Below are 55,551 nucleotides of genomic sequence, written 5' to 3' on the forward strand. Positions count from 1 at the left end.
GCCTTCATCCATCGCGATCGGCGCGATCAGCGTCACCTTCATCGAGATGTTGTCGCCCGGCATCACCATCTCGGTGCCTTCCGGCAGCTCCACCACACCGGTCACATCCGTCGTCCGGAAGTAGAACTGCGGACGGTAGTTGGTGAAGAACGGCGTGTGACGGCCGCCCTCTTCCTTCGTCAGGATGTACGCCTCGGCCTTGAACTCGGTGTGCGGCGTRATCGAGCCCGGCTTGGCCAGAACCTGGCCSCGCTCGACCTCCTCRCGCTTGGTGCCGCGCAGCAGYGCGCCGACATTGTCGCCCGCCTCGCCCTGGTCCAAGAGCTTGCGGAACATCTCGACGCCSGTGCAGRTCGTCTTCWSCGTSKSCTTCAGACCGACGATCTCSAYYTCCTCRCCSACCTTCACGATMCCGCGCTCGATCCGGCCCGTCACCACCGTGCCGCGGCCCGAGATCGAGAACACGTCCTCGATCGGCATCAGGAACGGACGGTCCTTCGGACGCTCCGGCTGCGGGATGTACGCGTCCACCTTCGCCATCAGCTCCAGGATCGCGTCATGGCCCAGCTTCTTGTCGCCATCCTCCAGCGCCACCAGCGCCGAGCCCGGAATGATCGGAATGTCGTCCCCGGGGAAGTCGTAGCTCGACAGCAGCTCGCGGACCTCGAGCTCCACCAGCTCCAGCAGTTCCGGATCGTCGACCATGTCGACCTTGTTCAGGAACACCACCAGCGCCGGCACACCGACCTGGCGCGCCAAGAGGATGTGCTCGCGGGTCTGCGGCATCGGGCCGTCGGCCGCCGACACCACCAGGATCGCGCCGTCCATCTGCGCAGCACCCGTGATCATGTTCTTCACGTAGTCGGCGTGGCCCGGGCAATCCACATGCGCGTAGTGACGGTTCGCCGTCTCGTACTCCACATGCGCCGTCGAGATCGTGATCCCGCGCGCCTTCTCTTCCGGCGCCTTGTCGATCTGGTCGTACGCCGTGAACGTCGCCCCGCCCGTCTCCGCAAGCACCTTCGTGATCGCCGCCGTCAGCGATGTCTTGCCATGGTCCACGTGACCAATCGTGCCGATGTTGCAGTGCGGCTTCGTCCGCTGAAACTTCGCCTTCGCCATTCTCTCTCTCCGTTCTTCTTAAGCGCGCATCAAGCAAGCTTGGCGCGGACTTCGTCGGCGATCGCCTGGGGCACTTGCTCGTAATGATCGAAGTGCATCGAATACTGGGCGCGGCCCTGGGACATCGACCGCAGGGTGTTGACGTAGCCGAACATGTTGGCCAGCGGCACCATCGCGGCGATGACCTGGGCGTTGCCGCGGCTGTCCATGCCCTGGATCTGGCCACGGCGGCTGTTCAGGTCGCCGATGACGTCGCCCATGTAGTCCTCGGGCGTCACCACCTCGACCTTCATGATCGGCTCGAGCAGCGCCGGCCGGGCCTTCGGAATGCCCTCGCGGAACGCGGCGCGGGAGGCGATTTCGAACGCCAGCACCGAGGAGTCGACGTCGTGGTAGGCGCCGTCGATCAGGCTTGCCTTGAAGTCGATGACCGGGAAGCCGGCGATCACGCCGGTGTCCTTGGCCGAGTTCAGGCCCTTTTCCACGCCCGGGATGTATTCCCGCGGCACGGTGCCGCCGATGACCGAGCTTTCGAACTGATAGCCCGACCCCGCCGGCAGCGGCTCGAACACCAGCTTGATGCGGGCGTACTGGCCCGAACCGCCGGTCTGCTTCTTGTGGGTGTAGTCGATCTCGGCCCGCTGGGTGATGGTCTCGCGATAGGCCACCTGCGGCGCGCCGACATTGGCGTCCACCTTGAACTCGCGCTTCATGCGGTCGACCAGGATCTCGAGATGGAGCTCGCCCATCCCCTTGATCACGGTCTGGCCGCTCTCAGGATCCACGGCGACGCGGAAGGACGGATCCTCCTGCGCCAGGCGCTGCAGCGCGGTCGACATCTTCTCCTGGTCGGCCTTCGACTTCGGCTCGACCGCGACCTCGATGACCGGCTCCGGGAACTCCATGCGCTCGAGCACGATCGGCTTGGCCGGATCGCACAGGGTGTCGCCCGTCGTGGTGTTCTTCAGGCCGACCAGGGCGACGATGTCACCGGCGCTGGCCTCCTTGATCTCCTCGCGGTTGTTCGCATGCATCAGCAGCATGCGGCCCACCCGCTCCTTCTGGCTCTTGACCGAGTTCTGGACGTAGGACCCGGCCAGCAGCGTGCCCGAATAGATGCGGGCGAAGGTCAGCGAACCGACGAACGGGTCGGTCATGATCTTGAAGGCGAGAGCCGAGAACGGCGCCTCGTCATTGGTCGGCCGGGTGTCCGGCTCGTCCGAATCGACCTTGTGGCCCTCGACCTGGGCGACGTCGAGCGGCGACGGCAGGAAGTCGACCACGGCGTCGAGCAGGGTCTGCACGCCCTTGTTCTTGAAGGCCGAGCCGCAGAGCACCGGCACGAACTTGAACGCCAGCGTGCCCTTGCGGATGCAGGCGCGCAGCTGGTCCGGCGTCGGCTCGGTGCCCTCGAGATAGGCCTCCATCACCGTGTCGTCCATCTCGACCGCGGTGTCGAGCAGGGCATGGCGGTATTCGGCCGCCTTCTCCTTCAGGTCATCCGGGATCTCGGCGACGCGGAAGTTGGCGCCGAGGCTGTCGTCCTCCCAGATCACCGCCCGGTTTTCGACCAGGTCGACGATGCCGGCATACTCGCTCTCAACGCCGATCGGCAGGTTCAGCACCAGCGGCACCGCGCCCAGCCGGTCCTTGATCATGTCGACGCAGCGATAGAAGTTGGCGCCGATCCGATCCATCTTGTTGACGAAGCAGATCCGCGGAACCTTGTACTTATCGGCCTGGCGCCAGACGGTCTCGGACTGCGGCTCGACGCCCGCCACCGAATCGAACACCGTCACCGCACCATCGAGCACGCGCAGAGACCGCTCGACCTCGATGGTGAAGTCGACGTGGCCCGGCGTGTCGATGATGTTGACGCGGTGGTCGCGCCAGAAGGCGGTGGTCGCAGCCGAGGTGATGGTGATGCCGCGCTCCTGCTCCTGCTCCATCCAGTCCATCGTCGCCGTGCCTTCATGCACTTCGCCGATCTTGTACGACTTTCCGGTGTAGTAGAGGATTCGCTCGGTCGTGGTCGTCTTACCGGCATCGATGTGCGCCATGATGCCGATGTTGCGGTATTTCTCGATCGCGTGGCTACGCGGCATGATCAGTCTCTCGGGCCGGAGGCTGGGTTACCAGCGGTAGTGCGAGAACGCCTTGTTGGCGTCCGCCATCTTGTGAGTGTCTTCGCGCTTCTTCACCGCGGCGCCCCGCTGGTTGGAGGCGTCCATCAGCTCGTTCGAGAGGCGGTCGACCATGGTGGTCTCGGAGCGCTTGCGCGCCGCCGCGATCAGCCAGCGGATGGCCAGGGCCTGGCCACGCTCGGCACGGACTTCGACCGGCACCTGGTAGGTGGCGCCGCCGACCCGGCGCGAGCGGACCTCGACATGCGGGCGGACATTCGCCAGCGCCTCATGGAAGGCCACGATCGGATCGGCCTTGGTGCGGCTCTGCAGCTTGTCGAGAGCGTCGTAGACGATCGTCTCGGTGGTGGATTTCTTGCCGTCGTACATGAGGTTGTTCATGAACTTCGACAGGATGACATCGCCGAATTTCGGGTCCGGCAGGATTTCACGCTTCTCGGCGCGATGGCGACGGGACATCTGTGACCTCCTTACTTCGGACGCTTCGCGCCGTACTTCGACCGGCGCTGGCGACGATCCTTGACACCCTGCGTATCGAGCGTGCCGCGAATGATGTGGTAGCGCACGCCCGGCAAGTCCTTCACACGACCGCCGCGGATCATGACGACCGAGTGCTCCTGCAGGTTGTGGCCCTCACCCGGGATGTAGCTGGTGACCTCGAACCCGTTGGTGAGGCGCACGCGCGCCACCTTACGAAGCGCCGAGTTCGGCTTCTTCGGGGTCGTGGTGTAGACACGGGTGCAAACGCCACGCTTCTGCGGGCAGGCCTGGAGAGCCGGCACCTTGTTGCGCGCCCGCTGCGGCTGGCGCGGCTTACGGATCAACTGATTGATCGTCGGCATATCTGCCCTTCTTGGTTCTTCGACAAAAACGGCCCGGCAAAGCGGCCCACCCCTCCGGTCGCCACTGGCTCGACATCACAATCCGAGAGAAGGATGACGCAAACGATACAGGACCCCGAGGCGCCCACGCCTGCGGGGCCAACCGGAGTCCTTCGCTTGTCGCGGCTGCATCCCAGATGCATCCGCGGTCGTCTGTCTCTGCGGAAAGCGCGTCTAACCCGTCGCAAAACGGGTTACAGCCGGCTCCCGGAAAAGCGCGCGGACTATACGGATGCACCCCTGCCCCGTCAAGCCGCATCGATCGCCTGCGAAACGATCAGGCGCCGCCCTGCCCCGGCAGCGAGACCGAGCCCAGCTTGTCGGGGTTGCGGGTCCAGAACACGCCGGTGATTCCCTCGGCTCCGACGGCGATGCCGATGGTGCCCATCAGCTGGTCGCCGTCCATCACCACATAGCCCTGCTGGCCGTTGATCCAGCGCGGCAGATAGGTGAATTCGCGGCCGAACTTGCGCCAGATGCCGTGCAGGAACTGGGCCACCCGCTCGCTGCCCTCGATCACGTTCATCGCCGCCCGCGCCTTGCCGCCGCCGTCGCTGTAGAGCTGGGCGTCGCGGGCCAGCAGCGCGGTCAGCTGTGCCAGATCGCCGGAGCGCAGCGCGTCATGGAAGGCGGTCAGCATCGCCTGGTGCCGCGGCTGCGGCACCGGCTCGGCGGCAAGGCCGCTGCCCTCCAGCTTGCGCCGGGCGCGGCTGACCAGCTGGCGGGTGGCGGCGTCGCTGCGGTCGAGCGCGGTCGCCACGGCGGCATGCTCCAGGCCGAAGACATGCTGCAGCAGATAGGCCGCGCGCTCGACCGGCGTCAGCTTCTCCAGCAGCAGCAGGAAGGCGGTGGTCAGCGTCTCGCTGCGCTCCAGCTCCTCGGCGGCGGAGGGGGCGGTGTCGGTCACCAGCGGCTCCGGCAGCCAGGGACCGACATAGGTCTCGCGCCGGTGCCGGGCCGAGCGGAGCTGGTCGATGCACAGCCGGGTGCAGGCGGTGACCAGCCAGGCCCGGGCGCTGTCGACGGCGCCGCGGTCGGCCGCCTGCCAGCGCAGCCAGGTCTCCTGCACCGCGTCCTCGGCATCGGCGCGCGAGCCGAGCATGCGGTAGGCCAGGCCCCACAGGACCCTGCGGCTGGCTTCGAAGTCCGCGGCGTCGGAACGGGCATGGGCGTGGTCCATCTGCGTCTCGGGGGCGAAGGGCGACACGGACAAGACGGGACAGCCTCTGCAGATGTGACGTGGCAGCCTACACCCGCTCGGCCAGATGCCGCGCGCGGACCTCGTCGAGCCCTGCGACGATGCTGCGGGCGTCGAAATGCGCCCTCGCCCGGGCCGGCCCAGCGAGCTGCAGCCGGCGGCGCAGCGCCGGGTCGCCGATCAGGGTCTCGGCCGCCGCCTGGATGGCCTCCGCCGTCACCTTCGGCAGGGTGACCGCCGTGTCGCCGGTGATCTCGCGCAGGCCGCCGGTGCCGGAGCAGATCAGCGCGGCGCCCCAGGTCAGCGCCTCCAGCGCGGTGCGGCCGAACGGCTCCTCATAGACCGAGGGCACCGAGGCGATGGCGGCGCGGCGGACCCAGCCCATGACCTCGTCATGCGGCATGAAGGGCAGGAACTGCGCCCGGTCGCCGGCCTCGGCCAGGGTCGCCTTGACTCGGCTGACGAAGGCCGGGTCGCGGCCGCGGCCGATCATCACCGCCCGCCAGTCCGGATGCGCCGCCAGCACCGGCTTCATCGCCCGGGCGAATTCCAGCGGCCCCTTGTCCGGGATCACCCGCCCGACCTGGATGATGATGTTCTCCTTGGCCTCGGGCGGCGGCGCCGGCGCGTCCATGTCGAGGCCGTTATAGACGACGTCGAGCGTGCCCTTGAACCAGGGCGCGTGCGCCTGGAAGTGCCGGCGCAGCGCCTCGGACACGAAGACGAAACCGGCGAAGCGGGAGACGGCGGCCCGATAGTGCAGCCGCCACAGCAGGCCCTTGTGGAAGCGGATGAAGTTGTGCCGGAAGTACAGGAGCGGCACCCGCGGCAGGGCCCGGGCGAGGGCCGAGGCGGTCACCCGGTGGGCGTGGACCTCGATCAGCGACGGGTTCAGCGCCTTGATCTGCGGCAGTGCCCGCTTCATCCAGCGGCGATGCGGCTCCCCCTCCTGCAGCGGGATCGGATGGAAGCGGATGCCCGGGAAGGGCTCGCCCGCATCCTGCCCGACCACGACGATGTCCTGCGCGTAGCGGCTGAAGGTGACGGTATCGCGCGCATAGAGATCGACCGGGCTGGCGCCGACGGCGCCGAACTTCATCTTGCGCGGCAGGACGATGACGATGGGACCCATGGCTACCTCCGGGCGCCTTTATGGCGACCCGCGGCGGCCGATGCCAGGGTTCTCCTGGCCTGCGACCGCGCTGCGAGTTGATCGCAGCCGGCCCCGGGCCTATTCTCCGCCGCGAGATCGCGTGGCCGGCCGAGGGTCGGGCCGCGCTGCAGGAGAACGGTGTGATGCTTCGTTACGATGTGCTCGAACAGGCGGCGGTGGACCGGACGCCGTTCCCGCATGTGATTTCCGGGGATGTGCTGCCCGAGGCGCGCCGCGCCGAGCTGGAGAAGGATTTCCCCGACATCCCGATCACCGGCTTCGTGCCGCCGGACGAGTACCCGGCCGGCGCCGCGTTCAAGGAGCTGGTGTCGGACGTCACCAGCCGGGAATTCGCCACCATGCTCGGCACCAAGTTCGGCCTCGACCTGGCGTCGAAGCCGACCCTGGTCACGGTGCGGAAATGGTCCGAGGCGGCGGCCGGGCGGCCGCACACCGACGGGGCGGACAAGATCGTCACCGCGCTGGTCTATCTGAACCAGGAATGGGCCTCGAACGAGGGCTGCCTGCGCATCCTGACCAGCCAGGACATCAACAGCCCGGATGCCCGGGAAGTGGCGCCGACCTTCGGCAACTTCCTGGCCTTCCAGCGCTCCGACCATTCCTGGCACGGCCACCTGCCGTTCAAGGGCGAGCGCCGGGTGCTCCAGATCGCCTGGTGCGTGAACGAGGAGGCGATCGCCCGCAAGCGCAAGCGCCACGGCCAGTCCAGCTTCCTGAAGAAGCTGTTCTCCTTCGGCAAGAAGCATTGAGCGGAGCGGCCTGAACCCCATATCGCATCAGGGGCGCCGGCCGGCGGCCGGCCCCTCCGACCGACGGGAGACGGCAATGCATCCGATCCGAACCCTTGTCGTCGCCGGCTTCGTCCTGACCGGCTGCATCGCCGCGGCGCCGCCGGAAGCCGCGCCCGACCCGGCCGTGGCGGCGAAGCTGCGGCAGCTGTCCGGCGGCAACGCCTGCAGCGACCGGATCGCCGGGGCGCTGACGGCGGCCGGGATCGCCGCCGACCGGATCACCGATTACGACCTGGCGCCGGCGGCGACGAGCGGCCGGCGCAGTGGAGGGACGCGGCGCAACCTGCAGCGCCAGGCCTGGCTCAAGATGGCCGGCGGCGGCAGCGTCGTGGTGCAGTTCGAGCCGACATCGTGCCGCATCGCCCTCGTCTACGCCCGCGACGGCGCGGTGCTGCCGAGGGCCGGCTGAGGCCCGCGGCCCTCAATCCGCTTTGTCGCTGCTGCCGATGATGCGCCCGGTCGAATCGTAGTGGATCGTCCGGTTGCCCTGTTGGCGGTCATAGCCGAGCGTGCGGCCGACGAAATCGTGGCGGACGACGCGGGAGCCGTCCTGCCGGTCATATCCCGTCATCCGACCTGCGGAGTCGTAGTGGACGGTCCGCTTGCCGTCCTGGCGCCCGTATCCGATCAGGCGCCCCGTCGAATCATACTCGACCTGCCGCTGCGCCGACGCGGTCCCGGCCGTGAGAGGCCCCGAGAGCGCCACAAGCACGCCGAGACCCAGGATCCGCCGCGTCCGCATTCGCTCCTCCCGCACCGCCCGAGCCGAGCCCGGCAGCTTCAACGGCTATCGCCGATTTGCGGCAATTCCGTGGTCCCGGCGGCAAGGCGCTCCAGCAGCGGCACTGCCTCCGCCGGGTCCGGCATGGCGGCGATCTCCCGCGCCATCCGTGCCGCCGCCGACCGACAGCCCGGATCGGCCAGCACTGGCCGCGCGGCCTCGCGCACCGTCTCCGGCGAGCAGCCGACCGGGTCGAGCACCCGGGCGACGCCGAGCGCGGCGCAGCGCTCCGCATTGGCCGGCTGGTCCGCCCCGATCGGCAGCAGGACCATCGGCACGCCATGCGCCAGCGCCCCGATCACGCCGCCCGACCCGGCCTGCGAGACCATCAGGCTGCAACGGGGCAGCAGCAGTGATTGCGGCACGTAGCGCTCGATCCGGACATGCGCCGGCTGCAGGCCGAAGGCGGCCGGGTCGATCTCGCGTCCGGTGGTGACCACCAGGCTGACCGGCAGGTCGCGCAGCCCGGCGACCATCCGCTCGAGCAGGTCCCCGGCTTCGAGATGGAACACGGTGCCGAGCGTGGCGTAGACGACCGGCCGATCGGTCGGCAGGGCCGCGAGCCAGGCCGGCACCTCCGCCGCGGCCTCGCCGACCGACGGGCGGATCAGCCGCGCCGTCGCCGGCAGCGGGTGGGCCGGGTCGCGGAAGGAGGGCGGCACCGGCGACAGCACCAGGTGCCGGCGCAGCATCGCCAGATTCGGATCGGGGCCGAGGCCGTGCTCCGCCCGCAGCGCGGCGAGCGGCGCCGCCACCAGATCGGGCCGGACCAGGGCGCCGGCCGCGATCACCAGCACCGAGGCATGGGGCAGGCCGAGGCGCTCGGCCACGACCATGGCGCCGAAATCCATCTCGTCGCAGACCAGCAGGTCCGGCCGCCAGCGGCCGCACAGATCGAGCAGCGCCGCCGCCCGGTCGCGCGCCACCCGCCCGGCGAAGCCGTCGCGCACCGCCCGGTCCTCTCGCGCCGCGTCAAAGGCGAGCAGCGGCGTGCGGACCGGGGCCGAGCGCAGCGTCTCCCCGCCGGTAGCGAAGGCGGCAAAGCCGGCCGCCTCGACCGTTTCGGTCATCGCCGGCTGCCCGGCGAAGGCGACGTCGTGCCCGACCGCCCGCACCGCCACGGCGAGCGGCACCAGCGGCTGGAAGTGCCCGCTCCCGCCGGCAAAGCTGAACAGGACCCGCATGGCAGTCTCCGGGGGCTGAATGGAGGCGCCCCCGTAGGTTGGGTTCGCGGACGCGAACCCAACATCGCGCAGCCCGGACCGGTGTTGGGTTCGCGATGCGAACCCAACCTACGCGAGCGGCTCAGGCTCCAGACAAAGAAAAACCCCCGCCGGCGGACCGGAGGGGGTTTTCCCTTTGGAGCTAGCCCGGATCAGGCGGCGGCCTCGCCCGAGGGCAGGGCCGGCTCGCCGTCCTGCTCCTCGTGCTGCAGCCGGGCGACCCGGTCGCGCTCGCCGGCGATCGCTCGCAGGCGGTTGACCACCGAGCCGGTGCCCGCCGGGATCAGGCGGCCGACAATGACGTTCTCCTTGAGGCCGGCCAGGTCGTCGACCTTGCCGGAGACCGCCGCCTCGGTGAGGACGCGGGTGGTCTCCTGGAACGAGGCCGCCGAGATGAACGACTTGGTCTGCAGCGAGGCCTTGGTGATGCCCTGGAGCACCGAGACGCCCTTGGCCGGCCGCAGGTTCTCGCGGATCGTCTTCTCGTTCTCTTCCTCGAAGTCCTCGCGGTCGACCTGATCGCCGATCAGGAGGGTGGTGTCGCCCACCTCCGTCACCTCGATCTTCTGCAGCATCTGGCGGACGATCACTTCGATGTGCTTGTCGTTGATCTTCACGCCCTGGAGCCGGTAGACGTCCTGGATCTCATTGACCAGGTAGTCCGCCAGCGCCTCGACGCCGAGGACCGACAGGATGTCGTGCGGCACCGGGTTGCCGTCCAGCAGCTGGTCGCCCTTGAGGACGTAGTCGCCTTCCTGCACCGAGATGTGCTTGCCCTTCGGAATGAGGTACTCGCGCTCCTCGCCCGACTCCTCATGGCGCACGACGATGCGCCGCTTGGTCTTGTAGTCCTTGCCGAACTCGACCCGGCCATCGAGGTCCGAGATGATGGCGTAGTCCTTCGGCTTGCGGGCCTCGAACAGCTCGGCGACGCGCGGCAGACCACCGGTGATGTCACGCGTCTTCGAGCCTTCGCGCGGGATACGGGCCATGACGTCGCCGGCCTGCACCTGCGCGCCGTTCTCGACCTGCAGGATGGCGTCGACCGAGAGGAAGTAGCGCGCCTCCAGGCCGTTCGGCAGGCGGATCACCTCGCCCTTCTCGTCGCGCAGGACGATGCGGGGCTTCAGCTGGTCGCCGCGCGGCTGCTGCCGCCAGTCGACCACCACCTTGGCCGAGATGCCGGTCTGCTCGTCGACGACCTCGCGGATCGAGACGCCTTCGACCAGGTCCATATAGGTCGCCGTGCCCGCCTTCTCGGTGATGATCGGCATGGTGTACGGATCCCACTCGGCCATCTTGCGGCCGCGCTCGATCTTCTCGCCGTCATCGACCAGCAGCTTGGCGCCGTAGGGCAGACGGTGGCGCGCCTTTTCGCGGCCCTGCCCGTCGACGAGCTGCAGCTCGCAATTCCGGCTCATCACCACCAGGACGCCCTGGCCGTTCTTCACCACGTTGCGGTTCTTGATCTGGACCTTGGCGTCGAACGCCGCCTCGATCGCAGATGCCTCCGCACCACGCTGGGCCGCGCCGCCGATGTGGAACGTCCGCATCGTCAGCTGGGTGCCCGGCTCGCCGATCGACTGCGCSGCGATGACGCCGACGGCCTCGCCGATGTTCACCGTGGTGCCGCGGGCCAGGTCGCGGCCATAGCACTTGCCGCAGATGCCGCCCTTGGTCTCGCAGGTCAGCGCCGACCGGATCAGCACCCGGTCGATGCCGGCGATCTCGACCGCCTCGACCAGCGCCTCGTCGATCAGCTCGCCCTGCTGGACCACGACCTCACCGGTCAGCGGATGCAGCACCGCTTCGCCGGCGCAGCGGCCCAGGAGACGCTCGCCCAGCGGCACGATCACCTCGCCGCCATCGATCACGGCGCCGGTGGTGATGCCGTTCTTGGTGCCGCAATCCTCCTCGACCACCACGCAATCCTGGGCGACGTCGACCAGGCGGCGGGTGAGGTAGCCGGAGTTCGCGGTCTTCAAGGCGGTGTCGGCCAGGCCCTTGCGGGCGCCGTGCGTCGAGTTGAAGTACTCGAGAACGGTCAGGCCTTCCTTGAAGTTCGAGATGATCGGCGTCTCGATGATCGACCCGTCCGGCTTCGCCATCAGGCCGCGCATACCGGCGAGCTGCCGGATCTGCGCCGCCGAACCGCGGGCGCCGGAATGGGCCATCATGTAGACCGAGTTCACCTGCCGGGTCGGGTCGGTGAGCGTGGCCTGGATCTCGGCCATCATCTCACGCGCCACCTCGTCGGTGGTGTTCGACCACACGTCGACCACCTTGTTGTACTTCTCGCCGCGGGTGATCAGGCCGTCGAGATACTGATTCTCGTACTCCTTCACCAGCTGCGTCGCCTTGGCGATCAGCTCTTCCTTCGCCTTCGGGATGACCATGTCATCCTTGCCGAAGGAGATGCCGGCGCGGCAGGCATGGGCGAAGCCCAGGCCCATCAGCCGGTCGCAGAAGATCACCGTCTCCTTCTGGCCGCAGTGGCGGTAGACGATGTCGATGACGTTGGTGACGTCCTTCTTCGTCAACAGCCGGTTGACCTGGCTGAACGGCACCGCCGGGTGCCGCGGCAGGATCTCGGACAGCAGCATCCGGCCCGGCGTGGTGGTGACGCGCTGGATGATCTCCTGGTGGTTTTCGTCGACCGTCTTGAACCGGGTCTTGATCCGGCTGTGCATGCCGATCACGCCGGCCGCCATCGCCTGCTCCATCTCGCCGATCGAGGCGAAACGGGGGATCTGGTGGGCGGTCAGCTTGCCCGACTTCAGCTTCTCGAACACCGCCTTGATGTCGGTGGCGTCGACCACATCCGCCGGCTTGGCCGGGTTCTGCAGGATGATGTCGTCATTGGTGATCGCCGACGTCAGCGCCTCGATCCCGTCGATCGACAGCGCGGGCCCGAGCTTGTCGTTGCGCTCCATCGACAGGTAGTAGATGCCGAGGACGATGTCCTGCGACGGCACGATGATCGGCTTGCCGTTGGCCGGGCTGAGGATGTTGTTGGTCGACATCATCAGCACGCGGGCCTCGAGCTGGGCCTCGAGCGCGAGCGGCACGTGCACGGCCATCTGATCGCCGTCGAAATCGGCGTTGAAGGCGGTGCAGACCAGCGGGTGCAGCTGGATCGCCTTGCCCTCGATCAGGGTCGGCTCGAACGCCTGGATGCCCAGGCGGTGCAGCGTCGGGGCGCGGTTCAGCAGGACCGGGTGCTCGCGGATGACCTCCTCGAGGATGTCCCAGACCTCCGGCCGCTCCTTCTCCACCATCCGCTTCGCGGCCTTGATGGTGGACGCCATGCCGTACAGTTCAAGCTTGTGGTAGATGAACGGCTTGAACAGCTCGAGCGCCATCTTCTTCGGCAGGCCGCACTGGTGGAGCTTCAGCTCCGGCCCGACGACGATGACCGAACGGCCCGAATAGTCGACGCGCTTGCCGAGCAGGTTCTGGCGGAACCGGCCCTGCTTGCCCTTCAGCATGTCGCTGATCGACTTCAGCGGGCGCTTGTTGGCGCCGGTGATGACGCGGCCGCGGCGGCCGTTGTCGAACAGCGCGTCGACCGCCTCCTGCAGCATGCGCTTCTCRTTGCGCACGATGATGTCGGGCGCGCGCAGCTCGATCAGCCGCTTCAGGCGGTTGTTGCGGTTGATGACGCGGCGATAGAGGTCGTTCAGGTCGGACGTGGCGAAGCGGCCGCCGTCCAGGGGGACGAGCGGGCGCAGCTCCGGCGGGATCACCGGAACGACGTCGAGCACCATCCAYTCCGGATGCGAGCCGGATTCCAGGAAGGCGTCGATCAGCTTCAGCCGCTTGACCAGCTTCTTGCGCTTGGCCTCGGAACCGGTCTCGCGCAGCTCCTCACGGACCTGCACCCGCTGCTCCTCGAGGTCCATGCCCGAAAGCATGCCCTTGAGGGCCTCGGCGCCGATCTTGGCGGTGAAGGAATCCTCGCCGTACTCGTCCTGGGCGCGAAGATACTCGTCCTCGGTGAGGAGCTGGTTCTTCTTCAGCGCGGTCAGGCCGGGCTCGACCACCACGAAGCTCTCAAAATACAGGACCTTCTCGAGATCCTTGAGCGTCATGTCGACCATCAGGCCGATGCGCGACGGCAGCGACTTCAGGAACCAGATATGCGCCACCGGCGAGGCCAGCTCGATATGGCCCATGCGCTCGCGCCGGACCTTCGACAGCGTGACCTCGACGCCGCACTTCTCGCAGATGATGCCGCGATACTTCATGCGCTTGTACTTGCCGCACAAGCACTCGTAATCCTTGATCGGACCGAAGATCCGGGCGCAGAACAGGCCGTCCCGCTCCGGCTTGAAGGTCCGGTAGTTGATCGTCTCGGGCTTCTTGATCTCGCCATAGGACCAGGAGCGGATGCGCTCCGGGCTGGCGATCTGGATCTTGATCTGGTCGAAGCTCTGCGGCGTCGAGACCTGGCCGACGAGATTCATCAACTCGTTCATGTACCTGCTCCCCCGGGGGTAGGGACGGACGTATAGGGTTCAACGATGGCCGGCCCTGTCGGACCGGCCACCGGAAACGGATCAGAAGCTGCGCTGCTCGAGCTCGACATTGAGGCCCAGCGACCGCAGTTCCTTCATCAGCACGTTGAAGGATTCGGGGATGCCGGCCTCGAAGTTGTCGTCGCCGCGGACGATCGCCTCGTAGACCTTGGTGCGGCCGGACACGTCGTCCGACTTCACCGTCAGCATCTCCTGCAGCGTGTACGCCGCGCCGTAGGCTTCGAGCGCCCACACCTCCATTTCGCCGAAGCGCTGGCCGCCGAACTGGGCCTTGCCGCCCAGCGGCTGCTGGGTGACCAGGCTGTACGGGCCGATCGACCGGGCGTGGATCTTGTCGTCCACCAGGTGATGCAGCTTCAGCATGTAGATGTAGCCGACGGTCACCTTGCGGGCGAACTGCTCGCCGGTCCGGCCGTCCTGCAGCGTCACCTGGCCCGAGGAGGCCAGGCCGGCCTTCTCCAGCATGTGGACGATGTCGTCCTCGCGGGCGCCGTCGAACACCGGCGTCGCCATCGGCACGCCCTTGCGCAGGTTGCCGGCCATCTCGACCATCTCGTCCGTGGACATGTCCTTGATGTCCTCGTCGTACTGGCCGCTGCCGTAGACGTCCTGCAGCTTGTCCTGCAGCACCTTCACCGTCTTGCCGGTGTCCTCGCCGCGCCGGGCCTGGGCCTGGTACTGGTCGACGACCTCGCCGATCTGGCGGCCGATACCGGCCGCAGCCCAGCCGAGATGGGTCTCCAGAATCTGGCCGACATTCATGCGGCTGGGCACGCCGAGCGGATTGAGCACCAGGTCGACATGGGTGCCGTCCTCAAGATACGGCATGTCCTCGATCGGCATGATCTTGGACACGACGCCCTTGTTGCCGTGGCGGCCGGCCATCTTGTCGCCGGGCTGCAGCTTGCGCTTCACCGCGACGAAGATCTTGACCATCTTCATCACGCCGGGCGGCAGCTCGTCGCCGCGCTGGAGCTTCTCGACCTTGTTGTCGAACCGGGCCTCCAGCGCCTTCACCTGGTCGTCGAAGTGACGGCCCATGGCCTCGATATCGGCCATGCGCGCCTCGTCGGCGATGGTGATCTGGCGCCACTGGCCGCGGCTGAAGTCCTTCAGCTGCGCCTCGCCGATCTCGCCGCCGGTGGCGAAGCCCTTCGGACCGGAAACCGAGGTCTGCCCCACCAGCAGCTCCCTCAACCGGGCGAAGAAGCTGCGCTCCAGGATCGCGCGCTCGCTGTCGCGGTCCTTGGCCAGCCGCTCGATCTCGGCCCGCTCGATCGCCAACGCGCGCTCATCCTTGTCGACGCCGCGGCGCGAGAACACCCGCACCTCGACGATCGTGCCGGTGACACCCGGCGGCAGGCGCAGCGAAGTGTCGCGGACGTCGGACGCCTTCTCGCCGAAGATGGCGCGGAGCAGCTTCTCCTCCGGCGTCATCGGGCTCTCGCCCTTCGGCGTGACCTTGCCGACCAGGATGTCGCCCGGCTTCACCTCGGCGCCGATGTAGACGATGCCCGCCTCGTCGAGATGGCGCAGCGCCTCTTCACCAACATTCGGGATGTCGCGGGTGATTTCTTCCTGACCGAGCTTGGTGTCGCGCGCCATCACCTCGAATTCCTCGATGTGGATCGAGGTGAAGACGTCGTCCTTGACGATGCGCTCGGAAATGAGGATCGAGTCCTCGAAGTTGTAGCCGTTCCAGGGCATGAAGGCGACGAGCACGTTGCGGCCGAGCGCGAGCTCGCCGAGTTCGGTCGACGGGCCGTCGGCGATGATGTCGCCCTTGGCCACGCGGTCGCCGACCTTCACCAGCGGCCGCTGGGTGATGCAGGTGCTCTGGTTCGAGCGCTGGAACTTCAGCAGGTTGTAGATGTCGACGGTCGAGACCGCGCCCTCGGTGTCGGTCACCCGCACCACGACGCGGGTGGCGTCGACCGTGTCGATCACGCCAGCGCGGCGGGCGACGATGGTGACGCCCGAGTCACGGGCGACCGTGCCCTCCATGCCGGTGCCGACCAGGGGCGCGTCGGCACGAACCAGCGGCACCGCCTGGCGCTGCATGTTCGAGCCCATCAGCGCGCGGTTGGCGTCGTCGTTCTCGAGGAACGGGATCAGCGCCGCGGCCACCGAGACGATCTGCTTCGGCGAGACGTCCACCAGATCGATCGATTCCGGCTTCGACATGATGTAGTCGCCGCCCTGCCGGCACGACACGAGGTCGCCGACGAAGCGGCCTTCCGCGTCCAGCTCGGCATTCGCCTGGGCGATGGTGTAGCGGCTCTCCTCCATCGCCGAGAGGTAGATGACCTCGTTGGTGACGCGGCCGTCCGCCATCTTACGATAGGGGCTCTCGATGAAGCCGTACTTGTTCACCCGGGCATAGGTCGCGAGCGAGTTGATCAGGCCGATGTTCGGGCCTTCCGGCGTCTCGATCGGGCAGATCCGGCCGTAATGGGTCGGGTGCACGTCGCGCACCTCGAAGCCCGCGCGCTCACGGGTCAGACCGCCCGGCCCGAGGGCCGAGAGGCGCCGCTTGTGCGTGATCTCGGACAGCGGGTTGGTCTGGTCCATGAACTGGCTGAGCTGCGAGGAGCCGAAGAACTCCCGCACCGCCGCCGCCGCCGGCTTCGCGTTGATCAGGTCGTGCGGCATGATCGTGTCAATGTCGACCGACGACATGCGCTCGCGGATCGCGCGCTCCATGCGCAGCAGGCCGACGCGGTACTGGTTCTCCATCAGCTCGCCGACCGAACGGACGCGGCGGTTGCCGAGGTTGTCGATGTCGTCGATCTCGCCGCGGCCGTCCTTCAGCCCGACCAGGATCTTGAGGATCTCGAGGATGTCGGTCTTGCGCAGGACGCGGAGCTGGTCGTCGGTCTCGAAGCCCAGGCGCGCGTTCATCTTCACCCGGCCGACGGCCGAGAGGTCGTAGCGCTCCTGGTCGAAGAACAGGCCATTGAACAGCGCCTCGGCGCTCTCCAGCGTCGGCGGCTCGCCCGGGCGCATGACCCGGTAGATGTCGATCAGCGCATCCTCGCGGGAGGCGTTGCGGTCGATCGCCAGGGTGCTGCGGACATACGGGCCGACATTGACGTGGTCGATGGCGAGCACGGTCAGGGTGTCGAAGCCCTTCTCCTCGAACAGGTCGAGGACGGCCTGGGTGACCTCGTCGCCGGCCTCGAAGAAGACCTCGCCGGTCTTCTCGTCGATCACGTCGCCGGCCAGGTAGCGGCCGGCCAGGTCCTCGGCCGGGACCAGGATCTCGGTGACGCCCTGCTCGACCAGCTTCTTGATGGCGCGCGGCGTCATCTTGGTGTCTACCGGGGCCACCACCTCGCCCGAGGCGGCGTCGACCAGATCGGCCGTCAGCTTGACGCCCTTCAGGCGCTCGCCGTCGAAGGCGGTCTTCCAGCCGTCCTTGACGCGCGTGTAGGCGACGCCGTCGTAGAAGAAGCTGAGGATCTCCTCCCGGCTCATGCCCTGCGCCTCATAGGGCTGCAGGCCGCGGCCATCCTTCGCCCGTGCCTGGCGCAGCGCGGCGGTCTCGGCCGAATCCAACGCCATCAGCAGGGTCGTGGTCGGCAGCTTGCGGCGGCGGTCGATGCGGACATACATGTGGTCCTTGGCATCGAACTCGAAGTCGAGCCAGGAGCCGCGATAGGGGATGACGCGGGCGGCGAACAGGTACTTGCCCGAGGAATGGGTCTTGCCGCGGTCATGGTCGAAGAACACACCGGGGCTGCGGTGCATCTGCGAGACGATGACGCGCTCGGTGCCGTTGATGATGAAGGTGCCGTTCGCCGTCATGAGCGGCATGTCGCCCATGTAGACGTCCTGCTCCTTGATGTCGCGGATCGAGCGCAGGCCCGTATCCTCCTCGACATCGAACACGGTCAGGCGCAGCGTCACCTTGAGCGGCGCAGCGAAGGTCATGCCCCGCTGCYGGCACTCSTCGACGTCGTATTTCGGCTCTTCCAGCTCATACGAAACAAAATCGAGCTCGGCGCGTTCAGAGAAGTCCTTGATCGGGAACACCGACCGGAACACCTCCTGCAGGCCGACCACGGCCCGGGCCGCCGGCTTGATGTTCATCTGCAGGAACTGATCGTAGGAGCTGCGCTGCACCTCGATCAGGTTTGGCATTTGGGCGACCTCGGGAATCCGCCCGAAACTCTTGCGGACGCGCTTACGGCCGGTGAAGGTCTGAGCCATGTGAGCCCCTCGTTTCCAACAAATGCCGAACAGGTACGGAACACAAACGCCCGTTCGCGGCCGACCCCGAGGGATCGGCCGCGCCCGGACTACAACGACAAAACAGCCTGAAGTGCCACGCGGGTCTTACTTGACGTCGACCTTGGCGCCGGCTTCTTCCAGCTGCTTCTTGATCTTGGCGGCCTCGTCCTTCGACACGCCTTCCTTGACGGGCTTGGGCGCGCCTTCGACGAGGTCCTTGGCCTCCTTGAGGCCGAGGCCGGTGATCGCACGGACCTCCTTGATCACGTTGATCTTCTTGTCGCCGGTCTCCGTCAGGATGACGTTGAACTCGGTCTGCTCTTCCGCCGGAGCGGCAGCAGCGGCGACCGGAGCAGCCGCAGCCGCGGCGGGAGCAGCGGCGGACACGCCCCACTTCTCCTCGAGCAGCTTCGACAGCTCGGCGGCCTCAAGGACCGTCAGGCTCGACAGATCGTCGACCAGCTTTGCAAGATCAGCCATTTCGTTCTCCTAAAACTTGGGTCTTCTGGGTACGGATTCAACAGGTGCGGCTCTATGCCGCCTCGTCCTTCTTGGCATAGGCCCCGAAGACGCGGGCAAGCTGCCCGGCCGGAGCCTGCAGAACACCAGCGATACGCGTCGCCGGAGTCTGGATCATGCCCACCAGCCTCGCGCGCAGCTCGTCCAGCGACGGCAGCGCAGCGAGAGCCTCGACACCCTTCTGATCGAGCAGCTGAGGACCGAGACCGCCGCCGATGATCTGCAGCTTCTCGTTCTTCTTGGCGTATTCGACCGCCACCTTCGCCGCCGCGACCGCGTCCTGAGAGAACGCGATAGCGGTCGGGCCGGTGAACAGGTCGGCCAGATGCTCGAACTGGGTGCCCTGAAGGGCGATGCGGGCGAGCCGGTTCTTAGTCACGCGGAACGAGGCCCCCGCCGCGAGCATTTGCCGCCGGAGATCGGTCGACTCGGCCACCGTCATCCCGCCTTGGCGGGTGACGACGACCGTGTACGCCGTCCGGAACGACTCCTGCAGCGCGGCGATCTTCTCGGTCTTTTGTGTTCGGTTCACGGATCGCCTCCGTTGTCGGGATCCCGCCCCGGCTGCTGCCGGAAGGGGACCCCAGTCCACACTGGACCGGTCCTTGGGCCCGCCCTCGAGATGAGGTTGGGTCCGGTGCCGATCCGCTCTCCTGTCCCAGAAGTCCAAGCCCCGCGCGGCGCCCGGGCCGAAGCCCGGCCGCCGCCGTTGATTGGGTTCGACTCCCGTCTATGCAGGTGGGTTTTAAGCGCCTTGCGACGCCCCTGCAGTCTCGGACAGGTTCGGGCAGGGCCGAAGCCCCCACCCTGTCCGCCACCCGTTGCCGGGCAGCGTATTCCTCAGGCGCCGGCGCCTTCGTGCAGCTTCGGCAGATCCAGCTTGTAGCCCGGGCCCATGGTCGAGGTGACGGTCACCTTCTTGAGATAGGTGCCCTTCGCCCCGCTGGGCTTGGCGCGCTGGATCGCCTCGACGAAGGCGCGGATGTTGCCGACCAGCGCCTCTTCCGTGAAGCTGGCCTTGCCGACGCCGGCATGGATGATGCCCGCCTTCTCGGCCCGGAACTCCACGGCGCCGCCCTTGGCGGCCTTGACCGCGCCGGCGACGTCCGGGGTGACGGTGCCGAGCTTCGGGTTCGGCATCAGGCCGCGCGGGCCCAGCACCTTACCGAGGCGACCGACCACACCCATCATGTCCGGGGTGGCGATGCAGCGGTCGAAATCCATCCGGCCTTCGAGGATCTCCTTGGCGAGATCATCGGCGCCGACGATATCGGCCCCGGCGGCCGTGGCCTGCTCGGCCTTGTCGCCGCGGGCGAACACCAGGACGCGGACGGTCTTGCCGGTGCCGTTCGGCAGCTGGACGACGCCGCGGACCATCTGGTCGGCGTGGCGCGGATCGACGCCGAGATTCATCGCGATCTCGACGGTCTCGTCGAACTTCGCCGTGGCCGACGCCTTCAGCATCTTGACGGCCTGGGCCAGCTCGTAGGTCGCCTCGGGGTTCAGGCCCTTGGTGACGGCGCGCATGCGCTTGGAAATCTTGGCCATGCCGATTACTCCACCACCTCGATGCCCATCGATCGGGCGGAGCCCTTGATCATCTGGGCAGCCGCGTCGACGTCGTTGGCGTTGAGATCCTTCATCTTGATCTCGGCGATGTCGCGGATCTGCTTCATCGTGATCTTGCCGACCGTGGCGCCCTTGCCGGGCGTCTGGCTGCCCTTGTCGAGCCCCGCGGCCTTCTTGATGAAGTAGGTGTTCGGCGGCGTCTTGGTGACGAAGGTGAACGTCCGATCGCCATAGGCCGTGATCACGACCGGGATCGGCATCCCCTTCTCGAGATTCTGGGTCAGCGCGTTGAACGCCTTGCAGAACTCCATGATGTTCAGACCGCGCTGGCCCAGCGCCGGACCGATCGGCGGCGACGGGTTGGCGGCGCCCGCGGGCACCTGCAGCTTGATCTGTCCTACGACCTTCTTTGCCATCTCATATCCCTCAACAACTGATCCCTCCGGCGGAACCGGAGGGATTGGGAAGCGCGGTCACGACCCCCGGAGGACTTCCCGGGAGGATCTCCCGCACCGTTTCCCCGCGCCTTGCAGTGCGGGGTATCCGACGACGATCAGCGGACCGTCACGAAACTTTCTCGACCTGCGTGTACTCTAGCTCCACCGGAGTCGCACGGCCGAAGATCGAGACCGCGACCTTGAGCCGCGACCGCTCCTCGTCCACCTCCTCCACCACGCCGTTGAAGCTGGTGAAGGGACCGTCGGCCACGCGCACCGTCTCGCCGATCTCGAAGGTGATGGACGGCTTCGGCCGCTCCACGCCCTCCTGGACCTGCTGCATGATCCGCATCGCCTCGGTCTCGCTGATCGGGATCGGCTTGTTGCCGGACCCGAGGAAGCCGGTGACCTTCGGCGTGTTCTTGACCAGATGCCAGGCCCGGTCGGACAGCTCCATCTTGAGCAGCACGTAGCCCGGGAAGAACTTGCGCTCGGTGTTGACCTTCTGGCCGCGGCGGATCTCGACGACCTCCTCGGTCGGCACCACGATCTGCTCGAAATGATCGGACAGGCCCTTCTGGTCGGCCTGCTCGCGGATCGACTCCGCGACTTTCTTCTCGAAATTCGAATAGACGTGCAGCACGTACCAACGCGTCGCCATGGGTCAGCTCCCCATGCCGATAACGGAGGTCACCGCCCAGCCGGCGACCCAGTCGACCAGCAGGAAGAAGATCGACATGAGAGTGACGAACACGAACACCATGCCGGTGGTGATCGCGGTCTCCTTCCGTGTCGGCCAGGTGACCTTCGCGGTCTCCTGCCGGACCTGCCTGAAGAACTGGACGGGGCTGGTCTTGGCCATGTCTACCAATCAAATCGCCGGTGAGGCGGGCGTGGCAGGAGTGGAGGGTCTCGAACCCCCAGCCTTCGGTTTTGGAGACCGACGCTCTACCAATTGAGCTACACTCCTCCGGGGATCGCCCTACCTTCAGGAAACACGGCGAGGCACGCTCGCCGCCCTGACCGCGGAGCGAACGGTCTTCTAGCGGAAGCGCCGGACAGAATCAACACCCTGTTCGGGAACCCTGTCGGATTTCTCTCAGGCCGCCCGCTCCGCCCCGCTCGCCGGGGCCGTGGCGATGTCCAGGAACAGCCGGTGCACCCGCCGGTCGGCGGACAGCTCGGGATGGAAGGTTGCGGCCAGCAGCCTGCCCTGGCGCACCAGCACCGGGTCGCCGTCCCGCTCCGCCAGCACCTCGACGTCCGGACCGATTGCGGCGATGCGCGGCGCCCGGATATAGACCGACTCCAGCGGCCCACCGGGCAGCGTGGTCGGCGTCTCCAGGATCGCCGAGTCGATCTGCCTTCCATAGGCGTTGCGCTCGACCGTGGCGTCGAGCACGCCGAGGCTCGCCTGCTCCGGCCGCAGCACCCGGCGGGCCAGCAGGATGCAGCCGGCGCAGGTGCCGAACACCGGCATCGCCCGGGCGAAGCGGCCGAGCGCCTCGAACATCCCATCGCGCGCCGCCAGCTTGAGCAGCGTGCTCGACTCGCCGCCCGGGATCACCAGACCGGCCAGGCCGGCGAGATGGGCCGGCAGCCGCACCGGGACGGCCTCCGCGCCGGCCTCGCGCACGGCCCGGGCATGGGCCTCGAAGTCGCCCTGCAGCGCCAGCACGCCGATGCGCGGCGCGCCGGCACCCATGCCCTGCCCGCTCACCATCCGCGGGTCTGCAGCATCTGGGCGGGGTCGAGCGCCGCCACCGCCAAGCCCTTCATGGCGCCCTGGCACTCAGCGCTGGCCTCGGCCAGGATCGCCGCGTCCTCGTAATGGGTGGTGGCACGGACGATGGCGCGGGCGCGGCGCTCGGCCTCCTCCGGCTCCGCGAAGGTCTGCGAATCCTGCATGAAGATGCCGGAGCCGACGAACACCGCCTCGGCCCCCAGCTGCCGCACCAGCGCGGCATCCGCCGGGGTGGCGATGCCGCCGGCGGAAAAATTCGGCACCGGCAGCCGGCCGGTCTCGGCCACCAGCCGCACCAGCTCATACGGCGCGCCCAGTTCCTTGGCCGTGGCGTACAGCTCCTCCGGGCGCAGCACGGTCAGGCCGCGGATGTCCCGGCTGATCTGGCGCAGATGCTGTACCGCATGGACCACGTCGCCGGTGCCGGCCTCGCCCTTCGTGCGGATCATGGCCGCGCCCTCGGCGATCCGGCGCAGCGCCTCGCCCAGGTTGCGGGCGCCGCAGACGAAGGGGGTGGCGAAGGCCTGCTTGTCGACGTGATGCGCCTCGTCGGCCGGGGTCAGCACCTCGGATTCATCGATGAAGTCGACGCCGAGCGACTGCAGCACCTGGGCCTCGGCGAAATGGCCGATGCGGCACTTGGCCATCACCGGGATCGACACCGTGCCCATGATCTCGCGGATCTTGACCGGCGAGGCCATGCGGGCGACACCGCCTTCGGCCCGGATCTGCGCCGGCACCCGCTCCAGCGCCATCACCGCGACGGCGCCGGCACGCTCGGCGATCTCGGCCTGGCGCGCATCGGTGACGTCCATGATGACGCCGCCCTTGAGCATCTCGGCCAAGCCGGTCTTCAGGCGCAGGGCCTGCGGGGAATGGGTTCCGTTGCTGCCGTTGGCGGTCATGGGCTGTCTCCGAAGGAAGTCGCCCGAACGCTAGGCCGCCGGCACTGGTCGGAGAAGATCCACCGAACCGGCAATTTCACGGAGCCAATTCGTACCCAGCCGCACCGACTCCCCGATTGGTGGGTTCGGATTTCTTCCGAAACAATGGGTCCAGTCAGACTGCGCCGCCGCGGCGGAAGGACTGCACCACTTCGCGCAGCAGGGCGACGCCCTGGCGGATGTCCGACTCGTCCAGCGCGGCGTAGCCCATCAGGAAGCCGGCGCCACTGTCCGCCCCTGCCGCACCGGTCTCGGCCGGAACGATGCCGACCGAGCGCAGCGCCGCGGCTTCGGCGACGCTGCCGGCCAGGGCGACCGGGATGTCGCGGAAGCGGACCACCAGATGCAGCCCGACCCTCGCCCCCTCGATCGCCACCGCCGGGCCGAAGGCCAAGGTCAACGCCGCCACCAGCGCGTCGCGGCGGCGCTGGTTGCGGCGGCGGGTGCGGCGGATGTGGCGCTCGAAATGGCCGTCGCGGATGAGATGGGCGAACACCGCCTGGTCGAGCGAGGCGGTGTGCCGGTCGGTCAGCTGCTTGGCCCGCAGGAACGGCTCCACCAGCTCGGGCGGCAGCACCATGTAGCCGAGCCGCAGCCCGGGCGAGAGCACCTTGGAGACGGTGCCGGAGTAGATCACCAGCCCGGCGCGGTCGAGCGCCTGCAGCGATTCGACCGGCCGGCCCTCGTAGCGGTATTCGCTGTCGTAATCGTCCTCGAACACATAGGTGCCGCCGCGTTCGGCCCAGTCCAGGAGGGCCAGGCGGCGCGCTGCCGGCATCACCCCGCCGGTCGGGAACTGGTGGCCGGGGGTGACATGGGCCAGCCGGGCGCCCACTTCGGGCGGCGGCAGTTGGGTGGTGTCCAGCCCATCGGCATCGACCGGCACCGGCAGCAGCCGGGCGCCGATCGCCTCCACCGCCAGCCGGGCGCCGCTGTAGCCCGGATCCTCGACCACCACGGTGTCGCCGGGGTCGACCAGCACGCGCAGGGCCAGGTCGACCGCCTGCTGCGAGCCGTTGACGATCAGGATCTGCTCCGGCCGCGCCCGCACCGCCCGGGCCCGGCCGAGATAGTCGGACAGTGCGGCCCGCAGCTCCGGCAGGCCTTGCGGGTTCTCGTAGAGGTAGGGCTTGCCGGCGCGGCGGCGGATCTCGCGCAGCAGCAGCCGGCGCCAGATGTCGGCCGGGAAGTCGGCGGCGCTGACGGTGCCGTAGTGGAAGCTGTAGCGCAGGCCGCCGCGGCGGGTCAGGCTGTCGATGTCGAGGCCGCGCAGCCGCTCGCTGTAGCGCGACAGCCGGGGTGCGCGATGCGCCTCGGCCGGGATCGCGGCGGCCGCGGGGCGTGGCGCGGGCTCGGCCGGCAGCGCCGCGCCGACGAAGGTGCCGGCGCCCGGCCGGCTTTCGAGATAGCCCTCGGCCAGCAGCTGCTCATAGGCCTGCAGCACGGTGTTGCGCGCGATCGCGAACTGGTCGGCGAGAGCGCGAGAGGACGGCAGCCGGGTGCCCGGCGCCGTGGCGCCGCTCAGGATCGACGCCTTGAGCTGATCGTAGAGCTGGGTCTGCAGCGGCGCGTCGCGGTCGAGACGGATCACCATGGGCCCATCCTAAACGACGAAAGGGCGGGGAGATCCCCGCCCTTCCGCTTGTCGCGATCGGATGCCGCAGGCGCGGCAGCCGGATTACTTGATGATGGAGGCGACGACGCCGGCGCCGACGGTGCGGCCGCCTTCGCGGATGGCGAAGCGCAGGCCTTCATCCATCGCGATCGGCGCGATCAGCGTCACCTTCATCGAGATGTTGTCGCCCGGCATCACCATCTCGGTGCCTTCCGGCAGCTCCACCACACCGGTCACATCCGTCGTCCGGAAGTAGAACTGCGGACGGTAGTTGGTGAAGAACGGCGTGTGACGGCCGCCCTCTTCCTTCGTCAGCCCTGGTCCAAGAGCTTGCGGAACATCTCGACGCCGGTGCAGGTCGTCTTCACCGTCGGCTTCAGACCGACGATCTCGATTTCCTCACCCACCTTCACGATCCCGCGCTCGATCCGGCCCGTCACCACCGTGCCGCGGCCCGAGATCGAGAACACGTCCTCGATCGGCATCAGGAACGGCTTGTCCTTCGGACGCTCCGGCTGCGGGATGTACGCGTCCACCCGAGCCATCAGCTCCAGGATCGCGTCGTGGCCCAGCTTCTTGTCGCCATCCTCCAGCGCCACCAGCGCCGAGCCCGGCACGATCGGAATGTCGTCGCCAGGGAAGTCGTACGAGCTCAGCAGCTCGCGCACCTCGAGCTCGACCAGCTCCAGCAGCTCCGGATCGTCGACCATGTCGACCTTGTTCAGGAACACCACCAGCGCCGGAACGCCGACCTGGCGGGCCAGCAGGATGTGCTCGCGGGTCTGCGGCATCGGGCCGTCGGCCGCCGACACCACCAGGATCGCCCCGTCCATCTGCGCCGCGCCCGTGATCATGTTCTTCACGTAGTCGGCGTGGCCCGGGCAGTCCACATGCGCGTAGTGGCGGTTCGCCGTCTCGTACTCCACATGCGCCGTCGAGATCGTGATCCCGCGCGCCTTCTCTTCCGGCGCCTTGTCGATCTGGTCGTACGCCGTGAACGTCGCCCCGCCCGTCTCCGCCAACACCTTCGTGATCGCCGCCGTCAGCGACGTCTTGCCATGGTCCACGTGACCGATCGTGCCGATGTTGCAGTGCGGCTTCGTCCGCTCAAACTTCGCCTTCGCCATTCTCTGGAACCCTAATTCGTTCGCGGTTGGGACCTGTGGATCCTCGGACTGGAGCGGGTGAAGGGAATCGAACCCTCGTATTCAGCTTGGAAGGCTGCTGCTCTACCATTGAGCTACACCCGCCCGGTGGTCCGGGACGCGCCATGTCCTCGACCGTGACATCGAAGCCAAGCGGGCTTTGGTGGAGGGGGCTGGATTCGAACCAGCGTACGCTATGCGGGCAGATTTACAGTCTGCTGCCTTTAACCACTCGGCCACCCCTCCAAAGGGCTTCGCCGCACGGCTCGGCGAATGGCGGGGCGGAATATCGACATCCCTGCGCGGAAGTCAAGCATGCGTGATGCGAAAATCGTAAACTTGACCCCGCCCGCCTCACAGCGCACAGGACGGCGATGACCCGCACACCCCAGAACCGCCCGCCCCACGCCGCGCCGCCTCACGCCTCGCGGTCCGGTCCACACCAGGGCCAGCGCCCGGATCAGCGCGGCCCGGGCGGCCGCGCCCCCGACGGACGGCCGCCGGCGCGCGAGCCCGACCGCTACCTCTACGGCGTCCACGCCGCCGTCGCCGCGATCCTGAATCCGGAGCGGGAGATCACCCGGGTGCAATGCACCGAGGCCGGGTTGGCGAATCTCTCCGACGCGCTGGCACAGGCGGCCGAGGCCGGCATCGACCGCCCGGCGCCGGAGATCGTCGACCGCGCCCTGATGGACCGCTTCCTCAAAGGCGCCGTGCACCAGGGCATCGCGATCGAGGTCAAGCCGCTGGACGCGCCGGACATCGACGATCTCGGCCGCGAGGCGGAGCTGCGCGACGCGACGCAGGGGCGCAGCGTGGTGGTGGTGCTGGACCAGGTGACCGACCCGCACAACATCGGCGCCATCCTGCGCTCCGCCGCCGCCTTCGGGGCGTTGGCCGTCATCGTCACCGACCGCAACACGCCGGAGGTCACCGGGGTGATGGCCAAGGCGGCGTCGGGCGCGGTCGAGCACGTGGCCCTGACCCGGGTGAAGAACCTGGCCCGGGCCCTCGAATCCCTCGGCGAACTGGGCTTCCACCGGATCGGCCTGGCCGAGGAGGGCGAGACGTCGCTGGCCGAGGCGATGCAGGGCGACCGGGTGGCGCTGGTGCTGGGCGCCGAGGGCGAGGGTTTGCGCCACCTGACGCGCGAGACCTGCGACGTGCTGGCCAAGCTGTCGACCCAGGGCCCGATCGGCAGCCTGAACGTCTCCAACGCCGCCGCGATCGCACTGTATGAGGCGGCACGTGGGAGCTGAGCCTTCTTGTCGGCCGCACCTATATGACCACATAATGTGTCCATATGGTAGCTTGAGATGGACACCATGGATGCCAAGACGATGGGGGCCGCCGAGTTCAAGGCCTCTTGCCTGCGCGTCATCGAACAGGTCGCGACGGACCATCGGCCGGTGACGATCACCAAGCGTGGCCGACCGGTGGCCGTGCTGTCGCCGGCACCCACAGAGACGGATCATCCCGGCATCGTCGGTGCGTTGCGTGGAACTGTGCTGCGCTACGACGATCCCTTCGGCCCGGCGGCGGATCCGTCGGACTGGAGCGCCGGCGCGTGATCGTTGCCGACACCCATGTGCTGATCTGGGCCGTGCAGGATGACGAGCGGCTCGGTCCCGCAGCCCGCAACACGGTGGAGTCGGCGGCTCGGGCGAATGGGCTGACCTTAGCCGCCATCACGCCCTGGGAGATCGCCATGCTGGCACAGAAGGGTCGTTTGGCGCTGGGACGCGAGGTCGGCGCCTGGATCGATGCCGCCCTGGCGCTGCCGGGTGTCCGGTTGGCCCCGCTGCTGCCGGCCATCGCCGTCGACAGTGTCCGGCTGCCAGGCGACATGCACGCCGATCCGGCCGATCGCATGATCGTCGCCACGGCGCGGCATCTGGGCTTGCCGCTGCTGACCGCCGACGGCGCTCTGCTCGCCTATGGCGCGGCCGGGCACGTGGCTGTCATCGATGCGGGACGATAGGAAAGATGCCCATGGCTGCGCCACGCGAAGCCCGTAAGGGCGAAAAACGAGAGCCGGACATGACACGCCCCAGTCCGTCTTCGCTTTCGCTTCGCTCCAGCTACGCCGGACACTGCTTCGCCCTAAACGGCCTCCGCGTGGCTGCGCCACGCGTAGCCCGAAGGGCGAAGCGTGGTGGGCCCGGCAGGATTCGAACCTGCGACAACACCGTTATGAGCGGCGGGTTCTAACCGCTGAACTACAGGCCCGTCCGGCGCCCTTCTAGCAAGCGGCGCCGGCGCGGGGAAGCCGATTGCGGCGCCCGGCCGGGTGGGGATGGGCCGGGCGCCGCAGACCGGGCTACTGTGCCTTCTGCCCGCCGGCCATCATCTGCTTGATGATGCCGACGATGACCATCAGCACGCCGCCGCCGACGCCGCCGCCGACGATCTGGCCGATGATCGCGCCGATATCGAGGCTGCCGCCTGCCGCCGCCGCGCCTAGGGCCGGGATGATCGCCGTCAGGATCTGGCCGCCGATGCCGCCGCCGACGATGCCGGCGATGGAGTTGCCGACCGTGCCGAGGCTGTACTGCTTGACCGCGGCGCCGGCCACATTGCCGCCGACCGCACCTGCCACGAGCTGGATGATCAACGTCACGATGTCCATCGGATCTCCTTCCGATCGATGGAGCGCCGTCGGGCGGTGCGGCGCAGAGGCAACCGACTGCCGAATCATCGGCACCGCACAAATAACGATGCGCCTCGGCCCGTCTCGTCTCAAGATATATTTGGGAACGGGCCGAGACCTCTTCCTTTCACCCGAAGAACACGCCGCGTCGTCGGCGCGCGATTTCGGCGACTCTATTGTCGGATTTAATCTTCGTTACGGATCCGAACGGGATCGGTTCAGGATCGAGACGGAAGTCCGTAGCCGGGCCGGTCGACATAAAATCACAAATCCATCTAGCTATATAACATATAACACAAACTAAATGGATTGATATTTTCTGCTTTCACCCAAATCTTCGTCCTATTGCCGCCCAGCCAGAGACCGCCGCCATGCGCCCCAGCCTTTCCTTCCTCGTCGCCGCCGCGACGCTGCTCGCTCTGGCCGCCCCGGCAGCGCAGGCCGAGACCGACACGCTGCGGATCGCGCAACAGTTCGGCATCTCCTACCTGCCGATGATCGTGGCCAAGCAGCAGAAGCTGATCGAGGCGGCGGTCACCGAGGCCGGGCTGCCGGCGCCGGAGATCGAGTGGATCCAGGTCAGCGGTGGTGCGGCGATGAACGAGGCCCTGCTGTCCGRCAGCCTGGACGTCGCCGCGGCCGGGGCCCCGCCGGCGATCACGCTGTGGGCCAAGACCCGCGGGTCGATCGACGTCAAGGGCATCGCCTCGCTGGGCTCGATGCCGATCTACCTGACCACCAGCAACCCGCAGGTGAAGTCGCTGGCCGACTTCACCGACAAGGACCGGATCGCCCTGCCGGCGGTGAAGGTCGGGTTCCAGGCGGTGGTGCTGCAGATGGCGGCGGCCCAGGCCTTCGGCGAGGACCAGGCGACGAAGCTGGACGACCTGACCGTGAGCATGGCGCATCCGGACGCGACCGCGGCCCTGCTGTCCGGCAGCGCCGAGGTCACCGCCAATTTCGGCGCCCCGCCGTTCCAGAACCAGCAGCTGCAGGATTCGAAGATCCATCGGGTGCTGAGCAGCTTCGACGTGCTGGGCGGGCCGCACACCTTCAACGTGATCTACGCCACCGGCGCCTTCTACGACGAGAACCCGAAGACGGTGGCGGCGATCGTCACCGCGCTAGACCGCGCCGACCAGTTCATCCAGGCCCATCCGGCCGAGGCGGCGAAGCTGTACATCGCGGCCGAATCCTCGAAGCTGCCGGAGGCCTTCGTCGAAGCGCTGATCACCGCCCCGGACACGCGCTACACCGTGGCGCCCGAGAACATCCTGAAATTCGTCGAGTTCCAGCACCGCATCGGCCAAATCAAGACCACCACGACCGATTGGCGCGACCTGTTCTTCCCGCCGCTGCATGACCGCCAGGGCAGCTGAGATGGTGGCCCCTGCCCTCGCCCGGGTCCCTGATGCCGCGACCGAGGCCCTTGCCCTGCAGGTGGAGGGCGTCACCCTGTCTTACGTCGTCGACGGCCGGACGGTGACGGCGGTCGAGGATGTCAGCCTGGAGATCCGCCGCGGCGAGCGGCTGGTGCTGCTCGGCCCGTCCGGCTGCGGCAAGTCGAGCCTGCTGAAGAGCATCGGCGGCTTCCTGCCGCCCGCCGCCGGCCGGGTGCTGCTGGACGGCCGGCCGGTGTCGCGCCCCGGGCCCGACCGGATGATGGTGCTGCAGGATTTCGAACAGCTGCTGCCCTGGCTGACGGTGCGGCGCAACCTGATCGCGGCCCTGTCCTGGGCCAGGCGCACCCGCCGGGCCGAGGCCGAGGCGATCGCCGACGACATGCTGCAACGCGTCGGCCTGGCCCGCGTCGCCGACCAGTATCCGAGCACCCTGTCGGGCGGCATGAAGCAGCGCGTCGCCATCGCCCGCGCCCTGGTATTGCGGCCCGAAGTGCTGCTGATGGACGAGCCCTTCGCCGCGCTGGACGCCATGACCCGGCGCCGGATGCAGGAGGAGTTGCTGGCGCTGTGCGAGGACACCGGCGTCACCACCATCTTCGTCACCCATGCGATCGACGAGGCGATCGTGGTCGGCAGCCGGATCGTGGTGATGACCGCGCATCCCGGCCGGATCCGCGCCGTGATCGACCTGCCGGGCGGCCGCGGCCCGGACCGGGGCGACCCGGCCTTCGCGGCGCTGGAGGCCCGGATCGGCGGGCTGATCGCCGACCAGATCGGCCATTCGGAGACGGCCGATGGTTGACTATCAGGGCCTGCTGCAGGCCGGGTCGCCGCTGCGCCCGGCCAAGGCCGAGGCGGCGCCCGTGCGGCGCTGGATCGGCACCGGTGCCTGGCGCCGCGTCCTGATCCTGGCGGCGCTGGCTGCCGTGTGGGAGATCACAGCCCGCCTCGTCGGCAGCCCGCTGCTGCTGCCCGGCTTCCTGACCACCCTCACCGCCTTCGGCGAGGGCGTGGCCAGCGGCGAGCTGCCGCTGCGCACCCTGGCCTCGCTGCAGGTGCTGGTGGCGGGCTACGCCATCGGCGTGGTCGCGGCGGCGGTCCTGGCCGGGCTGGCCACCGCCAGCCGCCTGGGCGCCGAGCTGCTGTCGACCCTGACCGCGATGTTCAACCCGCTGCCGGCCATCGCCCTGCTGCCGATCGCCCTGCTGTGGTTCGGCCTGGGCACGCCCAGCCTGCTGTTCGTGATCGTTCATTCGGTGCTGTGGCCGCTGGCGCTGGCCGCGCATTCCGGCTTCCGCGCCGTGCCGCGGCCGCTGGCCATGGTCGGGCAGAATCTCGGCCTCGGCGGCGCCGCCTATGTCACCCGGATCCTGGTGCCGGCCGCCTTCCCGGCGATCCTGGCCGGGCTGAAGATCGGCTGGGCCTTCGCCTGGCGCACCCTGATTGCCGCCGAGCTGGTGTTCGGCGTCTCATCCCGCTCCGGCGGGCTGGGCTGGTTCATCTACGTCAACCGCAACCAGTTGGAGACGGCCAATGTCTTCGCCGGCCTCCTGGCCATCATCCTGATCGGCCTGCTGGTCGAAAGCCTCTTGTTCCGCACCCTGTCCCGGCTCACCGTCGAGCGCTGGGGCACGCAGAACCCCTGAGTTCGACGGAAACGGAAACGCCGCCATGTCCTTCACCACCCGTCCTTTGTCCGGGCTGCTGGGCCTCGAGATCTCCGGGCTCGACCTCGCCACCCCGCCGGACGACACCACCTTCGCCCGGGTTAAGTCGCTGTTCGAGGCGAACTCGGTCGTGGTGTTCCGCGACCAGCGGATCACGCCTGAGCAGCACATCGATTTCAGCCGCCGCTTCGGCGAGCTGGAGATCCATGTGCAGCACCATTTCCACCTGGCCGGGCACCCGGAGATCCTGATCGTCTCGAACGAGACGCGGGAGGACGGCAAGCCGTTGGGCCTGGCCGATGCCGGCCGCTACTGGCATTCTGACCTGTCCTACAAGGCCGAGCCGAGCCTGGGGTCGCTGCTGCACGCCCAGACGCTGCCGCCGGTCGAGGGCGACACGCTGTTCGTCAGCATGGCCGCGGCCTATGACGCGCTGGACGACGCCACAAAGGCGCAGATCGAAGGCCTGACGGCCGTGCACGACTACAGCGCCCGCAACGTGGCGCAGCAGGCCAAGAGCTCGCTGCGGCCCGGCCTGACCGCGGACCAGGCCAAGACCGTGCCGCCGGTGACCCACCCGGTGGTGCGGATCCATCCCGCCACCRGCCGCAAGGCGCTGTTCGTCAATGAGGGCTTCACCACCCATATCACCGAGCTGGAGCGGCCGCAGAGCGACGCGCTGCTGCGCCGGCTGTTCGCACACATGATCCAGCCGCAGTTCCAGTACCGGCACCGCTGGCAAGCGCATGACCTGGTGTTCTGGGACAACCGCGCCACCATCCACCTGGCCACCGGCTGCCCGCCGCACCTGGCCCGCACCCTGTACCGGACCACGGTGAAGGGCGACCGCCCGATCGGCCCGCGCGACCGGGCGGCAGCCTGAAGACGGCTGCGCCGTCCCCATCGCAGGACGGGGACGGCGCGCCGGACGCTCACGCCGGCTGAAGCTGCGGGCTTCGCCGCGATGGCAGGGGCGGGAAGACCAGCGCGATGGCGACGGCGCCGAGCCCGACCGCGAACGACCCGATATAGAGCCAGTGATAAGCGGCGAAGGTGTCGAACACCCAGCCGCCGGCCAGGGGGCCGAGCGCCATGCCGATGCTGGAGGCCATGGTCACCGCGCCGAACACGGTGCCCATCGCGGCTTGGCCGAAATACTCGCGCGCCAGCACGGCGTAGAGCGGCATCACGCCGCCATAGGCGGTGCCGAAGATCGCGGCCAGCAGATAGAACTCGCCGAGATTGCCGACGAACAGATAGGCGACGATGACGACCGCCTGCAGCAGCAGCCCGGCCACCAGCACACGCTTGACGCCGAGGCGGTCGGCCAGGACGCCGAGCAGCAGCCGCCCGCCGAGTCCGGCCAGCCCCTCGACGCTGTAGATGGTGACGGCGGCCAGCGGTGCGATGCCGCAGGTGATGGCGTAGCTGACCATGTGGAAGATCGGCCCGGAATGGGCGGCGCAGCACAGGAAGAAGGTTGCCGCGAGGACCGCGAATTGCGGCGTGCGGAAGGCGCTTCCCGCCGACATGTCGCCGATCTTGCCGGACGGCGCCGGGGCCGCGGCATCGCCGATTGCGGCAGGCGGGCGGCGCACCAGCAGCCCGGCCGGCAGCAGCAGGACCCAGGCGGCGATGCCGATCACCATCATCGCCGTCCGCCAGTCATAGGCCGCCACCAGCCAGGCGGCGAAGGGCGAGACCGTCATCGGCGCCACGCCGATACCCGCCGATACCAGCGACACGGCCAAAGCGCGATGGCTGCTGAACCAGCCGGTGGCGGCGGCCACCATCGGGGCGAAGAAGGCGCCGGCCGCCAATCCCACGAGCGTGCCGTAGGTCAGCTGGAACGCGGCCAGCGTGGTGGCATGGCTGGCCAGGACCAGGGCCAGGCCCAGCAGCGCCGCGCCGCTGAGCACGACGATCCGGGGGCCGAGCCGGTCGCTGAGCGTGCCCCAGGCGAAGCCGGCCACGCCCATGACCAGGAAGTTCAGGGTCATGGCGCTGGAGATGCCGGCGCGGCTCCAGCCGGTGTCGGCCGCCATCGGCTGCAGGAAGATCGCCAGCGAGAACATCGCGCCGATGCCGACGCAGGTCATGAGCGCGCCGACACCGATGATGACCCAGCGATAGGGATTGTCCGTCCGCGGTTGCGACATAGGGGCCTCTTCCGCATGGCGCCGGATCGCTTCCGGAGGGGCCCATCCCGCTCCGGAACGCCGGCTCTCATGCTGAAGACGAACGGGCCGGCCGGGAATCGACATCCCGGCCGAAAATATTTTACCTCCTGGTAAGGTATTCGGCGAGAGAGACCGCCCCGGGCCGGTCGTCAGCCCTCCAGCCGAGCATAGGAAGCGGCCGTCGCCTTGGCGCCCTGGCGATACAGAGCGTCGAGGGCGCGGGTCACCGCGGCGCGGAGCTTTGGCTCGCCCGGCAGGTCGTCGCCGAACACGGCGCGGACGCCGAGCAGCGCCGGCGCCAGCCGCTCCGCCACCGGCCCGGCCTCACGCGCGATCGCGGCGAGGTCGGCTGCCAGCGGGTCGCGGACGTCGATCGGCTTGCCGGCCTCGTCGGTGCCGGCGACATAGCGCATCCAGGCAGCGACGCCGAGGGCGTGGCGGTCGACCGGCAGGCCGCGGGCCAGCCGGTCGCGGACGGTGCCGAGCAGCCGCTGCGGCAGCTTCTGCGTCCCGTCCATGGCGATCTGCCAGGTGCGGTGCTTCAAAGCCCTGTTGCGGAAGCGGTCGATCAGCGAGCGCTTGTAGCCCGCGACATCGGCGCCGGGCGGCAGGGTCAGGGTCGGGGTGGAGTCCTCCATCAGCGCTTCGACGAAGGCGGCGATGCCCGGCTCCGCCATCGCCGCCGCCACCGTCTCGCAGCCGGAAAGATAACCGAGATAGGCCAGCGAGGAGTGGCTGCCGTTGAGCAGCCGCAGCTTCATCGTCTCATAGGGCGCGACCTCGGACACCAGCGTCGCCCCCGCTGCTTCCCAGGCCGGGCGGCCGGACAGGAAACGGTCCTCGATCACCCATTGCAGGAAGGGCTCGGTGACGACCGGCCAAGCATCCTCGACCCCGAGCGCGGCGGCCATCCGCGCGCGATCCTCGTTCGTGGTGGCCGGCACGATGCGGTCGACCATGGTCTCCGGGCAGGCGATCTCACCCTCGACATAGGCACCGAGATCGGGCGAGACCAGCGCGGCGAAGCGCGACAGGATGCGGTGCAGGGTGCGGCCATTGGCCGGCAGGTTGTCGCAGCACAGCGGGGTGAAGGGCGCCAGCCCCTCCGCCCGGCGGCGGGCGATCGCCCGGGCCAGGATGCCGACGGCGGAGCGCGGCGCCTCGGGATGGGCCAGGTCGTGGACGATGTCGGGATGGCTCTCGTCCAGCCGGCCGGTGGCCGGGTCGTGGCAATAGCCCTTCTCGGTCACGGTCAGGCTGGCGATGGCAACCGAGGGCCGGCACAGCGCGTCCAGCAGCGCCGCCGGGTTCTCCGGCGCCACCAGCACGTCGCGGACGGCGCCGATGACGCGCAGCGCCTCGCCGTCGCTGTCGCGGACCGACAGGGTATAGAGCCCGTCCTGCGGCACCAGCGCGTCGCGCGTGTCCGGGCTGCGCAGGCTGGCGCCGAGGATGCCCCAGCGCCGGTCGCCCGCCGCCAGCACGTCGTCGGTGCAGACCGCCTGATGGGCGCGATGGAAAGCGCCGATGCCGAGATGGACGATGCCGGTGGCGACCGCATCGCGGTCATAGCCCGGCCGCGCCACCGATGCCGGCAGCCCGGCCAGGGCGGCCGTACCAAGCCGCCGCGAGGAGCTGGTCATGCGCCGAGTTCCTGACGGCCGGAGTGATCACGAAGCAGCATCGGCGGCGCCCTTCCCTTGTCTCATCTTCCCTGCGGTAGCGCCGATCGATGCCGGACACAACCTCTCGAATCCCGCTGCGATCCTAGTATGGCAGTTTTGGATGCGGCAACATCTGGCAGGCGTGCCCGTCGGGCCGAACGAGACGGACGGCTTGGCCAACTCCCACCGTCATTCCACCTGGAGAGCCGCCCGCACGTCCTTCATCAACAGAAACAGTTGAAAAGGATCGACCGGTGACGGCTCGAAATCGAAACGTTCGTAGAAAGCGCGCGCTGCCTCGTCCTTGGCATGGACGAGAAAGGCGCGGATGCCTGCGATCTCTGCCGCCTGAGCCGTGCGCAGCAGCGCGTCCTTGAGCAAGGCCTTGCCGAGGCCGTTGCCCTGCTCCGATGTGTCGACGGCGAGTCTTGCCAGCAGCATCACTGGCACCGGATGCCGTGGCAGTCCCTTGACCGTGCGCGAGGGCGCCTCAGCGCGATCCACCGCTCCCACGGTCAGGCTGTAATAGCCGACGACACGCCTTTCCCCGCTCCGGCAGACGCAATAGGTCTGGGCGCTGTCAGCCTTTTGGTTGGTGAGGGCGAAGCGGATCAAGAAACGGTTGAGCGGGTCCTGTCCGCAATCGAAGTCGTCAAACTCGTGAATGGCGTCGAGCTTCTCGACAGGGCCGTAACGCCTCGCGCTCACTCGAGCACGCTCTTCCTGTCCAGCAGCTTCTTGAGACGCGGCTTGGCAGTCACCGGGCGGTCGAGCGCTTCCTGGAAGGCTGCCCAGCGCTCATCGTCGAGCCGGAAGACGCGTCGGTCGGCCATCGTCATTTCGGCGGCAGCGAGGCCGGCTTCCAGCAGGAACTCGGTGACGTTCTTGTGCGACGAGGCCGCGGCGCTCTGCAGCAACGCCTTCATGGCCGGGGTCGCCCGAACTTCGATCCGCTCTGACTTGGCTTCCGAGGACATTGGAGAGTCTCCTTCTCCCCTTCATATCATACGGACAACATACGGACAAACGTCGTAAGGCAGGAGTGCGGCGACGACACCCAGGATCAGAATCGAAACGGGCAGCCCGAAGGCTGCCCGTTCAAGCCGGAATTCGCAATTCGCTCAGGTATCCAGGAAGCTGCGCAGCTTGCGGCTGCGGCTCGGGTGCTTCAGCTTGCGCAGCGCTTTCGCCTCGATCTGGCGGATGCGCTCGCGTGTCACCGAGAACTGCTGGCCGACCTCCTCCAGCGTGTGATCGGTGTTCATGCCGATGCCGAAGCGCATGCGCAGCACCCGCTCCTCGCGCGGCGTCAGCGAGGCCAGCACGCGCGTGGTGGTCTCACGCAGATTGGCCTGGATCGCGGCATCCAGCGGCTGGACCGCGTTCTTGTCCTCGATGAAGTCGCCAAGATGGCTGTCCTCCTCGTCGCCGATCGGCGTCTCGAGGCTGATCGGCTCCTTGGCGATCTTGAGGACCTTGCGCACCTTCTCCAGCGGCATCAGCAGGCGCTCGGCCAGCTCCTCCGGGGTCGGCTCGCGGCCGATCTCGTGCAGCATCTGCCGGCTGGTGCGGACCAGCTTGTTGATGGTCTCGATCATATGCACCGGGATACGGATGGTCCGTGCCTGGTCGGCGATCGAGCGGGTGATCGCCTGCCGGATCCACCAGGTGGCATAAGTCGAGAACTTGTAGCCGCGGCGGTACTCGAACTTGTCGACCGCCTTCATCAGCCCGATGTTGCCCTCCTGGATCAGGTCCAGGAACTGCAGCCCGCGGTTGGTGTACTTCTTGGCGATCGAGATCACGAGGCGGAGATTGGCCTCGACCATCTCCTTCTTGGCACGCCCGGCCTCCTTCTCGCCCTTCTGCACGGTCGAGACGATGCGGCGGTATTCCGAGATCGGCAGGCCGACCTCGTCCGAGATCTGGCTGATCTGGCCGCGCACCCGCTGGGCCGAGGCGCCGTTCTTCTCGGCGAACTTGGCCCACTTCTTGTCGAGGCCGCGCACCCGCTCGATCCAGCTCGGTTCGAGCTCGTGGCCGAAATAGTTCTGCAGGAAGGATTCGCGGCTGACCCCGCCCTCGACGACCAGGCGCATGAGCTGGCCTTCCAGCCCCATCAGCTTGCGGTTCTGGGCGTAGAGCTGCTCGACCAGCTGCTCGATCCGGACATTGTTGAGGTGCACGCCGTCCATCAGGCGGACCATGTCCTCCTTCAGCTTGTCGTACTTGGCATCGGCCTGCTTGGAGATCGCCTCACCCTTCTGGATATGGGTCAGGCGCTGCTCCTGCAGCTTGTGCATTTTCTGGTAGGTCTGCTCGATCGCCTCGAAGGTCTCGAGCACCTGCGGCTTCAGCGCCTCCTCCATGGCGGAGAGGGAGATGCCGCCGTCGTCGTCCTCGCCTGCCTCGCCAGCCCCGCCCGCTGCGGCCTCGCCCTCTGCTTCCGGCTCGGCCTCTTCCTCGGCGTCAGCCTCGCTCGCGCTCATGGCCAGTGCCTCGCCCTCCGGGCTGGCACCGTAGGTGGCATCAAGGTCGATCACGTCGCGCAGCAGCATCTTCCCGTCCTTCAGGGAGGAATGCCATTCGATCATCGCGCGGATGGTCAGCGGGCTCTCGCAGATGCCGCCGATCATCATCTCCCGGCCGGCCTCGATGCGCTTGGCGATGGCGATCTCGCCCTCGCGCGACAGCAGCTCGACCGAGCCCATCTCGCGCAGATACATGCGCACGGGGTCGTCGGTGCGGCCGACATCGTCGTCGTCGAGGTTGCCGGCATTGCGGCCCTCGCCGTCGGCATCGCCGCCGGCGGCGGCCGCGGTCTCCTCGGACTCCTCGTTCTCGACGACGTTGATGCCCATCTCGGACAGGTTCGAGGTCACGTCCTCGATCTGCTCGGACGAGGTCAGATCCGGCGGCAGGGCGGCGTTCAGCTCGTCGATCGTGACGTAGCCGCGCTCCTTGCCCTTGGCGATCAGCTTCTTCACCGCCTGGACGGTCACGTCCATCGAGGCGCCGTCCGCGCCATCCTCGCGCGTTTCGGCCGAATCCGCTGCCGCAGCTGTCTTGGTTGCCATCTGCACCCGTGCCCCTTCGCCCGCCGCCGTCAGGCCCCGCTGTCAAGAGGGGCCCGAAGCTGGCTCTCATACCTAAGCTTCCGCGCGCAAGGAAGGGGCACGACTCGAATCATGCCTGCCCCGACCGCGCCGCGGYCTCAATTCCATTCCGGCCCGGCGGGTCAGAACCCGCCCGGCGTCGCCTGCCGCCGCACGATCTCCTGGTGCAGCCCGCGCCAGCGTTCCAGCGCCGCCGCCGTGCCCTGCCTGTCCATCTCCCGCGCCGCATCCGCCAGTTCGCGCCGCAAGGCGCGCAACTCGAGATGGCCCATGACCATGGCCCAGCCGGCTCGCGCCTCCTCCAGAGGGGCCTCCGGCCGGGTGAAGGGCCATTTCTTACGAATGCGGTCCACCAATGCCGGCGGCAATCCATCGGCTTCGGGAACAGTCAAGTAGGGCCGAGCCTGCTGTGAATCAAGTCCGGCCGAGTCGGAGCCCGATTCGCGACCATGCGATTCGCCGAGTCGCGCCAGCAGGGACTGGCGCAGCGAATCGAGGCCCGAATCGGGGATCTCGATCATGGCGAAGCCCTCGCCGACTTCCTCGCCGAGGTCGGGATGTGCGGCGAGAAGGCAGAACAGGACGCAGAATGCCAAGTGGTCATCCTGTTCATCACGGATCGACCGCGGCTTGGGCCCGGCCGGCACCGGCGGCTTGCCGCCCGGCCGCCACTCCTGCCGCTTCGGGCGCCAGGGATATGCCTCCTCGAACCGCGCCCGCAGCTCGGCCAGGTACTGGCCCTGCACCGCCGGGTCGGCGATCCGCCGGGCCTGGGCCTCGACGCCAGCGCGCAGGCCCGCGCGGCCCTCCGGCGTCTCCAACCGGTGCATCGTGGTCTGGCGGTCGAACAGCACCCGGACCATGGGCAGGGCGCTCTCGAGCACTGCCTGCATGGAGGCGCCGCCGCCGGAGCCGCGGATCAGGCTGTCCGGGTCCTCGCCCTGCGGCAGGAAGGCGATGCGGGCCGAATGGTCCGGCTTCAGCTGCGGCAGGATGCGGTCCATTGCCCGCCAGGCGGCGCGCCGCCCGGCCTCGTCGCCGTCGAAGCACAGCACCGGCACCGGCGCCATCTTCCACAATTCGACGATCTGCTCCTCAGTCAGGGCGGTGCCGAGCGGCGCCACCGCCGCCTCGAAGCCGGCCCGGACCAGGGCGATCACATCCATGTAGCCTTCGGCCACGATCACGGTCTGGCCCTGCGACGCCGCCTGCCGGGCGCGGGACATGCCGTAGAGCAAATTCCCCTTGTGAAATAGCGGGTTGTCCGGGCTGTTGACGTATTTTGGCCCGTCGCCTTCCATGATCCGGCCGCCGAAGGCGACGGTGCGGCCCCGCCGGTCGGCGACCGGGAAGATCACCCGGTTGCGGAAGAAGGAGTAGAGATCGCGCCCGTCATCCGGCCGCCGGGCCAGCCCGACCTCCTCGATCATCGCATCCTGGAAGCCCTGGCCGCGCAAATGCTTGATCAGCTTGCCACCATCGGTGGGAGCGTAACCGAGGCGAAAGCGCGAGATCGTGTCGCCGTCCAGGCCGCGGCCCTTCAGGTAGTCGCGCGCCGCCCGGCCGCCGGCGCCTCGCAGCTCGGCCTCGAAGAAGGCGCAGGCGGATTCGACCACGTCATACAGCGTCTTCTGCCGCTCGAACCGGGCCCGGTCCTCCGGCTCGGCCTTCGGCACCTCCAGCCCGGCCTGGGAGGCCAGCGTCTCGATCGCCTCCATGAAGGACAGGCGGTCGTGCTGCATGACGAAGCTGATGACGTCGCCGGTGGCGCCGCAGCCGAAGCAGTAGAAGAAGCCCTTCTGGTCGTTGACCGTGAAGCTCGGCGTCTTCTCCTTGTGGAACGGGCAGCAGGCCTTGAACTCGCCCTTGGTGCTGCGCTGCAGCGGCACCCGCTTGCCGACCACGTCGGACACCTGGAGGCGGGTGCGCAGCTCTTCAAGGAAGCCGGGAGGAAGGGACATGCAGGGGTTCTATCCGGCGAGGGCGCGTCAGCGTAACGCGATTCCCGCCTCACAGGTCAGCGGTTATGAGGTCAGTGCCTCCCCGCTTGTCATTGCCGGGCTTGACCCGGCAATCCAGCAGAGCGTCCCGACAGTCTCTGGATGCCCGGGTCAAGCCCGGGCATGACAGGTTGGGGGTTGCGCCTGTCCCTCAGCCCAGTTGCGCCTTGACCGCGGCCGAGACCTTGGAGAAGTCCATGCGGCCGGCATAGCGCGACTTCAGCTCGGCCATCACCTTGCCCATGTCCTTCATGCCGGCGGCGCCGAGGTCCTGGATCACCGTGCCGATCGCGGCCGCGGTCTCGGCCTCGTCCATCGCCTGGGGCAGCCAGCGCTCGATCACCGCGATCTCCGCCTGCTCCTTGTCGACCAGGTCCTGCCGGTTGCCCTGCTGGTACAGGGCGATGCTCTCGCGCCGCTGCTTCACCATGGTCTGCAGCAGCGACAGGATCTCCTCGTCCGGGATGCCGTCGGTGTTGCCCTTGGCGCGGGCGTCGATGTCCTTGGTCTTGAGCGCGGCGATGATCATCCGCACGGTCGAGAGCGTGCGCTCGTCCCGCGCCTTCATCGCCTCCTTGAGCGTGTCGGTGAACTGGGTGCGCAGCATGATGAGGATCCTCCTGGAACAAGCGGCGCGAATGTCGGCCATTCGGCCGGCATAGGCAAGAGATGGGGGCGGCCATTCCGCCAGCGCGGGCAAGAGGGGCTGGAATCTTGCATCCACCCGTGCTTTATGCCTGGAAATTCAGACCCCGAGGTTGCCATGTCCCACACCGCTCCGCCCCCCGGCGCCACTGCGGCGCTCGTGCTCGCCGACGGCACGGTGCTTTGGGGCCGAGGCATCGGCGCGACCGGCCGGGCGATCGGCGAGGTCTGCTTCAACACCTCGATGACCGGTTACCAGGAGATCATGACCGATCCGTCCTATGCCGGGCAGATCGTCACCTTCACCTTCCCGCATATCGGCAATGTCGGCGCCAACCCCGAGGATATCGAGACCGGGACCACAGCGGCGCGCGGCCTGGTGCTGCGCGACGACATCACCGAGCCGTCGAACTGGCGCGCCACCCGCGACTTCGACGACTGGCTGCAATCCTTCGGCCTGATCGGCATCGCCGGGGTCGACACCCGCGCCCTGACCCGCCGCATCCGCGACGCCGGCGCCCCGACCGGGGTGGTGATCCACGCCCCCGACGGCGAATTCGACATCGCTGCCGCGCTGGCCGAGGCCGAGGCCTGGCCCGGCCTCGAGGGCATGGACCTGGCCAGGGAAGTGTCCTGCACCCAGACCTATCGCTGGGACCAGACGCGCTGGGCGCTCGGCACCGGCTACGGCACGCTGAAGAGCCCGAAGCGCAAGGTCGTGGCGATCGATTTCGGCGCCAAGCGCAACATCCTGCGCTGCCTGGCCTCGATCGGCTGCGAGGTCACCGTGGTGCCGGCGACGGCGACGGCCGAGGACGTGCTGAGCCACAGCCCGGACGGGGTGTTCCTGGCCAACGGCCCGGGCGACCCGGCGGCGACCGGCGCCTACGCCGTGCCGACGATCAAGGCGCTGCTCGACACCGGGCTGCCGATGTTCGGCATCTGCCTCGGCCACCAGATGCTGGCCCTGGCGCTGGGCGCGAGCACCGGCAAGATGGCGCGCGGCCATCGCGGCGCCAACCACCCGGTCAAGGACCTGACCACTGGAAAGGTCGAGATCACCAGCCAGAACCACGGCTTCCAGGTGCTGGCCGAAAGCCTGCCGGACAGCGTCGAGGTCACCCATGTCAGCCTGTTCGACGGATCGAACGAGGGGCTGCGGCTGAAGGACCGGCCGGTGTTCTCGGTGCAGTACCACCCCGAGGCCAGCCCGGGGCCGCAGGACAGCCACTACCTGTTCCAGCGCTTCGTCGATCTGATCGACGCACACAAGCGCTGATGCCGCAGCGCACGCCGCCGCGCCTGCTCGGCCCCAGGGTCTTCCTGACCCTGGCCGGGCCGGCCGACGGCGCAGCGCTGGCCGCTTTCCACGACCGGGAATGGGATTATCTCGGCCCCTGGCTGCCGCCGCGCAGCGCCGCTTGGCGCACCGAGGCCCATTGGCGCCGCTGGGGGGCGGAGGCGGTCGACCTGTTCCTGGACGACCGCGCCGTGCGGCTGGTGCTGCGCCGGATCGACCCGGCTGACGCCGGCATCGTCGGGCAGTTGAACCTGAACATGTTGGCGCGCGGCGCCTTCCAGGCGGCGACGCTGGGCTATCACATGGCCGCGGCGCAGCAGGGCCAGGGGCTGATGCGCGAAGCGCTGGAGATGGCGATCCCCTACGCCTTCGGCCCCTTGGGCCTGCATCGGCTGATGGCCAACCACCTGCCGGAGAACACCCGCAGCGCCGCCCTGCTGCAGCGCCTGGGCTTCGTCCGCGAGGGCTATGCCAAGGATTATCTGTTCATCGGCGGCGCCTGGCGCGACCACGTGCTGACGGCGCTGACCAACCCCGATCCGGTCGACCCGCCGGCGGCCTGACCCGGAACCCGCCTCCCCTCCCTGCCGTTGCCTTTGCACCAAGGCCATCGCAGCGAGGAGGCGACATGCCGGAGGACCAGGGCCCCGCGCCCACGCTCACCAAGACCGAGGCCCGCCACGGCGAGACCAGCGGCCATATGCGCTGGGTGCTCCATGCCTCCATGGCGCTCGCGGTCATCATCCTCGGCGCCGTGCTGCTCTGGTGGGTCTTCTGACCGGACAAAGAAGGGGCGGCCCAGGGGCCGCCCCAAGTCTTCCCAGCCTGATTCCGTCGCTACATCCAGTAGGGCGGCACTCGATAGTAGTCGTGCACCTGCCGCGCCCAATCCCGGTCGTCCCAGTCGAAGCGGTCGCCGGCATCATGTGCCGGGGCGCCGCGCAGCTGGTCCTCGGTGATGTCCAGCTCATAGGCGTCGAGCGCCTCGTTGTAGGTCAGCATCGACCATGGCAGGGCGTAGTAGTCCTCGCCGATGCCGAGGAAGCCGCCGAAGGTCATGACGGCATAGCCGACGCGGCCTGTGCGCTTGTCGATCATCACCCGCTGGATGGTGCCGATCCGGTCGCCGTTCGGCCGCCGCACCGGGGTGCTCTCGACCTTGTCGCTGGCGATCAGCCGCTCGGTCTCGCGCGAGCTGAGATCACGGGCTGTCTGGGTCTGCATGTCGCTCTCCCACAGTGGTGGTCTCCCTCAGGCAATGGCTCGGACGGGGGCACGGTTCCCAAGGAACCGGAGCCCGAGGCGAGCGATTGATCAGGGACTGCCCTTTCCGGAGAAGCGAGGCCGCGATGATGAGCGATCCGAAGCCGCCCCCCGACGATCCCACCCGCCCGCCGATGCCGATTCCGCGGCCGGACACGCCGCCGGACGGCCCGGGACAGCCGCCGCCGGAGGTGCCGCCCGACGGTCCGGCCGAGCCGCCCCTGCCCGAACCGGTCCGGATGTGACCCATGAAAAAGGCCGGCCCCACAGGGCCGGCCTCGATCTTTTCTGGATCAGGCGCGAGATCAGTTCCAGCGCCAGGGGTTGTAGTAGGGGCGACGCCCGTCATGCCAGCTGTTGCGGCGCCAATCCCGGCGGTCATGGCGCCAATCACGACGGTCGTGGCGCCAGTCGCGACGATCGTGGCGCCAGTGGTCACGACGCCAGTCCCGGCGATCATGGCGCCATTGGTCGCGACGCCATTCCACCTTGGTGGCGAGGTTCGCGTCGCCCTGCCCGTTCCACACCGCCGCGGCGGCCACAGGCGCGGGCGCCCGGTCCTGGGCGAAGGCGGCGCCGGAGGCGCCGGCGAGGAGCAGAGCCGCCGAGGCGGCCACGAGAAGACGCTTCATACCAGACAACATAGGGGGATCCCTCTTCCATCAACCGGAGATGTTCCCTGAGAAACAACCGGCTCCCCCATTCCACGCCTTATCCTGAAGATTCCGTCGCCGATGGAAGCTGCAGCAGCAAGCATACGGTGACAAACCAAGCGAGAACGCCGCCAAATTCCTTTTAGGACACGAAGAGATCACAAAGAGGACACAATCTGAATTCCAAATGAATTGCAGAATCTTACGAAAACTCAATTATCAATACACGATCGACGGCGATGGCCATTGGTCCGGACCAAATCCGGGTCGGCGGTCAGAGGATGGCGAGCGGCAGCTTCCGCCGCGGCGGCGGGAAGGCCTGGTCCAGCGCCGCCAGATCGGCCTCGTCGAGGACGAGGTCGAGCGCCTTGCGATGGTCGCGCAGCCGTTCCTCCCGGCTGGATTTCGGGATGGCGACGACACCCTGCCGAGTCAGCAGCCAGGCCAGCGCCACCGTGGCCGGCGCCACGCCGTGCCGGCGGGCGACGCCGCCGAGGCCCGGGTTGCCGAGCAGCCGGCCCTGGCCGAGCGGCGAATAGGCCATCACCGGCAGGAAGCGGTCCTGGCACCAGGGCAGCAGGTCCCATTCGATGCCGCGGGCCGACAGGCTGTAGCAGACCTGGTTCGTCGCCGTGCGCCCGCCGCTCTTCTCGGCAACCCAGCCCTCCATGTCGTCGAGGTCGAAATTGCTGACGCCCCAATCGACCACCTTGCCGTCCTGCCGCAGGCGCTCGAACGCTTCGATGGTCTCGGCATAGGGCGTCCCGCCCTGCCAGTGCAGCAGGTACAGGTCGATGCGGTCGGTGCCGAGCCGGCGCAGGCTGCGCTCGCAAGCGTCGATCGCGCCCCTCCGGCCGGCATTGTGCGGATACACCTTGCTGACCAGGAACACGCCGTCGCGGCGGCCGCGGATCGCCTGGCCCACCACCTCCTCGGCGCCGCCCTCGCCATACATCTCGGCGGTGTCGATCAGGGTCAGGCCGAGATCGAGCCCGGCGGCCAGCGCCGCCGCCTCCTCGTCGGCCTCGCGCCGGTCCTCGCCCATGCCCCAGGTGCCCTGTCCCAGGATCGGCATGGCAGCGCCGGAGGGCAGCGCCACCGTGGTCTCGCCCGCCGGTCGGCGGCGCAGCCCGTCTGTGCCGGTCATTACCATGCCTCCTATTCCGCGATCGCCATGCGATCCTGCGGCATCGCACCGGCGGCGGCCAGGGTCCAGATCGTCAGCGCCCCCTGCCGGCCGCGGATCTCCGCCTGGCCGGCCGGGTCGAACGCCCCCAGCACCTCCTGCGGGCAGCCCTCGCGGCCGGCCTGGACCACGGCGGCGTCGCTGGCCACCACCCGGGCGGCGAGGCGGCGGCTCAACCGCTCCAGCCGGCTGGCGACGTTGACGGTGTCGCCGACGACGCCGAATTCGAGGCGCCGCTCGTCGCCGATATTGCCCATCACCACCAGGCCATAGTGCAGGCCGATGCCGACCTCGACCGGCACCGCGCCGCGGGACTGCCGCTTGGCGTTCCAGCGCTCGACCTCGCTGCACATCGCCCGGGCGCAGCTGAGCGCGTTGCTGGCGTCGCGCGGGCCGGGCTGCGGCGTGCCGAAGGTCGCCATCACGCAGTCGCCGATATATTTGTCGATCGTGCCCTCATGGGCGAAGACCTGCTGCGCCATGCGCCGGTGGAAGCTGCGCAGCAGCGCCACCACCCGTTCCGGCGCCAGCCCCTCGGCCTGGCCGGAGAAGCCGACGATGTCGACGAACAGGATCACCGCCGGCTGGCGCTGGATCTCGCCGAGCGGCGTGGCCGAGGCCGCCAGCCGGCTGACCAGGTTGGGCGAGAAGTAGCGCGACAGCGCCGCCTTGGCCGCCTCCATCCGCGCCGCCCGCCCCACCAGCCTGCGCGAGCGCCACACCGCCAGCGCCAGCACCACCGTCATCAGCACCAGGACAACGGTCTGAATCATCCACAGCGTGCTGCTGACGGCATGCGGGTCGAGCGACATGGCGATGCGCGCGGCGTCGGGGTTCGGACTGTCGACCACGTCGTTGGCGCTGGTGACGATGCTGTCCGGCCGCGACGCCAGCCAGGCGAAGCCGAGCGACCAGGACACGGTCAGCGCCCCGCCGACCAGCAGCACCAGCTTGGGCGAGTAGCTGAGCGCCACGCCGCACAGGAACAGCAGCAGGAACAGGAAGTTGGGGATCCGCTGGGTGAACTGGACCGGCAGCTCCGAGCTGAACAGCGGGTTCGGTGCCACCATGACGAAGGTCAGCACCACCGCGTCCAGCACCAGGAAGGCGCCGACGCCCCAGACACCGATGCTGCCGCGGCGCTGCAGCAGATAGGGGATCAGGCCGAGCACGAGGAAGACCGCCATCACGCCGAGATAGGCCACCGACCGATCGGCCGGGATGGTCAGCACGACGTAGAGCGCGAGCAGCCCCAGCACCAGGGCACGGCCGTAAAAAACGTAGGACAGACCGTCCCGCTCCTCCCGCTCCACGGCGCCCTGGATCCCAAGGGGCGTCGCCTGCGCCGGTTTCGCCATGCCGCTCTCCAGCCCGATGATGCGGTGCAAATGGGGCCTGCATGCGGGTTTCGCCAGGGTCCGGATGACGACAGGTCGCCCCTGCCCTGCGCCCTGCGGCCGCCCCGGGGCTTTCCCCGCGCGCGTTACTTCCTTATAAGAGCGCGCTCCTTCGGGAGCGTGCCCCCCGTACCCAGCAGGCCGCCCCCAATGCCCAAGCGCACCGACATCCGCTCGATCTGCATCATCGGCGCCGGACCGATCGTCATCGGCCAGGCCTGCGAGTTCGACTATTCCGGTGCCCAGGCCTGCAAGGCGCTGAAGCAGGAGGGCTATCGCGTCATCCTGATCAATTCCAACCCGGCGACGATCATGACCGATCCGGAGCTGGCGGATGCGACCTATATCGAGCCGATCACGCCGGAATTCGTCACCCGCATCCTCGAGGCCGAGCGTCCGGACGCGCTGCTGCCGACCATGGGCGGGCAGACGGCGCTGAACACCGCCATGGCGCTGGCCGAGGACGGCACGCTGGAGCGGCTGGGGATCGAGCTGATCGGGGCCAAGCGGGACAGCATCGAGAAGGCCGAGGATCGCGCGAAGTTCCGCGAGACCATGGACGAGATCGGCCTGGAATCGCCGAAGAGCGCGGTGGTGCACAGCCTGTCCGAGGCGATCGACGCGCTGCCGGGCGTCGGCCTGCCGGCGATCATCCGGCCGTCCTTCACCCTGGGCGGCACCGGCGGCGGCATCGCCTACAACCGGGTCGAGTTCGAGGAGATCGTCCGCTCCGGCCTCGCCGCCAGCCCGACCCGCGAGGTGCTGATCGAGGAATCCGTCCTCGGCTGGAAGGAGTACGAGATGGAGGTGGTCCGCGACCGCGCGGACAACTGCATCATCATCTGCTCGATCGAGAACATCGATCCGATGGGCATCCACACCGGCGACAGCGTCACCGTCGCCCCGGCCCTGACCCTGACCGACAAGGAATACCAGCGGATGCGCGACGCCTCGATCGCGGTGCTGCGCGCGATCGGCGTCGACACCGGCGGGTCGAATGTGCAGTTCGCGGTCGACTCCGAGACCGGCCGCATGGTCGTGATCGAGATGAACCCGCGGGTCAGCCGCTCCTCCGCCCTGGCGTCCAAGGCGACCGGCTTCCCGATCGCCAAGGTCGCGGCCAAGCTGGCGGTCGGCTACACGCTTGACGAGCTGGCCAACGACATCACCAAGGTGACCCCTGCCAGCTTCGAGCCGACGATCGACTATGTCGTCGTCAAGATGCCGCGCTTCACCTTCGAGAAGTTCCCGGGCGCCGAGCCGACCCTGACCACCAGCATGAAGTCGGTCGGCGAGGCGATGTCGATCGGCCGCAACTTCGCCGAGGCGCTGCAGAAGGCGCTGCGGTCGATGGAGACCGGGCTGACCGGGCTGGACGAGGTCGAGATCCCGGGCGTCGCCATGGACGCGCCGGACCCCCAGGTGATCCGCGCCGCCCTGGCCCGCCCGACCCATGACCGGCTGCTGGTGATCGCCCAGGCGATGCGCCTCGGCCTCGGGGTCGAGGAGATCCGCGCCGCCTGCAAGTTCGATCCCTGGTTCCTGCGCGAGATCGAGAAGATCGTCGCGGCCGAGGAGGAGGTGCGGCGCTACGGCCTGCCCGAGGATGCGCAGGGCTTCTCCCGGCTGAAGCGGATGGGCTTCTCCGACGCCCGGCTGGCCAAGCTGGCCGACACCACCGAGGCGGAGGCCACCTCAGCCCGCCGCGGCCTCGGCGTAACTCCGGTCTACAAGCGGATCGACACCTGCGCCGGCGAGTTCGCCTCGGCCACGCCCTACATGTACTCGACACATGAGGCCGGCTTCGACGAAGGCGAGTGCGAATCCGACCCGACCGACCGCGAGAAGATCATCATCCTCGGCGGCGGCCCGAACCGGATCGGCCAGGGCATTGAGTTCGACTATTGCTGCGTCCATGCCGCCTATGCGCTGAAGGAGGCCGGCTACGAGACCATCATGGTCAACTGCAACCCGGAGACGGTGTCGACCGACTACGACACCTCGGACCGGCTGTATTTCGAGCCGCTGACTGCCGAGGACGTGATCGAGCTGATCCGGGTCGAGCAGGAGCGCGGCACGGTCAAGGGCGTGATCGTCCAGTTCGGCGGCCAGACGCCGCTGAAGCTGGCGCATGACCTGGAGGCGGCCGGCATCCCGATCCTGGGCACGCCGAAGGACGCGATCGACCTGGCCGAAGACCGCGAGCGCTTCCGCGACCTCCTGGACAAGCTGGGCCTGCGCCAGCCGAAGAGCGGCATCGCCCATTCGGTCGAGGAGGCGGAGGCGATCGTGCAGGAGGTCGGTTTCCCCTGCCTGATGCGCCCGTCCTACGTGCTGGGCGGCCGGGGCATGGAGATCGTGCACGACCTGCAGGGCTTCCGCCGCTACATCACCACGGCCGTCAAGGTCTCCGGCCGCAACCCGGTGCTGATCGACCGCTACCTGCAGGACGCGATCGAGGTCGATGTCGACGCGGTGCGCGACAGCGAGCAGGTCTATGTCGCCGGGATCATGGAGCATATCGAGGAAGCCGGGATTCATTCCGGCGACAGCGCCTGCGCCCTGCCGCCCTATTCCCTGTCCGCTGCCGTGGTCCAGGAGATCGAGCGCCAGACCCGGATGCTGGCCGACGGCCTCGGCGTCATCGGCCTGATGAACGCCCAGTTCGCGGTCAAGGACAACGAGGTCTACGTCATCGAGGTCAATCCGCGCGCCAGCCGCACCGTGCCCTTCGTGGCCAAGGCCACCGGCACGCCGATCGCCAAGATCGCGGCCCGGGTGATGGCCGGCGAGAAGCTGGCTGACTTCACCCTGCACGGCCCGAACCCGCCCTACACGGCGGTGAAGGAGGCGGTGTTCCCGTTCAACCGCTTCCCCGGCGTCGACGTCATCCTGGGGCCGGAGATGAAGTCGACCGGCGAGGTCATGGGCCTGGACCGCGACTTCGGCCGCGCCTTCGCCAAGAGCCAGCTGGGCGCCAACCAGAAGGTGCCGCTGTCCGGCACCGTCTTCGTCTCGGTCAAGGACCGCGACAAGCCGGCGATCCTGGAAGTCGCCCGCCGGATCGCCGAGCTGGGCTTCGAGATCCTGGCATCGAGCGGCACCGCCAAGGCGCTGGAGGACGGCGGCCTGAAGGTCCGGCGCATCAACAAGGTGATGGAAGGCCAGCCGCACATCGTCGACGCCATCCTGAACGGCGAGGTCCAGCTGGTGTTCAACACCACCGACGGCGCCCAGACGGTGCGCGACAGCTTCGGCTTGCGCCGCGCCGCGCTGGTCAATAACATTCCCTACTCGACGACCGTGGCCGGGGCGCGTGCGACTGTGGAGGCGATCGCCGCGCTTAAGGCCGGGGCGCTTGAAGTCGCCCCGCTGCAATCCTACCTAGGTTCGGCGCGGTAGCACCGGGGGCAGGGATACGAGCAGGTCTGGAGGCCGGCGTCCTGGACGCCGGGTGTAACGCTTTTTGGCTTTTTGGGACTGGAGCGCGATGGAAAAGGTGCCGATGACCGCGGGGGGATACAACCGCCTGCAGGAAGAGTTGAAGCATCTGAAGAGCGTGGCGCGACCCGAGGTGATCAAGGCGATCGCGGAGGCACGCGAGCATGGTGACCTGTCCGAAAACGCGGAATACCACGCGGCGCGCGAGCGCCAGAGCTTCATCGAAGGCCGGGTGATGGAACTCGAGGACCGGATCAGCCGGGCCGAGATCATCGACACCTCCAAGCTGTCCGGCGACACCGTCAAGTTCGGCGCCACCGTGACGCTGGCGGACGAGGACACCGACGAGGAGATCACCTACCAGATCGTCGGCCAGGACGAGTCCGACATCAAGGAAGGCCGCCTGTCGATCACCGCGCCGCTGGCGCGTTCGCTGATCGGCAAGGCCGAGGGCGACCAGGTCGAGGTCACCACCCCCGGCGGCTCCAAGAGCTACGAGATCGTCACGGTCCAGTTCGTCTGACCGGCCGGTTCTCTTAGAGTTCCGCAACGGCCCCGCTTCGGCGGGGCCGTTTGCGTTCGGCTTAGCCCAACCCGAGCGGACCGGCCATTCCCACCGCACGGATCGTGTGCTATACGCCCGCCCATCATGACCCACGCTCTGCGATACCCAGGCGAAAAACCGTCCTTCTGATCGGAAGGGTGGCAGAGCGGTCGTGCGTCGGTTTCCAAGCCTCAGGTAAAGTCAGCCCCAGCGGGAGTACGTTGCTCGTCCCTTGTTCCGGACGGGCGTTGCCGCAGGCCCGACTCGCCGACTCTCCGCCAGCCTTCCACGGCCCACGGGCTCGCCTATCGGTGAAGGCAAGGCGCTGTAAACGCCCCGCTCGCGCTGTGGTGGTTCGACTCCGCCCCCGTGGACCAGACCTCCCGGACCCCTCTGACGGGTCCGGCCCGGACAGGACCGATGGCGAATTCCGGCGCGGCGGCACCGACAAGGGACGTCGCGCCATCCCTTGTCGTCATCGGCGGTGCAGGCAGGCCGTAAGGGCGGCGCGCCGAAACCTTGACGCGCCGTTCGACCCGGCCGTCTGCACCGCATCACCTGTCGCAGTTGGAGGCATGCGGCTGCTCCTCCTCCTGATCTCCACGAACACGAGTGCGGCGAGGCCGCCGAGGCCGGCCGTCAGCCACAGGGCCGCCGCGGCCCCCAGCCGCTCCAGCATGGCGGCGAACAGGAACGGCGCCAGGGCCGAGGCGATGTGGACAACGCTGGAGATCCAGCCGAGCCGCTCGGCATAGCCCGCCCGCCCGAACAGCATGAGCGGTACCGTGCCGCGGACGATGCTGTTCAGCCCGGATCCGAGCCCGAACAGGATCGCGAAGCCGAGCGCCGCGGCCAATTCAGGCGCGCCGAGCAGCAGCAGGCCGAGCGCCAGCGGCGGCAGGCTGGAGGCGACGATCGCGAGGCCGACCGGGCTGGCGCGGCGGCCGGCGGTCATGGTCAGGAAGYGGCTCAGCACCTGGGCCGGACCGAACAGGCTGCCGACCAGCAGGCTGCCGGCGCCCAGGCCGATCGYCGCGAGCAGCGGGACCATATGCACCAGCACGGCCGAGGAGACGAAGCCCGCGAGCGAGAAGCCGGTGGCGGTCAATATCAGCAGGACGCGCCGATCCTGGCGCTGGCTTCCGGTGTCCTCAGGGACCTTGCCGGCCGAAGGCGCCGCCGGGCCGACAGCCCGGACCAGGCTTCGCAGCCAGAGATGGATCGGCAGGCACAGCAGCAGATGCAGCGCGGCGAAGACCAGATACACCTCGCGCCAGGTCAGATGGTCCTGCAGCGCCGCGGTGGCCGGCCAGAACAGGGTCGAGGCGAAGCCGGCGATCAGGGTCAGATGGGTGATGCTGCGCTGGGCACCGAAGCCGACGACCTGGACCAGTGCCGGGAACGCCACCTCGTAGAGAACGAAGGACGCGGCCAACTGGATCGCCACCAGCCCCAAGGCCAGGCCCAGCGGCCCGGGTGCCACGGCGCAGGCGACGAGCGCGGCGGCCGCCCCGACCGAGCCCAGGGCCATCACCCGGCCGGCGCCGTGCCGGTCGACCCAGCGGCCGCAGTGCGGACCGACCAGCGCCCCGGCCAGGAGCGCCGCCGAGAACGCGCCATAGACGGCGTCCTGCGACCAGCCGATATCGGCGGCCATCCCCGCGGCGAGGATGCTGAAGCTGTAATACAGCGTGCCGTAGCCGATGATCTGGGTCAGCCCGAGCCCGGCGACGACCCCGAGGAGCCGCCGCCCGGAGACCGGACCGGCCGCGCCGATCGCCTCAGCCATGATGTCTCCCGTCGTTCAGCAGCAGGCCGATGCTTTGGCGGGAGCGGCCGATGCGGCGGGGCCGCAGCAGGAAGCCGCCTCCGCCTCGCGCCGGCCGGGGCCGTTGCAGACGCCGGTCTCGGGCAGGTCCAGCTCGACGCGGGCCGCGGCCTCCATGTCGCCGGCGAGGAAAGCCGCGACCGACCGGGCCTGCTCGTATCCGGTGGCCAGCAGGAAGGTCGGGGCACGGCCATAGGCCTTCATGCCGATGATGAACAGGCCCGGCTCCGGCTGCGCCAGCTCGGCCGCGCCATGCGGGCGGACCGTACCGCAGCTGTGCTCGCTGGGGTCGATCAGCGACGCCAACGCCCGCGGGCAGTCGAGCGCGGGGTCGAGGTCGATGCGCAACTCGCCGAGGATCGACAGGTCCGGGCGCAGGCCGGTCGCCACCACCATTTCATCGGCGTCGATCTCGTATTCGGCTCCGTCCCGGTCGCCCAAGACACGGATACGGCCGTCGGGTGTCGTCTCGATCGCGTCCACCGCGAAGGGCGCGACGATCTCATAGGCGCCCGCCTCCGCCAGCGCCCGCAGCCGCCGGCCGAGGGCGCCGCGGCGCGGCAGCTGGTCGGCCTCGCCGCCGCCGAACAGCCTGGCTCGATCAGTGCCGCGGAAGGCCCAGACGATCCGGGTGCCCGGCGCCTCTATGGCCAGCTCGGCCAGGTCGAGCAGCGTACCGGTGGCGGAATGGCCGCTGCCGACGACCAGGACCCGGCGGCCGGCATAGCGGTCGCGCTCGCGGCCGAGCACGTCGGGCATGCCGTAGCGGATGCGCGCGGCGGCAGCGCGCTCGCCGATCGCCGGCAGGCCGCCGGCCCCGGCCGGATTCGGCGAGGACCAAGTGCCGGAGGCGTCGATCACCGCCCGGGCAAAGATCCTGCCCTCACGCCCTGAGCTGTCGATATATCGGACTTCGAAGGGTCGTTCCTCCCGCCCGGCGGCGCGGACCTTGCCGTGGCCGGCGCGGGCGATGCCGGTGACGCGGGTGCCGAGACGCAGGCGGCCGGCGATCTCCGGCGTGGCCGCCAGGGGGTCGAGATAACGTTCGGCCAGGTCGAGACCGGTCGGATAGCCGGCCGCGTCCGGATGCGACCAGCCCTGCCGCCGCAGCAGCGCGACCGTGGCCTTGTCCGTGCTGTAGCCCCAGGGCGAGAACATCGGCACATGGCCCCAGTCGCGCACCGCTGCGCCGACCCGGTCACCGGCTTCCAGGATCACGGGCTCGATCCCGCGGCCGAGCAGATGCACCGCGGCGGCCAGGCCGACCGGGCCGGCGCCGATGATCGCGACCGGCAGCTCCGAGGACGAGGCGGCCGCGAGCACTGCACGGTCCGACGAGGCAAGCGGGCGGTTCATCTGGCATCTCCTCACTGTCTATGTTCTAGGCATCGAAGGCCGATGCATCCGGGCAAAAAAGAGAGGCCGCTATCCGCAGCAGCCTCCGCCGCTCTCCCGTGCGATCACGCTCTCCGTCTCGGTCAGCGCCCGGGTCACCTCCAGCCACGCTTCCACCCCCACCTTGAAAGCCTCTCGGCCTTTGCCGGTCAGGGTGTAGGTCTTGCGCGGCCGGCCGGAGACGACGCTGCTTTCGACGGTGACGTAGCCGCCCTCCTCGAACTCGCGCAGCACCGGGTAGATCGTGCCTTCGGTGGGGGAGCAGCAGCCATTGGTCGTCAACTCCACCGCCCGGGCGATGTCATAGCCATGCATCGGCCGGTCGTGCAGCACGCGCAGGATGAAGAACTTGGACAGGCTCATCTTGATCGTGCCGGCCCAGTAGGAGCGGCTGGTGTAGTCGACCGCGGGTCGGGCGACGGCAGAGAGCTTGCGGGCTTCGGTCATGGCTCGATCCTGATACCTTGATGATCGATGAGTCAAGGGATAATGTATTGCCAATTCAGCCGCCGGAACACCCGATGATCCGCCTCGCCACGCCGGAGGACGCCCCCGCCCTCCAGGCCATCTACGCCCCGATCGTCGTCGGCACGGCGATCTCCTTCGAGCTGGCACCGCCAACGGTGGCGGAGATGGCCGATCGCATCCGCGGCACGATCCCGGCCTATCCCTGGCTGGTGCTGGAGCGGGACGGCCGGATCCTGGGCTATGCCTATGCCGGCCCGCACCGGGCCCGGCCGGCCTATCGCTGGTCGGTCGATGTCAGCGTCTATGTCGCCGAGGCCGGGCGGCGGCAAGGCATCGGTCGCGCGCTGTACGAGCGGCTGTTCGAGCTGCTGCGGCGCCAAGGCTACCACGCCGCCTTCGCCGGCATCGCCCTGCCGAACCCGGCCAGCGTCGCCTTGCACGAGGCGGTCGGGTTCGTGCCGCTCGGCGTGTATCGCGATGTCGGCTTCAAGCATGGCGCCTGGCACGATGTCGGCTGGTGGCAGCGCCCGATCGGCGACCGTCCAGGCCATCCGACCGAGCCGCGCCCGGTGACCGAGGTTCTGGACTGATCAGATCGCCCGGCGTTCGTACCAGCCGCGCGAGGCCTTCACCAGGCGGACGACCGACAGCATGACAGGTACCTCGACCAGCACGCCGACCACGGTGGCCAGC

General features: G+C 68.6%; 51 protein-coding genes, 5 tRNA genes and 1 pseudogene (1 of these 57 only partly in view). 17 read left to right on the forward strand and 40 right to left on the reverse strand.

What is annotated here, in order from left to right:
* From tuf to AB4Z01_RS23970, 6 genes are all read right to left on the reverse strand, one after another.
* A partial coding sequence (tuf, locus tag AB4Z01_RS23945; protein ID WP_441698264.1) for an elongation factor Tu occupies positions 1–1,122 on the reverse strand: 1,122 nt, incomplete at its 3' end.
* 29 nt (positions 1,123–1,151) lie between these two features.
* Positions 1,152–3,227 carry an elongation factor G gene (gene fusA / locus AB4Z01_RS23950; RefSeq protein ID WP_441698266.1) on the reverse strand — a complete coding sequence of 692 codons (2,076 nt, stop codon included), beginning with the start codon at positions 3,225–3,227 and terminating at the stop codon, positions 1,152–1,154.
* A gap of 27 nt (positions 3,228–3,254) precedes the next feature.
* Positions 3,255–3,725, reverse strand: coding sequence for a 30S ribosomal protein S7 (gene rpsG / locus AB4Z01_RS23955; RefSeq protein ID WP_441325748.1), 471 nt, complete (start codon positions 3,723–3,725; stop codon positions 3,255–3,257).
* Between the two features lie 11 nt (positions 3,726–3,736).
* Positions 3,737–4,108 carry a 30S ribosomal protein S12 gene (rpsL, locus tag AB4Z01_RS23960; protein ID WP_026873043.1) on the reverse strand — a complete coding sequence of 124 codons (372 nt, stop codon included), beginning with the start codon at positions 4,106–4,108 and terminating at the stop codon, positions 3,737–3,739.
* 316 nt (positions 4,109–4,424) lie between these two features.
* The gene (gene sigJ, locus AB4Z01_RS23965) at positions 4,425–5,354 is read right to left on the reverse strand and encodes an RNA polymerase sigma factor SigJ (protein WP_441698372.1); all 930 of its coding nucleotides are present in this window, start codon (positions 5,352–5,354) and stop codon (positions 4,425–4,427) included.
* Between the two features lie 40 nt (positions 5,355–5,394).
* A complete protein-coding gene (locus AB4Z01_RS23970; protein WP_441698269.1) occupies positions 5,395–6,477 on the reverse strand; it encodes a glycosyltransferase family 4 protein in 1,083 nt (360 codons plus the stop codon).
* A 164-nt stretch (positions 6,478–6,641) separates the two neighbouring features.
* Between AB4Z01_RS23970 and AB4Z01_RS23975 the strand changes: the two genes are divergently transcribed.
* Both AB4Z01_RS23975 and AB4Z01_RS23980 read left to right on the forward strand, forming a co-directional pair.
* Positions 6,642–7,268 carry a 2OG-Fe(II) oxygenase gene (locus AB4Z01_RS23975; RefSeq protein WP_441698270.1) on the forward strand — a complete coding sequence of 209 codons (627 nt, stop codon included), beginning with the start codon at positions 6,642–6,644 and terminating at the stop codon, positions 7,266–7,268.
* Positions 7,269–7,344: 76 nt separating this feature from the next.
* Positions 7,345–7,719 carry a hypothetical protein gene (locus AB4Z01_RS23980; protein WP_441698271.1) on the forward strand — a complete coding sequence of 125 codons (375 nt, stop codon included), beginning with the start codon at positions 7,345–7,347 and terminating at the stop codon, positions 7,717–7,719.
* A 12-nt stretch (positions 7,720–7,731) separates the two neighbouring features.
* Here AB4Z01_RS23980 and AB4Z01_RS23985 read toward each other — a convergent pair whose 3' ends face one another.
* The 17 genes and pseudogenes from AB4Z01_RS23985 to AB4Z01_RS24065 form a co-directional block, all read right to left on the reverse strand.
* Positions 7,732–8,052, reverse strand: a complete 321-nt coding sequence (locus AB4Z01_RS23985) for a hypothetical protein (protein ID WP_441698273.1) — start codon at positions 8,050–8,052, stop codon at positions 7,732–7,734.
* A gap of 38 nt (positions 8,053–8,090) precedes the next feature.
* Entirely contained in the window at positions 8,091–9,275 is a 1,185-nt protein-coding gene (locus AB4Z01_RS23990; RefSeq protein ID WP_441698275.1) for a glycosyltransferase, read from the reverse strand.
* A 191-nt stretch (positions 9,276–9,466) separates the two neighbouring features.
* Positions 9,467–13,792 carry a DNA-directed RNA polymerase subunit beta' gene (rpoC, locus tag AB4Z01_RS23995; protein ID WP_441698277.1) on the reverse strand — a complete coding sequence of 1,442 codons (4,326 nt, stop codon included), beginning with the start codon at positions 13,790–13,792 and terminating at the stop codon, positions 9,467–9,469.
* An 81-nt stretch (positions 13,793–13,873) separates the two neighbouring features.
* Positions 13,874–18,064, reverse strand: coding sequence for a DNA-directed RNA polymerase subunit beta (gene rpoB, locus AB4Z01_RS24000; protein ID WP_441698279.1), 4,191 nt, complete (start codon positions 18,062–18,064; stop codon positions 13,874–13,876).
* A 126-nt stretch (positions 18,065–18,190) separates the two neighbouring features.
* A complete protein-coding gene (rplL, locus tag AB4Z01_RS24005; RefSeq protein ID WP_441698281.1) occupies positions 18,191–18,565 on the reverse strand; it encodes a 50S ribosomal protein L7/L12 in 375 nt (124 codons plus the stop codon).
* A gap of 52 nt (positions 18,566–18,617) precedes the next feature.
* Entirely contained in the window at positions 18,618–19,136 is a 519-nt protein-coding gene (rplJ, locus tag AB4Z01_RS24010) for a 50S ribosomal protein L10 (RefSeq protein WP_441698282.1), read from the reverse strand.
* 308 nt (positions 19,137–19,444) lie between these two features.
* Entirely contained in the window at positions 19,445–20,152 is a 708-nt protein-coding gene (gene rplA, locus AB4Z01_RS24015) for a 50S ribosomal protein L1 (protein ID WP_441698284.1), read from the reverse strand.
* A gap of 5 nt (positions 20,153–20,157) precedes the next feature.
* A complete protein-coding gene (rplK, locus tag AB4Z01_RS24020) occupies positions 20,158–20,589 on the reverse strand; it encodes a 50S ribosomal protein L11 (RefSeq protein WP_429227162.1) in 432 nt (143 codons plus the stop codon).
* A 148-nt stretch (positions 20,590–20,737) separates the two neighbouring features.
* Entirely contained in the window at positions 20,738–21,271 is a 534-nt protein-coding gene (gene nusG, locus AB4Z01_RS24025; protein WP_441698286.1) for a transcription termination/antitermination protein NusG, read from the reverse strand.
* A gap of 3 nt (positions 21,272–21,274) precedes the next feature.
* A complete protein-coding gene (gene secE / locus AB4Z01_RS24030) occupies positions 21,275–21,472 on the reverse strand; it encodes a preprotein translocase subunit SecE (protein WP_429227160.1) in 198 nt (65 codons plus the stop codon).
* Positions 21,473–21,504: 32 nt separating this feature from the next.
* Positions 21,505–21,580: transfer RNA gene (locus tag AB4Z01_RS24035), tRNA-Trp, on the reverse strand.
* Positions 21,581–21,709: 129 nt separating this feature from the next.
* Complete coding sequence (gene pdxT, locus AB4Z01_RS24040) at positions 21,710–22,333, reverse strand: pyridoxal 5'-phosphate synthase glutaminase subunit PdxT (protein ID WP_441698288.1); 624 nt, start codon at positions 22,331–22,333, stop codon at positions 21,710–21,712.
* Positions 22,327–23,259: a pyridoxal 5'-phosphate synthase lyase subunit PdxS gene (pdxS, locus tag AB4Z01_RS24045; protein ID WP_441698290.1), complete on the reverse strand. Its 933-nt coding sequence runs from the start codon at positions 23,257–23,259 to the stop codon at positions 22,327–22,329. The genes pdxT and pdxS overlap by 7 nt, the downstream gene beginning before the upstream one ends.
* Positions 23,260–23,413: 154 nt before the next feature.
* Positions 23,414–24,892, reverse strand: coding sequence for a MocR-like pyridoxine biosynthesis transcription factor PdxR (gene pdxR, locus AB4Z01_RS24050; RefSeq protein ID WP_441698292.1), 1,479 nt, complete (start codon positions 24,890–24,892; stop codon positions 23,414–23,416).
* Between the two features lie 84 nt (positions 24,893–24,976).
* A pseudogene (locus tag AB4Z01_RS24055) lies at positions 24,977–26,040 on the reverse strand (elongation factor Tu).
* Positions 26,041–26,089: 49 nt separating this feature from the next.
* Positions 26,090–26,163, reverse strand: a tRNA-Gly gene (locus AB4Z01_RS24060).
* Positions 26,164–26,219: 56 nt separating this feature from the next.
* A tRNA-Tyr gene (locus AB4Z01_RS24065) sits at positions 26,220–26,304 on the reverse strand.
* 128 nt (positions 26,305–26,432) lie between these two features.
* Between AB4Z01_RS24065 and rlmB the strand changes: the two genes are divergently transcribed.
* From rlmB to AB4Z01_RS24080, 3 genes are all read left to right on the forward strand, one after another.
* Entirely contained in the window at positions 26,433–27,317 is an 885-nt protein-coding gene (gene rlmB / locus AB4Z01_RS24070; RefSeq protein ID WP_441698294.1) for a 23S rRNA (guanosine(2251)-2'-O)-methyltransferase RlmB, read from the forward strand.
* 66 nt (positions 27,318–27,383) lie between these two features.
* Positions 27,384–27,629, forward strand: coding sequence for a type II toxin-antitoxin system Phd/YefM family antitoxin (locus AB4Z01_RS24075; protein WP_441698296.1), 246 nt, complete (start codon positions 27,384–27,386; stop codon positions 27,627–27,629).
* Positions 27,626–28,039 carry a type II toxin-antitoxin system VapC family toxin gene (locus tag AB4Z01_RS24080; protein WP_441698298.1) on the forward strand — a complete coding sequence of 138 codons (414 nt, stop codon included), beginning with the start codon at positions 27,626–27,628 and terminating at the stop codon, positions 28,037–28,039. The genes AB4Z01_RS24075 and AB4Z01_RS24080 overlap by 4 nt, the downstream gene beginning before the upstream one ends.
* 172 nt (positions 28,040–28,211) lie before the next feature.
* Here the strand turns inward: AB4Z01_RS24080 and AB4Z01_RS24085 are convergent.
* Positions 28,212–28,287 (reverse strand) — tRNA-Ile (locus AB4Z01_RS24085).
* Between the two features lie 91 nt (positions 28,288–28,378).
* Positions 28,379–28,687, reverse strand: a complete 309-nt coding sequence (locus AB4Z01_RS24090; RefSeq protein ID WP_441698300.1) for a hypothetical protein — start codon at positions 28,685–28,687, stop codon at positions 28,379–28,381.
* Positions 28,688–29,079: 392 nt separating this feature from the next.
* On the opposite strand from AB4Z01_RS24090, the gene AB4Z01_RS24095 reads away from it, so the two are divergent.
* From AB4Z01_RS24095 to AB4Z01_RS24110, 4 genes are read left to right on the forward strand one after another with little or no spacing between them, the layout of a single operon-like run.
* Positions 29,080–30,087: an ABC transporter substrate-binding protein gene (locus AB4Z01_RS24095; protein WP_441698301.1), complete on the forward strand. Its 1,008-nt coding sequence runs from the start codon at positions 29,080–29,082 to the stop codon at positions 30,085–30,087.
* Between the two features lies 1 nt (position 30,088).
* The gene (locus AB4Z01_RS24100; protein WP_441698303.1) at positions 30,089–30,913 is read left to right on the forward strand and encodes an ABC transporter ATP-binding protein; all 825 of its coding nucleotides are present in this window, start codon (positions 30,089–30,091) and stop codon (positions 30,911–30,913) included.
* A complete protein-coding gene (locus tag AB4Z01_RS24105) occupies positions 30,906–31,757 on the forward strand; it encodes an ABC transporter permease (protein WP_441698305.1) in 852 nt (283 codons plus the stop codon). The genes AB4Z01_RS24100 and AB4Z01_RS24105 overlap by 8 nt, the downstream gene beginning before the upstream one ends.
* A gap of 25 nt (positions 31,758–31,782) precedes the next feature.
* A complete protein-coding gene (locus tag AB4Z01_RS24110) occupies positions 31,783–32,661 on the forward strand; it encodes a TauD/TfdA dioxygenase family protein (protein ID WP_441698307.1) in 879 nt (292 codons plus the stop codon).
* 49 nt (positions 32,662–32,710) lie between these two features.
* Here AB4Z01_RS24110 and AB4Z01_RS24115 read toward each other — a convergent pair whose 3' ends face one another.
* The 7 genes from AB4Z01_RS24115 to AB4Z01_RS24145 form a co-directional block, all read right to left on the reverse strand.
* Positions 32,711–33,937: an MFS transporter gene (locus tag AB4Z01_RS24115; RefSeq protein ID WP_441698308.1), complete on the reverse strand. Its 1,227-nt coding sequence runs from the start codon at positions 33,935–33,937 to the stop codon at positions 32,711–32,713.
* A gap of 170 nt (positions 33,938–34,107) precedes the next feature.
* A complete protein-coding gene (locus AB4Z01_RS24120; protein ID WP_441698310.1) occupies positions 34,108–35,601 on the reverse strand; it encodes a mannitol dehydrogenase family protein in 1,494 nt (497 codons plus the stop codon).
* 210 nt (positions 35,602–35,811) lie between these two features.
* A complete protein-coding gene (locus AB4Z01_RS24125) occupies positions 35,812–36,330 on the reverse strand; it encodes a GNAT family N-acetyltransferase (protein WP_441698312.1) in 519 nt (172 codons plus the stop codon).
* A complete protein-coding gene (locus AB4Z01_RS24130) occupies positions 36,327–36,599 on the reverse strand; it encodes a type II toxin-antitoxin system TacA family antitoxin (protein WP_441698314.1) in 273 nt (90 codons plus the stop codon). Before AB4Z01_RS24130 ends, AB4Z01_RS24125 begins: the two co-directional genes overlap by 4 nt.
* 144 nt (positions 36,600–36,743) lie before the next feature.
* Positions 36,744–38,699, reverse strand: a complete 1,956-nt coding sequence (gene rpoD / locus AB4Z01_RS24135) for an RNA polymerase sigma factor RpoD (protein ID WP_441698316.1) — start codon at positions 38,697–38,699, stop codon at positions 36,744–36,746.
* A 161-nt stretch (positions 38,700–38,860) separates the two neighbouring features.
* Positions 38,861–40,699, reverse strand: coding sequence for a DNA primase (gene dnaG / locus AB4Z01_RS24140; protein ID WP_441698318.1), 1,839 nt, complete (start codon positions 40,697–40,699; stop codon positions 38,861–38,863).
* Between the two features lie 190 nt (positions 40,700–40,889).
* The gene (locus AB4Z01_RS24145; protein WP_441698319.1) at positions 40,890–41,345 is read right to left on the reverse strand and encodes a GatB/YqeY domain-containing protein; all 456 of its coding nucleotides are present in this window, start codon (positions 41,343–41,345) and stop codon (positions 40,890–40,892) included.
* Positions 41,346–41,501: 156 nt separating this feature from the next.
* On the opposite strand from AB4Z01_RS24145, the gene carA reads away from it, so the two are divergent.
* From carA to AB4Z01_RS24160, 3 genes are all read left to right on the forward strand, one after another.
* On the forward strand, positions 41,502–42,662 hold the full coding sequence (carA, locus tag AB4Z01_RS24150; protein WP_441698321.1) for a glutamine-hydrolyzing carbamoyl-phosphate synthase small subunit: 1,161 nt from the start codon (positions 41,502–41,504) through the stop codon (positions 42,660–42,662).
* The gene (locus AB4Z01_RS24155; RefSeq protein ID WP_441698323.1) at positions 42,662–43,246 is read left to right on the forward strand and encodes a GNAT family N-acetyltransferase; all 585 of its coding nucleotides are present in this window, start codon (positions 42,662–42,664) and stop codon (positions 43,244–43,246) included. The genes carA and AB4Z01_RS24155 overlap by 1 nt, the downstream gene beginning before the upstream one ends.
* Before the next feature lie 65 nt (positions 43,247–43,311).
* Positions 43,312–43,461 (forward strand): hypothetical protein, encoded by a 150-nt coding sequence (locus AB4Z01_RS24160; RefSeq protein WP_441698325.1) that lies wholly within the window; start codon positions 43,312–43,314, stop codon positions 43,459–43,461.
* A 59-nt stretch (positions 43,462–43,520) separates the two neighbouring features.
* Here AB4Z01_RS24160 and AB4Z01_RS24165 read toward each other — a convergent pair whose 3' ends face one another.
* A complete protein-coding gene (locus AB4Z01_RS24165; RefSeq protein WP_441698326.1) occupies positions 43,521–43,907 on the reverse strand; it encodes a PRC-barrel domain-containing protein in 387 nt (128 codons plus the stop codon).
* 125 nt (positions 43,908–44,032) lie between these two features.
* Between AB4Z01_RS24165 and AB4Z01_RS24170 the strand changes: the two genes are divergently transcribed.
* Positions 44,033–44,191, forward strand: a complete 159-nt coding sequence (locus AB4Z01_RS24170) for a hypothetical protein (protein WP_441698328.1) — start codon at positions 44,033–44,035, stop codon at positions 44,189–44,191.
* Between the two features lie 60 nt (positions 44,192–44,251).
* Here AB4Z01_RS24170 and AB4Z01_RS24175 read toward each other — a convergent pair whose 3' ends face one another.
* From AB4Z01_RS24175 to AB4Z01_RS24185, 3 genes are all read right to left on the reverse strand, one after another.
* Positions 44,252–44,578, reverse strand: coding sequence for a hypothetical protein (locus AB4Z01_RS24175; protein ID WP_441698330.1), 327 nt, complete (start codon positions 44,576–44,578; stop codon positions 44,252–44,254).
* A gap of 295 nt (positions 44,579–44,873) precedes the next feature.
* Positions 44,874–45,746, reverse strand: a complete 873-nt coding sequence (locus tag AB4Z01_RS24180; RefSeq protein ID WP_441698332.1) for an aldo/keto reductase — start codon at positions 45,744–45,746, stop codon at positions 44,874–44,876.
* Between the two features lie 11 nt (positions 45,747–45,757).
* Positions 45,758–47,143 carry an adenylate/guanylate cyclase domain-containing protein gene (locus AB4Z01_RS24185; RefSeq protein WP_441698333.1) on the reverse strand — a complete coding sequence of 462 codons (1,386 nt, stop codon included), beginning with the start codon at positions 47,141–47,143 and terminating at the stop codon, positions 45,758–45,760.
* A gap of 189 nt (positions 47,144–47,332) precedes the next feature.
* On the opposite strand from AB4Z01_RS24185, the gene carB reads away from it, so the two are divergent.
* From carB to AB4Z01_RS24200, 3 genes are all read left to right on the forward strand, one after another.
* A complete protein-coding gene (gene carB / locus AB4Z01_RS24190) occupies positions 47,333–50,584 on the forward strand; it encodes a carbamoyl-phosphate synthase large subunit (RefSeq protein WP_441698335.1) in 3,252 nt (1,083 codons plus the stop codon).
* Positions 50,585–50,672: 88 nt separating this feature from the next.
* Positions 50,673–51,146 (forward strand): transcription elongation factor GreA, encoded by a 474-nt coding sequence (greA, locus tag AB4Z01_RS24195; RefSeq protein ID WP_342238834.1) that lies wholly within the window; start codon positions 50,673–50,675, stop codon positions 51,144–51,146.
* 314 nt (positions 51,147–51,460) lie between these two features.
* Positions 51,461–51,544 (forward strand) — tRNA-Tyr (locus AB4Z01_RS24200).
* 98 nt (positions 51,545–51,642) lie between these two features.
* On the opposite strand, the gene arsK is transcribed toward AB4Z01_RS24200, so the two are convergent.
* From arsK to AB4Z01_RS24215, 3 genes are all read right to left on the reverse strand, one after another.
* Complete coding sequence (arsK, locus tag AB4Z01_RS24205) at positions 51,643–52,956, reverse strand: arsenite efflux MFS transporter ArsK (protein WP_441698337.1); 1,314 nt, start codon at positions 52,954–52,956, stop codon at positions 51,643–51,645.
* 15 nt (positions 52,957–52,971) lie between these two features.
* Positions 52,972–54,351 carry an NAD(P)-binding domain-containing protein gene (locus AB4Z01_RS24210; RefSeq protein WP_441698339.1) on the reverse strand — a complete coding sequence of 460 codons (1,380 nt, stop codon included), beginning with the start codon at positions 54,349–54,351 and terminating at the stop codon, positions 52,972–52,974.
* A 69-nt stretch (positions 54,352–54,420) separates the two neighbouring features.
* The gene (locus AB4Z01_RS24215) at positions 54,421–54,837 is read right to left on the reverse strand and encodes a PadR family transcriptional regulator (protein ID WP_441698341.1); all 417 of its coding nucleotides are present in this window, start codon (positions 54,835–54,837) and stop codon (positions 54,421–54,423) included.
* 74 nt (positions 54,838–54,911) lie between these two features.
* On the opposite strand from AB4Z01_RS24215, the gene AB4Z01_RS24220 reads away from it, so the two are divergent.
* Positions 54,912–55,448: an arsinothricin resistance N-acetyltransferase ArsN1 family B gene (locus AB4Z01_RS24220; protein ID WP_441698343.1), complete on the forward strand. Its 537-nt coding sequence runs from the start codon at positions 54,912–54,914 to the stop codon at positions 55,446–55,448.
* On the opposite strand, the gene arsB is transcribed toward AB4Z01_RS24220, so the two are convergent.
* Positions 55,449–55,551 carry the end of an ACR3 family arsenite efflux transporter gene (arsB, locus tag AB4Z01_RS24225; protein WP_441698374.1) on the reverse strand. It continues 926 nt past the right edge of the window, so only the last 103 of its 1,029 coding nucleotides appear in the window; its start codon lies off the right edge, out of view; its stop codon occupies positions 55,449–55,451.

This window comes from Inquilinus sp. YAF38 (assembly GCF_052113205.1).
In the GTDB taxonomy this organism is placed as follows: Bacteria; Pseudomonadota; Alphaproteobacteria; order DSM-16000; family Inquilinaceae; genus Inquilinus.

What these genes read in the sequence shown, in the direction of transcription:
- AB4Z01_RS24165 (WP_441698326.1), bottom strand. Translation starts at nt 43,907, where the DNA reads ATGCAGACCCAGACAGCCCGTGATCTCAGCTCGCGCGAGACCGAGCGG.
- AB4Z01_RS24220 (WP_441698343.1), top strand. Translation starts at nt 54,912, where the DNA reads ATGATCCGCCTCGCCACGCCGGAGGACGCCCCCGCCCTCCAGGCCATC.
- AB4Z01_RS24075 (WP_441698296.1), top strand. Translation starts at nt 27,384, where the DNA reads ATGGATGCCAAGACGATGGGGGCCGCCGAGTTCAAGGCCTCTTGCCTG.
- fusA (WP_441698266.1), bottom strand. Translation starts at nt 3,227, where the DNA reads ATGCCGCGTAGCCACGCGATCGAGAAATACCGCAACATCGGCATCATG.
- AB4Z01_RS23980 (WP_441698271.1), top strand. Translation starts at nt 7,345, where the DNA reads ATGCATCCGATCCGAACCCTTGTCGTCGCCGGCTTCGTCCTGACCGGC.
- AB4Z01_RS23985 (WP_441698273.1), bottom strand. Translation starts at nt 8,052, where the DNA reads ATGCGGACGCGGCGGATCCTGGGTCTCGGCGTGCTTGTGGCGCTCTCG.
- AB4Z01_RS24120 (WP_441698310.1), bottom strand. Translation starts at nt 35,601, where the DNA reads ATGACCAGCTCCTCGCGGCGGCTTGGTACGGCCGCCCTGGCCGGGCTG.
- rlmB (WP_441698294.1), top strand. Translation starts at nt 26,433, where the DNA reads ATGACCCGCACACCCCAGAACCGCCCGCCCCACGCCGCGCCGCCTCAC.
- AB4Z01_RS24145 (WP_441698319.1), bottom strand. Translation starts at nt 41,345, where the DNA reads ATGCTGCGCACCCAGTTCACCGACACGCTCAAGGAGGCGATGAAGGCG.
- rpoD (WP_441698316.1), bottom strand. Translation starts at nt 38,699, where the DNA reads ATGGCAACCAAGACAGCTGCGGCAGCGGATTCGGCCGAAACGCGCGAG.
- pdxT (WP_441698288.1), bottom strand. Translation starts at nt 22,333, where the DNA reads ATGGTGAGCGGGCAGGGCATGGGTGCCGGCGCGCCGCGCATCGGCGTG.
- dnaG (WP_441698318.1), bottom strand. Translation starts at nt 40,699, where the DNA reads ATGTCCCTTCCTCCCGGCTTCCTTGAAGAGCTGCGCACCCGCCTCCAG.
- AB4Z01_RS24115 (WP_441698308.1), bottom strand. Translation starts at nt 33,937, where the DNA reads ATGTCGCAACCGCGGACGGACAATCCCTATCGCTGGGTCATCATCGGT.
- AB4Z01_RS24215 (WP_441698341.1), bottom strand. Translation starts at nt 54,837, where the DNA reads ATGACCGAAGCCCGCAAGCTCTCTGCCGTCGCCCGACCCGCGGTCGAC.
- carB (WP_441698335.1), top strand. Translation starts at nt 47,333, where the DNA reads ATGCCCAAGCGCACCGACATCCGCTCGATCTGCATCATCGGCGCCGGA.
- rpsG (WP_441325748.1), bottom strand. Translation starts at nt 3,725, where the DNA reads ATGTCCCGTCGCCATCGCGCCGAGAAGCGTGAAATCCTGCCGGACCCG.
- AB4Z01_RS23970 (WP_441698269.1), bottom strand. Translation starts at nt 6,477, where the DNA reads ATGGGTCCCATCGTCATCGTCCTGCCGCGCAAGATGAAGTTCGGCGCC.
- greA (WP_342238834.1), top strand. Translation starts at nt 50,673, where the DNA reads ATGGAAAAGGTGCCGATGACCGCGGGGGGATACAACCGCCTGCAGGAA.
- carA (WP_441698321.1), top strand. Translation starts at nt 41,502, where the DNA reads ATGTCCCACACCGCTCCGCCCCCCGGCGCCACTGCGGCGCTCGTGCTC.
- nusG (WP_441698286.1), bottom strand. Translation starts at nt 21,271, where the DNA reads ATGGCGACGCGTTGGTACGTGCTGCACGTCTATTCGAATTTCGAGAAG.
- AB4Z01_RS24170 (WP_441698328.1), top strand. Translation starts at nt 44,033, where the DNA reads ATGATGAGCGATCCGAAGCCGCCCCCCGACGATCCCACCCGCCCGCCG.
- rpsL (WP_026873043.1), bottom strand. Translation starts at nt 4,108, where the DNA reads ATGCCGACGATCAATCAGTTGATCCGTAAGCCGCGCCAGCCGCAGCGG.
- AB4Z01_RS24185 (WP_441698333.1), bottom strand. Translation starts at nt 47,143, where the DNA reads ATGGCGAAACCGGCGCAGGCGACGCCCCTTGGGATCCAGGGCGCCGTG.
- rplK (WP_429227162.1), bottom strand. Translation starts at nt 20,589, where the DNA reads ATGGCAAAGAAGGTCGTAGGACAGATCAAGCTGCAGGTGCCCGCGGGC.
- secE (WP_429227160.1), bottom strand. Translation starts at nt 21,472, where the DNA reads ATGGCCAAGACCAGCCCCGTCCAGTTCTTCAGGCAGGTCCGGCAGGAG.
- AB4Z01_RS24105 (WP_441698305.1), top strand. Translation starts at nt 30,906, where the DNA reads ATGGTTGACTATCAGGGCCTGCTGCAGGCCGGGTCGCCGCTGCGCCCG.
- AB4Z01_RS24130 (WP_441698314.1), bottom strand. Translation starts at nt 36,599, where the DNA reads ATGTCCTCGGAAGCCAAGTCAGAGCGGATCGAAGTTCGGGCGACCCCG.
- pdxS (WP_441698290.1), bottom strand. Translation starts at nt 23,259, where the DNA reads ATGACCGCCAACGGCAGCAACGGAACCCATTCCCCGCAGGCCCTGCGC.
- AB4Z01_RS23975 (WP_441698270.1), top strand. Translation starts at nt 6,642, where the DNA reads ATGCTTCGTTACGATGTGCTCGAACAGGCGGCGGTGGACCGGACGCCG.
- AB4Z01_RS24180 (WP_441698332.1), bottom strand. Translation starts at nt 45,746, where the DNA reads ATGACCGGCACAGACGGGCTGCGCCGCCGACCGGCGGGCGAGACCACG.
- AB4Z01_RS24090 (WP_441698300.1), bottom strand. Translation starts at nt 28,687, where the DNA reads ATGGACATCGTGACGTTGATCATCCAGCTCGTGGCAGGTGCGGTCGGC.
- AB4Z01_RS23990 (WP_441698275.1), bottom strand. Translation starts at nt 9,275, where the DNA reads ATGCGGGTCCTGTTCAGCTTTGCCGGCGGGAGCGGGCACTTCCAGCCG.
- rplL (WP_441698281.1), bottom strand. Translation starts at nt 18,565, where the DNA reads ATGGCTGATCTTGCAAAGCTGGTCGACGATCTGTCGAGCCTGACGGTC.
- AB4Z01_RS24210 (WP_441698339.1), bottom strand. Translation starts at nt 54,351, where the DNA reads ATGAACCGCCCGCTTGCCTCGTCGGACCGTGCAGTGCTCGCGGCCGCC.
- AB4Z01_RS24100 (WP_441698303.1), top strand. Translation starts at nt 30,089, where the DNA reads ATGGTGGCCCCTGCCCTCGCCCGGGTCCCTGATGCCGCGACCGAGGCC.
- pdxR (WP_441698292.1), bottom strand. Translation starts at nt 24,892, where the DNA reads ATGGTGATCCGTCTCGACCGCGACGCGCCGCTGCAGACCCAGCTCTAC.
- rplA (WP_441698284.1), bottom strand. Translation starts at nt 20,152, where the DNA reads ATGGCCAAGATTTCCAAGCGCATGCGCGCCGTCACCAAGGGCCTGAAC.
- AB4Z01_RS24155 (WP_441698323.1), top strand. Translation starts at nt 42,662, where the DNA reads ATGCCGCAGCGCACGCCGCCGCGCCTGCTCGGCCCCAGGGTCTTCCTG.
- AB4Z01_RS24160 (WP_441698325.1), top strand. Translation starts at nt 43,312, where the DNA reads ATGCCGGAGGACCAGGGCCCCGCGCCCACGCTCACCAAGACCGAGGCC.
- AB4Z01_RS24175 (WP_441698330.1), bottom strand. Translation starts at nt 44,578, where the DNA reads ATGAAGCGTCTTCTCGTGGCCGCCTCGGCGGCTCTGCTCCTCGCCGGC.